Source organism: Mesorhizobium sp. B2-4-15 (assembly GCF_006658505.1).
Lineage (GTDB): Bacteria > Pseudomonadota > Alphaproteobacteria > Rhizobiales > Rhizobiaceae > Mesorhizobium.
This window is the reverse complement of sequence record NZ_VFUZ01000031.1, coordinates 1-57,050: the sequence shown is the minus strand read 5'-3', so window position 1 is coordinate 57,050 and position 57,050 is coordinate 1. Positions and strand designations below refer to the sequence as shown.

Here is a 57,050-nt window from a genome sequence, read left to right as displayed (position 1 = left end):
TCATCTGACCGGCATCAATGGGCACGATACGATCCTATCCGGAGGACAGGGTAACGATACACTGACGGGCCTCGATGGAAAGGATACCCTAATCGGCGGAGCGGGTGCGGACACGATGACAGGAGGAGCCGGCAACGACACCTTCGTGATCGGCGCTGGGGAGTCGACGCCCGTCATCGGCGGATCGGGCAACGCCGGCACGATCTCCGGATATGACATCATCACCGATTTCGTCGCCGGCACCGACAAGTTGACCCTGCCCGGCAGTCTGGTGGCCGCCACCTCCGGCAACGTCAATGGCGGAGACTCCACGTTGACGATCGGTGGTGACACGGTTCAGTCCCATTCGGTCACGAACGGCATCGCCAGCTTCTTTGGCACCGACAGCTTTACCGCGCCATTGGCGGTCACGTCCGCCGCAAGTCTAGCGGCGGTTGTCCAGTATCTTAATGCTACAGACATCGGCAACGCCGGGGCGACGCTCGCATTCACGGCAACGATCTCAGGGGTAAACCATACCTACGTCTATACTCAGGCAACCACGAATGCCGGCGTGGGAGCACTGGTCGATCTCCAGGGCGTCACCATATCTAACCTGAACACCCTCATCGGAGGCTCCGTCGACCCCATCATTCTCGACCTGAACCACAATGGCTTTGCCTTCTCCGATGTCAGCCACGGTGTTCAGTTCGACATGAACGGCGATGGCACCAAGGAACAGCTCGCCTGGAACACATCCCATGACGGCATGCTGGCTGTCGACCTCAACCATGACGGCAAGATCAACGATGGCACCGAACTGTTCACGCCGAATTTCGGCGGTGGCAACTTCGCCAGCGGCGTGGCCGCTTTAGCATCGCTCGACAGCAACCACGATGGCGTGATCGACCACAACGACGCGGCGTTCAGCAGCCTGCTGATCTGGAAGGATGCCAATGCCAACGGCATCAGCGACGCCGGGGAATTGTCGCACCTCGCCGACAACGGTGTTGTCTCCATCAGCACAGCAGCGCACCCGGCTGTCGGCGAAATCGACGGGCAGACCGTGACCGGCAACGGCACTTTCCAGATGGCCGATGGCACGAGCGGCAACTATGTCGAGGTGGAACTCGATACTTCGCTGGTTGCCCCGACGCAGCCGTCGGTGGCTATCGACGGCACCTCGGGCGCAGACACGTTCAAGATCGACAATCTGAACATCAAGGATCTGATCTCGGACTATCATGGCGCCGAGGGGGACAAGATCGACTTGAGCGCGCTGTTCGATAGGGCACCGGCTGGCAACATCGCCGACTATGTGCATTACAACAGCGCGACCAGCACGGTAAGCGTCGACACCAGCGGCTCGGGCAGTCCGGCCAACTTCGTGGATGTTGCCGTTCTGCAGAACGCGCCGCCCGTCGGCACGATCAATATCCTCTACGACGATACGAACCACGCACAGCATACGGCCACGATTTAGTGCTTATGAGCGGCCGGACTCCCTGCTATACATTGGCTAAAGCATGAATTGGTTGGAGAGGGGACTTACATGAAGACTGTTGCAAAGCTGCTGGTTTCGGCCGCGGCCCTGTTGTTGACGGCTGGATCGGCGGGCTACGCCGCCGATATCATCGGCGGCTCGACGGCCGACTATTGCCGTGTCGCCGGCAACTCGGACCTGGTGCGGACCGACAACATCGTCGATCTGAAGAACCAGGTGGTGAAGCTGATGGACGAGTCGGTCGCCGTCGCCAACAGCCCGGAATGGATCAACTCGTCCAGGCCGGTTTTCGTCTGGGCGTCGGAAGCCAAGGTCGCCTGCGGCATGGCTTACGGCTACCTGAAGACGAATTATCGCGACGAGGATACACTCGACAAATGCGAGTGTTTTCACGAGCGCATGGTCGAGTACATGAACTGACCAGGCAGGCGGGAACGTCGGGCCGATGATTGACGGTCCCATGTCACTGCGATCACGGGAACGATCGCATTGGTCGGTCCCTTGCCGTGTGTCACGCCGGCCGGTTCGAGAGAGCGGGCCCGCGAACAAGCCTCCACTTTCATTCGCCATTGCCAGCGTGCGCCAGGACGAGGGCTGGAAGCAGAAGAACGCGACCCTTCGCCAGCCGAGAACGGCGCAAATCCGCCGTAACATATTTTGAAGATGAGACCGGGAAGGGCAAGGTCGCACAATCTGGCGGCATGTTGGGTGGGAGCAAGCATGGGATTTGGCCGACAGGTACACCGTCTTCGGACGTTGGCGGCGGCCTCGATGCTGGCGGGATCCTTGCTGGGTTGTCAGTCGAAAGGCAGCGTATCCGACGCGCTCGATCCGGCCGCCATCCAGGCTGGCAATCAACCGGCCGTTGTCGCTGTCGCCAACGCAAGCCAGGCGACGCAGTCTCTCGGCACGGGCCCCACGAAGGTTGCCATGCTACTGCCCCTCTCCGCGCCGGGAACGGCGGGGGAAAGTGGCAGGAAGATGCTCGATGCAGCAAAACTCGCGATGACCGATCTTGGCAATCCGCTGCTTACGCTGACCGTCGAGGACACGCGAGGCGACGTGAGTTATTCCCAGCAATTGGCGATCAAGGCCATAACGTCGGGGGCGAAAGTTGTCATCGGTCCGGCCGAACTGCCCGCGGCACAACATGTCGCTCAACTGTCGGGGTCGAACCGGCCGCCGGTTCTGGCTCTTGCCGACAATTTCGCCGGCGGCCCGGGCGTCTACGCCGTGTGCCTCACTGAAGCAGACAGCGCCGCGGCGGGTGCCGGCGCCATCGCGGCCAAGGGCGGCAAGAAATTCGTCCTGCTTGTCCCGGCAGGGTCGAATGCCGGCATAGTCGAGAAGCGGGTTGCCAACAGTCTCAGCATATACGGAGCCACACTTGCGGTCACCATACCCTATTCGGCCGCCGACAACGGCACCAAGGCGGTCGCCGATATGGGTTCGCTTGTGGAGATGCCCGATGCCGTCATCGTTGCCAGCGGTGACGGCAGCCCGTCGCCGATCCTCATCGCCCTGAAAGCAAAAGGCGTTCCGGGAAAGACGACCTCCGTGGTCGGGACAAATCGCTGGCTGGATCGCCCCATCGATCCGCTTTTCGAAGGCGCCTATATCGCAACGCTCGATCCACGCGAGACGGGTCCCATTGCGGATCGTTTCAAGACGACCTTCAAATACGAGCCTGATGTCAATGTCGCTTATGCTTATGATACGGTCGCCCTGACAGCCGGGATCGCAAGCGCACTTGGACCTGCCAGTTTCAGCAGAAAAGCCTTCGAGAATCCGAGCGGGTTTCGCGGGTCGACCGGTTTGTTCCGGTTTCGCGCCGACGGATCCAGCGAACGGTCGATGCCTTTCTACCGAATTGAAAAAGGCGCGCTCAAACTGGTTGCCAAATCGACGTCGGGTTTCTGACTGGACGTAGACTCGATGGGGAAAGCACAACGCGTCCGCATCATGATCGCGATCGGAAGCCTTGAGCTCTTGATCGGAATTTTGTTGATTGTCCGGGCAGCGCACATGTTCCGGGTCGATCCGCCAATTGTCGCCTCCGCCCGCGACATCGGGCACAAGAACCTTCGGGGCCCGGTTCGCTTCCTTTCCGGTTCGGCACGCAAGATCGCTCAGGACCTCATCGCGCCGCCGCAGATCGACCCGACGGACATCGAGCGAGCGGAGCCACGTTCGCCGCTCGGCGAACTCGGCCTTGCGTCCCCCCCGAAAACGCCGATGCCACAGGATTGGCGGGAGATGCTGCTGTACGGCCCACAGGCCACATCGTCGGCCGGCTTCGAATCCATGGGCCGAAAAGTGACGATCAGCGGCGTGCAGGGCGTCGAGATCGACAGAACGTGCCTGTTTGGCGACATCTCCTGGCCTTGCGGGCAAAGGGCACGCGCTGCTTTCAACAGCTGGCTCCGCGGACGGGCGTTGAAATGTTTCGTGCCACCGGAAATTGACCGTTTCCCGATCGCCGCGCCATGCCGGCTGGGAAAGCAGGATGTCGGCGCCTGGCTCGTATCCAATGGCTGGGCCCTGGCTTTGCCGAATGGCATCTATGCCAAGGCCGAGGCGACAGCCAGGGCCGCGGCAATGGGAATCTTCGGCCCGCCTGCGTAAGCGCGTCAGGCATTCGTCAGCTCCGGGATTGACCTCCCAGCGCCGATCCCTGGCGAGACGATCCCTCCCGATCCATCAAATTGTATTGTTCCTTGAGACCGAAATCGTAACTTGCCGGCTGTATGGTGCCGATCAAACAGGAGATTGGCCGTGACAAGAACATCGACCGAGGCCCCGGCCAAAGCATGGAAGGACATTGTGTACTTGGCCATCCTGGGAACTACCGGCAGCTTACTCGTTTCCCTCGCCTTGAACTACCTGCTTTTGTTCAGCGATGCCTTGACCCCGTTCGGTCGTGGCGTGATCACCGCAACGGTCCTGCCTCTGGTGATTTGCCTGCCGCTGTTTGTGTTCATAGGTCTGAAGTTGGCCGATATCCGCCATTATCGACGGGAACTCAACAAGGCGGCGAGCTATGACGGGTTGACCGGCTGCCTGAACGGGACCGTTTTCGCGTCACTCATCGAACGCAGAGCGGTCAAGCCCTCGGCGCCGGGCTCGCGATCGGGCGCCTTCCTAGTGATTCACCCCGAGCATCTGCGCGCCATCAACCTACGCTTCGGCCTTGGTTGGGGCGATGAAGCCCTGCGCCTCATAGCCTCGGCCATCCGATCCTCCGTTCGCTCGGAGGATGTGATTGGCCGCATCGGCGCTTCGATGTTCGGGGTGTTTCTGCCCGGAGCAAGCGAAGCCGACGCCAGAAAGATTGGCGAGCGTATTCGTGCCGGCGTCTCGCAAGTCTATTTCGCACCGCAAGGAGGCGAAGAAGTCCTGGCCGTGAAACTCGGAGGTGTGGTGTTCGAGCAGGAACTGGAGTTCGAGGACATGTTCCGGTCCGCGGCAGAGCGCTTGTCGGGGCCTCGATCGGACGGCGGTTTTGACTTGTCGCATCGTCACGCATAGCCGCGGCTGGCCAACCGCGAAGCCGGCCAGTCTCTTCACCCGGTACTTGCGTAATTGCTAAAATAATGAAAAACCTTCAAACCGGGATGTGGCGTTCCAGTTAGGGAGACGTTCGAGACTGGTGACAGTCAGGAACGTTCTGGCAAAAATGTATTTTCCGCAGTTTCTGGTGGGTATGTTCGGCACGCTGGGCTTCGTGGCTGTCTGGATCTTTGCGGCAACGGGTTCCTTATGGCATGCGCTTGGCTGGACCGCGGTCGCCGCGATAGTTTTGCAGATTGGGTATTTCGTCGCCGTGCTGATGCTGGTCGTTGGGCGCGCACCCCAGAAAATGGACTCCAAGGATTTCGCCGACAGTGATGCCGACTTGCCTGCGCCCTTTGAACATGACGGCGTCGCGTAAAAAGCAAAGAGATAGGGCGGTTCTGCATTTCCGCGAAATGATGGAACGCTCTAACAGGCAGGGCAAAAGCCGGCCAAACCTATCGGTCCCCTCTCCTTGTCGAAGACAGGATGACGGTCGGCTTGATCGCGTGCAGCGCGACGCCGCCGGCAAGCGCCAGCGAACGCACGCCATTGGCGCGGTGAGGCAGATCGCCCCAACCGGCACCTGGCCGTTGGACATCCACGGATAGCGCCGGATCGCCTCAGGCCGATCCGCCCGCCTGGTGCGCGGCGATCGCGGCGAGAAAAAGCTGGCCGAACTCCTTGAGCTTCGCCCCGCCCACGCCATTCACCTCGGCGAAGGCGTCGAGATCGCGCGGGCGGCGTTCGGCCATGTCGATCAGCGTGCGATCGGAGAACACGACATAGGCCGGCACCTGACGCTCCTTGGCGAGACGCAGCCGCAGCGATTTGAGCGTGGCGAGCAGCGATGCATCCACGCCTTCGGTGTTCGCGGCGCCCTCGGCCGCTCGCATCTTGCGCAGGGCGCGGCCGCGCATCTCGACGCGGTAGTGGAACGGCACCTCGCCCCGGCCGAGCGCGTGGCCTTTGTCGGCAATGGCAAGGCCGCCATGGCCGCTCGGGTCCGGCTCCAGGAAGCCTCCGGCGACAAGCTGCCGGATCAACGATATCAAGAAATCCTTCTTGTGCGCCACGCCGCTGCCGAAGCTCGCCAGCCGCTCATGGCCCCTGGCCAGGACCTTCTCGGTCTCGTGGCCGAGCAGGATGTCGATGACATGGGTGGCGCCGAAGCGCTCGCCACTCTGCGCCACCGCCGCCAGGATGATACGTGCCTCGGCGGCGCCGTCCGCGCGCGGCACCTGGTCGAGGCAGTTGTCGCAATTGCCGCAAGGCTGCGCCTCCTCGCCGAAATAGCCGAGCAACACCTGGCGGCGGCACTGCGCCGTCTCGCAATAGCCGATCAGCGTATCGAGCCGGCGATGAGCCCGCCGCTTGTGCTCGGTGGACGCGTCCTCGTCGTCGATGAACAGCCGGCGCATGCGGATGTCGCCAAGGCCGTAAAGCATATGCGCCTCGGCCTTGCGCCCATCACGGCCGGCGCGCCCGATCTCCTGGTAATAAGCCTCCAGGCTGCCTGGCATATCGGTATGGAAGACATAGGCGACGTCGGGCTTGTCGATGCCCATGCCGAAGGCGATGGTCGCCACCATGACGACGCCGGAGAGCGTCATGAAGGCGTTTTGATTGGCCTCACGCGCCTCCTTGCTCATCCCGGCATGGTAGGCGAGCGCGGTGACGCCGTTCTTCTCGAGGAAGGCCGCCATCTCCTCGGTCTTCTTGCGCGACAGGCAGTAGACGATGCCGCTCTTGCCGGCGTGGCGCTCGATGAAACGCAGCAATTGCCGCTTGCTGTCCTGCTTGGATTCGATCGCCAGCTTGATGTTTGGCCGGTCGAAACCCAGCACCAGGGTTTCGACCCGCTCGGCGAACAGCCGTGCTTCGATGTCGGTGCGCGTGCTCTCGTCCGCCGTTGCCGTCACCGCGATGATAGGCACGTTGGGGAAGATGCCGCGCAGCCGCGACAAATCCTCATATTCGGGCCGGAACGCCGGCCCCCATTGCGAGATGCAATGCGCCTCGTCGATGGCGATCAGGCTGACGTCGAGCCGCGAAAGCGCCTCGAGCATGCGCTCGGTCATCAGCCGTTCCGGCGCCAGATAAAGCAGCCGCGTCTGGCCCGACGCGACACGGCGCCACGCCGCGACATTGGCCTCGCGGTCGAGCGAGGAATTGATCGTGTCGGCGCCGACGCCGGCAAGGCGTAAGGCGGCGACCTGATCCTGCATCAGCGCCACCAGCGGCGAGACGACGATGCTGAGCCCGCCCAGGACCAGCGCCGGAACCTGGTAGCAGAGCGACTTGCCGGCGCCTGTCGGCATCACGGCCAGCACATGGCGCCCGCTAAGCAGCGCCTCCATGACGTCGGCCTGGCCGGGGCGAAAATCGTCGAAGCCGAACACGTCCTTGAGGACGCGCCGCTTGGCATCCGGCCTGTCCGCCGTCGATCCGTGCATGGAGAGATGGTTCCTCGTTGGCCGAACCATGGTCCTAAAGCGAAGCGCGCGGGAATGCCACCGCGAACTCGTCCGTAAAGTCCGAGCTAGCAACTCATCCGTAGGGCCCGTGTCAGACTGCAGATTCCCGCATAGGATGTATAGGTTGGGGCCCACGCTTTAGAGAATCGGAGGCCGTTTCGGTGGACAGATCGGTTCTGGCTGGCAGCCACACCGCCCAACTTCGAAAAGCATGCGGACCCGGCACGGGCTGGCCGAAGCCCTGGTGCCTTCCCTTGCGGGAGCCGCGGGCCGGCTGGATTCCTGCAGGGACCGGGATGTAAGCTCAGCCCTACGACAGGAGGACGCGATGCTGCAGGTCAGACAGGACACGCTCCGCGACCGGTTCGAACGGCAGCGTGCGGCCTTCCAGGCACAACCCTTTCCGGATCTTGGCGTACGAAGGGACCGGCTGCAACGCCTGCTGGCGCTCACCGAAAAGCACGAGGCGGACATCTGTGCGGCCATCGATGCCGACTTCGGCGGCCGCTCGGCGCATGAGACCCGCCTCGCGGAACTGTTTGTCGTGCGCGCCGGCATCCGCCACACGCTTTCCCATCTGAGAGGCTGGATGCGAGAGCGCCGTATCGCCACCACCTTGCCGTTCCTGCCCGGCCGAAATCGCCTGCTGCCGCAGCCGCTCGGCGTCGTCGGCGTCGTCTCGCCCTGGAACTACCCCTTTCAGCTCGCCGCCGCGCCGGTGATCGCAGCCCTGGCCGCCGGCAACCGTGTGCTGGTCAAGCCATCAGAACTGACACCTGCATTCTCCGCGCTGCTGGAAAAACTGGCCGGCGAGCACTTTGCCCCCGACGAGTTGAGCGTCATCACCGGCGACGCCGAAATGGGCAAGGCCTTCGTATCGATGCCCTTCGATCATCTCCTGTTCACCGGCTCGACCGCCGTCGGCCGCCAGGTCGCGATCGCCGCTGCCGCCAACCTGACCCCGGTCACGCTCGAACTCGGCGGCAAGTCGCCGGCGATCTTCGATGCCTCATGCGATCTCGATGCGGCTACATCCAGCGTCGCTTATGGCAAGCTGCTCAATGCCGGGCAGACCTGCATCGCGCCGGATTATCTGCTGGTGCCCAGGGGACAGTCGGCCACGGTCGCCGTGAAGCTCGCCACGGCGGTGGCGCGGCTCTACCCCACCTTGCGCGACAACCCCGACTACACCGCCATCATCAGCGACCGGCATTACCAGCGCCTGCGCGCCATGATCACGGAAGCCCGCGACGCCGGCGCCGATGTCGTCGAAATCAATCCGGCCGGCGAAGAGCTCGGTACTGCCGACCGGAAGCTGCCGCCGACCTTGGTCAGGAATGCCGGTCCGGACCTGCGGCTGATGCGCGAAGAGATTTTCGGCCCGGTGCTGCCGATCGTCGAGTATGCCGCGGTCGACGATGCGATCGATCATGTGAACCGGGCCGACCGGCCGCTGGCGCTCTACTGGTTCGGCCACGACAGCCGCAACCGCCAACGCATCCTGCATGAGACCCTCGCCGGCGGCGTCACGATCAACGACTGCATGCTGCATCTGGTGCAGGAGAACCAGCCTTTCGGCGGTGTCGGCGCCAGCGGCATGGGCGCCTATCACGGCGAATGGGGGTTTCGCACCTTCAGCAAGGAAAAGCCGGTCTTCCTGCAGTCCAGACTGAGTGCGGGAGGACTTCTACGCCCGCCCTACGGCAAGACGTTCGAGCGGCTTTTCAGTCTGCTCACGCATATCACCTGAACAACGTCGGCGTTTTGGTGCCGCAATGACCAGCGCATCGGCGACGATATCGGTTGATACCGCTCCCTATTGTTGCGTTTGAAGCATTATTCCCGACCTCATAGCTAACGGATCCGCCTGGCCATGGATTTGCCCGCGCCGCTGCTTATCTTCTACGGCCGCAACGATGCCCTCGACGACGGGTTGCTGAGGATACCGGCCTTGCGGGCGGCAAGAACGGCCTTCCCACGAAGCCATATCGTCTATGGCAGCCGGGGCAAGTCCTCGCTTACGGGCATGTTGCACAAGCACGCGGCTCCCCTCGTCGATGACTTCAGGACGATTGTGCCGCTTTCCGCCATTCTGGCTGAGTTCGCCCGGCCCGGCGGACGAACGACGGTCGTCGACTTCCGGGCGGGCGTGCCCGGGCTGATAGTGACCGGATTGCAGCTTCTCAGCCGCGGCGTCCGCTACGAGCCCAATTTTGCCGGCCATCTCCTGTCGCTGCGGTGGGGCACAAGATGGACCTTGCGACCCGAACACAATGCCTGGCGCTACCACCGGCTGATCGAGCGCCTCGCCGGCCGGCACTTGCCATTCGACCATCGGCTTGATGCCCCGCAGGCCGCCGGACCCAGGCGCGCCGGCTTCGCGGAACCGGCGACCGGCCGCTGATCCTGCTTGGCGGCAATGCCAGGGGCAACAAGTTCATGAGCGAGGCCCAGGTCGCTGCCATAGCCGGCAATCTCATCGATGCCGGCTATCAGGTCCTGTATCTGGTAACCCCGGGCGACGGACCGACGCCGCAGGCCCTTCTCGCCAGGGAGAGCCGTCTTTCGGTGATCGGTCCGGAACTCGGGCTCGGAGTCGAGGCGTTCGGCGACCTCCTGTTGGCGCTTGGCGAGATGGCTGCCGCCTATGTCGGTATGGAAGGCGGGCTGGGGCACCTGTTCGCCACGGTCATGACGCCGACGGTGATCGTCAACAACGGAGCCAATCTCGAGCGGTGGCGGCCGCTGTCGAACCGGGTCGAGGTGGTGACGGCGCCGAGGCGCGGCAGAACAGCCAAAGTCGCCGACACGCCGGTCGAGGCCATTCTCGAGGCCACGCACCGCTTGCTCGCCGCCGGTCGCCGTGACCACGCGGATTTAGTCTATTAAGTTAAGCTTATATTCACCATGATCCGGCAGGTTTCCAATCCTGCGGTGATGTTTTGAGTACCGCGGCGCCACAAGCGCCCAGGCAACGCCCGCGCCTCTTCGGAGGCGCGGGTTTTGATTTGCGCGAGGGATCAACGCAAGCGTGCATCCTCCACCCGGCTCACGGCAAACTGGCGGCGTCCATCAGGTCAGAAAATCAGCCCGGCGCGGCGTGAAACTGTCGACCAGCCGCCCCGCTTCCAGCGCCTTGACGCCATGCACCAGACCGGACGGCACGATGAAGCTTCCGCCGGCCCCAAGGATCTCGGTCCGGCCATCGATGGTCACCTCGAAACGGCCCTCGGCAACGTAGCTTGCCTGGACATGCGGATGCGAGTGCAATGCGCCGATACCGCCCCTGTCGAAGCCGAACTCGACCATCATCAATTCGTCCGTATGCAGCAAAACGCGCCGCCTGTTGCCGTCAGGCGTCGGCGTCCAGGCACCCTCGCCGGCCTGCGCGAACATCTTCGGTTTCGCCATCGTCACCTCCTCACCGCGCCAGCCAGCCGCCATCCACCGGCACCACCGCGCCATGCATGTAATTGGATGCCGACGCCAGCAGGAACACCGCTGCATCGCCGATGTCTCCCGGTTCGCCCCATCGGCCCGCCGGAATGCGCGCCAGGATGGCAGCGCTTCTGTCGGGGTCGGCACGCAGCGCCTCGGTATTATTGGTTTCGATATAACCCGGCGCGATGCCGTTGACGTTGATGCCTTTCGCCGCCCATTCGCAGGCGAGCAGCCGGGTGATGCCAAGCACGCCATGCTTGGAGGCGGTGTAGGACGCGACGCGGATGCCGCCCTGAAAGCTCAATACCGAGGCGATGTTGACGATCTTGCCCTTGCGCCCATCGGCCAGGACGCGCCTGGCGAAGGCTTGGCAGAGCAGGAAGACCGTCTTCAGGTTGACGTCGAGCACCTCGTCCCAATCGGCCTCGCTCAGATCGACGGCATCGGCGCGCCGGATGATCCCGGCATTGTTGACCAGCCCGTCGAGTGGTCCGCTTTTTTCCCAGACCCGGTCCAGCATCGGTCCGGCCGCTGCCGTGTCGGCAAGGTCGGCGGTTACAGCTTCGAACTGCCCGCCCTTCTGGGCGGCGATCCTTGCCGCCGTCTCGTCCATCGATGAGCGGCCGACGCCGACGACCGCGCCGCCGGCGCGCGCGATCGACACCGCTATGCCCTGGCCGATGCCGGTGTTGGCGCCGGTAACGAGGATGCGTTTGCCGGCCAGGCTGAAAGCGGGGAGGTCGATCACCGCAGTTCTTCCATCGCTACCGGATCGACATCGGTGTAATCGACATTGTCTCCGGCCATTGCCCAGATGAAGGCGTAGTTCGACGTACCGGCGCCCGAATGGATCGACCAGCCGGGGGATAGCACAGCCTCCTCGTTGCGCATCACGATATGGCGCGTCTCATCCGGTTCGCCCAGGAAATGGAAGACCCGCGTCGTGTCCGCGAGATCGAAATAGAGATAGGCCTCCATGCGCCGGTCATGCACATGACACGGCATGGTGTTCCAGACAGAGCCGGGCGCGAGCTGCGTCATGCCGACGACGAGCTGGCAGGTTTTCGCGCCATCGGCGTGGATGAACTGGAAGATCGAGCGCTCGTTGCAGCCATCCTTGCTGCCGAGATCGACGCGCCTGGCGTCGCCGATGCGGATCAGCCGATTGGGATGAGCCTGATGCGCCGGCGCGCTCAACAGGTAGAACTTAGCCGGCTCATTGTCGCTCGTGGACGCGAACGATACGTCGCTGGTCCCCATGCCGAGATAGAGCATGTCGCGCGCCTGGAGCGTGAAGGACTGGCCACCGGCTTCGATCGTGCCGGACCCGCCGATGTTGACGGCGATCATCTCGCGCCGATCGAGAAAACCCTTCGTCCCCGTCGGCTTGATCGCTTCCAGCCGAAGCGGCTTGCTGGCCGGCACGGCGCCGCCGACGATCATCCGGTCGTAGTGGGTATAGGTCAGGCTGATCCGGCCGGGCTGGAACAAGTCCTCGATGTGGAAATTGTGGCGCAGTTCGTCGGTGCCCATGGCCGCCGCGGCGACCGGGTCGATGGCGAAGCGCGATGTGTAGTCGGTATGGTTCTGGCTCATCTCTGTCCTGACTTCCGATGGATCACTCGCCGGCGGCCGCCTTGACCGAATTGGCATAGAAGACCTGCCTTGCGTGCAGGCGTTCGCGGTAGCGCTGTTGGCTGGCCGTGAGGTGCGCGCGCATCGCCTCGCGCGCGGCTTCTGCATCGCCGGACGTGATGGCGTCGAGGATCACCAGATGCTCCCCCTGCAGCCCGCGCTGGTAGCTGTCGGATTGCACCAGTTCCGTCGACCAGGGCGAGGTCACGTCGCACGGTATGGCGCGCCGGCCGAGCACGTCGAGCATTTCGACATAGAACGGATTGTTGGTGGCGCTGGCGATGGCGCGGTGGAAGGCGAGATCGGCCGGCCCGGTCGGTTCGCTGTTGAGCAGCAGCCGTTCGAACTCGAAGAAGGCTTCCTGGATCGCCGCTTCCTGCGCGGCATTGCGGCGGATGGCGGCGAGCCCGGCCGATTCGATCTCGATCGCCAGGCGTACCTCCAGCACGTTGAGCGCGATGGAGTCCTTGGTGCCCATGTCGGCGGCCAGTGCGCCGAACATCGTCGAAATGTGCTCGGTGACGAAGACGCCCGCGCCTTGGCGAGGCTCGACCAGGCCGTCGGCGGCAAGCTTGGCCAAGGCCTCACGGATGACGGTGCGGCTGACGCCGAAGGTTTCGGTCAACTGGCCTTCGGTCGGCAGTTTGTGGCCGGGCAGGATCTCGCCCGCCTGCAACTGCTTGCGGATCGCCGCGACGACGGTCTCCGAGAGTTTGGGTTTTCTCTCGACCCGGAGGTCGGCAATTGTTTCGGACACGTGGTGAACCTCCTAAAGCAATTCCAGGAAAAGTGCGTAGCCGTCATCCGTCCGGAATTGCGTAAAAACAAAGAGTTGAAACTGGCCAGCGATTCTACCGATCGCTGGCCAGCTCTAGTGAAACAGACTCGGCAGCCACAATGAGATTTCCGGTATGTAGGTGACAAGCATCAGCACGGCGAAGGCCGCGCCATAGAATGGCCAGATCGAGCGCATCGCCGTCCAGATCGGGATGCGGCCGATGGCGCAGCTGACGAAGAGCACGGCGCCCACCGGCGGCGTGCACAGGCCGATGCCGAGATTGAGGATCAGGATGACCCCGAAATGCACGGGATCGACGCCATAGGCCATGACCACGGGCAGGAAGATCGGCGTGGTGATGATGATCAGCGGCGACATGTCCATGAATGTGCCGAGGATGAGCAGAACGATGTTGATCAACAGCAGGATGACCAGCTTGTTGTCGGATACCGACTGCAAGAAGGCGACAAGCGCGGCGGGAACCCTGAGATAGGCGAGCAGCCAGCCAAAGGCGGCGGCGCAGCCGATGATCATCAGCACCATCGCCGTCGTGCGCACCGCCGCCGTGGTCGCGGCGACGAAGTCGCCCCAGCTCATCGAACGGTAGATGACAAGCGTCACCAGGAAGGCGTAGACGATGGCGATGCACGAGCTTTCCGTCGCCGTGAACATGCCCGACCTGACGCCGCCGAAAATGATGCCGATCAGCACGAGGCCGGGAATGGCGGCGACAAGCAGTTGCATCGCGCGACCGAAGCCGGCGAAGGGCTCGGTGGGATAGCCGCGCCGGCTGGCGACCCAATAGGCCGTGATCATCAGCGAAAGCGCCAGGAGCAGGCCCGGTATGACGCCCGCCGTGAACAGGTCGGCGATCGAGATGCGGCCGCCGGCCGAGATCGAATAGATGATCATGTTGTGCGACGGCGGGATCAGCAAGGCGATGATGGCGCCGACCGAGGTGATGTTGACGGCATAGTCGACGCCGTAGCCGCGCGCCTTCATCTGCGGGATCATCAGCCCGCCGACCGCCGAGGCGTCCGCCACCGCCGAACCGGAAATGCCGCCGAACATGGTCGACGCGGCGATGTTGACCTGGCCCAGGCCGCCGCGCAGATGGCCGACCAGCGATCCGGCCAGCGCCACCAGGCGCGCCGCGATGCCGCCGCGCACCATCAGATCGCCGGCGAAGATGAAGAAGGGAATGGCCATCAGCGAGAACACGCTGACCCCGGAATTGAGCCGCTGGAACACCACCACCGGCGGCAGGCCCAGCGTCAGGATCGTCGCGAAGCTGGCAACGCCGAGGCAGAAAGCGATCGGCGTGCCGATGACGAGCAGAAACACGAAGGTTCCGAACAGGACGATCAGCGCCATGGTTCAGGGCTCCTCGCCGGTCGCATAAATATCGGCATCGACTGGCAGTCCGGCAAAACGCCCGGCCAGGCGCTCCAGCGAGAACAGGCAGACCAGCGCACCGCCCAGAATGACCGGCAGGAAGCTGACCCCGCCCGGCAGGGCGAGCGAGGGCATCACGGTGTTCCAGGTCAGCTTTGCCAGTTGTATGCCGTAGATGATCATCCCGCCGCCGAAGGCCAGCACGACAAGGTCGGAAATACTGCGCAGCACCGCCTTCGCCGAGGCGGGCAGGACATAGAGCAGCACATCGAAACCAAGATGCGTGCGTTCGCGCACACCGACGGCGGCACCAAGGAAGATGAACCATCCCATCAAAAGCACCGAGAAGGATTCGGTCCAGCTTGGCGACCGGTTGAGCACGTAGCGCGAGAACACCTGCCAGAAGATGACAATCGTCATCAGCGTCAATCCCGCTCCGCTGACCCATAGGGCCAGCCGGGCAAGCCCGGAAAGAAAGCGCTCCGCCCGCAGCCAGAACCCTGTCAGACCCGACCGGCCGGAGGGCAGCGCGGGGGTCTCCGCGCTGCCTGGCGTGCTGCCCGTCATCGTCATTTCTCGGCCTGTATCCGCGCGGCCAGGTCTTTCAGCTCGGGCGTCGACAAATACTTGTCGTAGACGGGCTTCATGGCATCGATCAGCGGCTGCTTGTCGATGTCGCTAACCTTCACGCCGGCGGCCTCGACGATGCCGCGCGACTTCTTCTCCTGCGCGTCCCAGAGTTCGCGCATCTTGACGACACTGTCCTTGGCTGCTTGTCGCACGATCGCCTGGTCCTCCGGCGAAAGCTTGCCCCAGCTTGCCTTGGACATCACCAGCACCTCCGGAACGATCTGGTGTTCATCCATCGTATAGTGCTTGGCGACTTCATAATGCTTGGCGGATTCGAAGCTCGGCCAATTGTTCTCGGCACCGTCGATAACGCCTGTCTGCAGCGCCGAATACACCTCGCCATAGGCCATTGGCGTGGCATTGGCGCCGAGCGCATTGACCATGTCGACGAACACGTCCGACTGGATGACGCGGAACTTCATGCCTTTCATGTCGGCCATCGAGGTGATGTCCTTCTTGGTGTTGTAGAAGGAACGCGCGCCCGAATCGTAGAAGGCCAGGCCGATGAGGTCATGCGCCTCGAAGGCCTTCAGGATCTGATCGCCGATTGGCCCGTCCATGACATGGCGCATATGCTCGACCGAGCGGAACATGTAGGGCAGCGACGGAACCGCGGTTTCCGGGACGATGCCGTTGAATGGACCCATCGAAACGCGGTCGAGGTCGATGACGCCGGCCTGGGTCTGTTCGATCGTGTCCTTTTCCTCGCCGAGCTGCGCGGAATGATAGACCTCGATCGAATAGCGGCCGTTGCTGCGCTGCTTGATCAGGTCACCCATGTATTTCACCGCCTCGACCGTCGGATAGCCGTCCGGATGGGTATCCGACGATCGCAGTACGGTTTCAGCGTTGGCAATGCCGATCAACAGCGAGCCGAAGGCGAATGTGGCCGCCGTCACTTTCGATAAAAACAACATGACTTCCTCCCTTTGAAATCAAAACCCCCGGCTCACAGCCGGTACGCCTTCTTGGCAAGCGTGTAGGCAAGCTCCCTGGCCAGTTCATGCGCCTCGTCCTCGCGCAGCCGGTGCTCGGCGACGAGGCGCGCGAGGAACGCACAGTCGACCCGCCGGGCCACGTCATGACGGGCCGGGATCGACGGAAAGGCACGGGTGTCGTCGTTGAAACCGACTGTGTTGTAGAAGCCCGCTGTTTCCGTCGTCATCTCGCGGAAGCGGCGCATGCCTTCCGGACTGTCATGGAACCACCAGGCCGGCCCGAGCTTCAGCGCCGGATAGACGCCGGCAAGCGGCGCCAGTTCGCGCGCGTAGCTGCTTTCGTCCAGCGTGAAGACGATGACGGTCAGGTCGCGCTCCAGCCCGACGCAATCGAGCAGCGGCTTCAGCGCCGTCACATAGTCGGTGCGCGTCGGGATATCGAAGCCCTTGTCGCGGCCGAACTTCTGGAAGATGCCGGGCGAATGGTTGCGCCAGGAGCCGGGGTGGATCTGCAGCACCAGCCCGTCGTCCCGGCTCATCTTGGCCATCTCGGTCAGCATCTGGGCGCGGAACAGTTTTCGCTCGCGTTCGTCCTCCGAGCCGCCGCGGATGCGGTTGAACAGCTCTTGCGCCGCCGCATCGGAAAGATTGGCGGTCTCCGCGGTCGGATGGCCGTGATCGGACGAGGTTGCGCCAAACTCCTTGAAGAAGGCGCGGCGCTGGCGATGCGCGTCGAGATAGCCGGCCCAGGTGCCGGTGTCGCGGCCGGTGATTTCGCCGAGCCGGTCGAGATTGGCCGAGAACCCCTCGAAATCGGGATCGACAACCGCGTCCGGCCGATAGGCGGTGACGACGCGGCCCTCCCAGCCGCTGTCGCGGATCATCTGGTGCCATTTGAGATCGTCGAGCGCGCCTTCTGTCGTCGCGATGACCTCGATGTTGAAGCGCTCGAACAGGGCGCGAGGACGGTAGTTCTCCCACTGCAGCACCGTCGCGATCGTGTCGTAATGGCGATCGGCGGTTGCCGCGCTCAGTGGCTCTTCGATGCCGAACAGATCCGCAAGCACATGGTCGAACCAAAGCCGGGTCGGCGTGCCACGGAAGAGATAATAATGTTCGGCGAACAGCCGCCAGATCGCCCTGCCGTCGGTCTCGACGGGCGCCCCATCGAGGGTCGGCACGCCGAGAGCCTCCAGCCGTACGCCCTGGCTGAACAGCATGCGGAAGATGTAATGGTCGGGCACGATGAGCAATTGCGCCGGATCCGGGAATGGCTCGTTGAGCGCATACCACCGCGGATCGGTGTGCCCGTGCGGGCTGACGATCGGCAGGTCCTTGATCCCGGCATAAAGCCCCCGGGCGATCGAACGCGGATGGGCCTCGGCGGGAAACAGCAAATCCGCATTGGTCAGTGCCACGGTCATCCTCCCGAAGCCGCTATCGGTAGGATTGGAAGGAAATAATGTCAACGTACAAAAAATTAGATTGTTGTATGATGACTTGTCCCATTGTGTGGCAGGAGATCGGATGTTACGCCTTTTTTTGCCGATGATCCCGAGGCGATTTCATGCCGTCCGACCAGACCAGCCGCGCCACGACGAACAACCGTCTCTCGGGCAAAACCGTTCAGGCGTTACCGACAGCGGTCGCTACACCCTCCTACGACCGCGCACGTGTCGTCACGGGCATCGTGCATCTCGGCGTCGGCGCTTTCCATCGCGCCCACCAGGCCGCCTATGTCGACGACTGCCTGGCGGCGGGCGAGACGGACTGGGGCATAACAGGCGTTTCCTTGCGCAGTTCGGACACGCGCGACGCGCTGGGACCGCAGGACGGGCTCTATACGCTGGCGATCCGCGGCAGCGGCGAGGAGCAGCTTCGCGTCATCGGTTCCATCGGTTCGATACTGGTCGCGCCGGAATATCCGGACGCTGTGCTGGCGGCGCTGGCCGATCCACACACTCGCATCGTCACCCTGACCATCACCGAGAAGGCCTATCTCAGGGCGGCGGGCGGCGGACTGGACACCACGCATCCCGACATCGTCCACGATCTCGCAAATCCCCGGGAGCCCAGGACGGCGCATGGCTTCCTCAGCGAAGCGCTTGCTTGCAGGCTAGCTGCCGGCATACCGCCTTTCACGGTGCTCTGTTGCGACAACCTGCCGGCCAACGGCGCCACCTTGCACCGGCTGCTGACCGAATTCGCAACGCTGCGCGATGCCGCGCTCGGCTCAACGGGCGATGCCGGCCTCTTCAGCCATATCGCCGACGAGGTCGCGTTTCCGTCGAGCATGGTCGACCGCATCGTGCCGGCGACCACCGATGCCGACCGGGCGAGGATATCAGGCGAACTCGGTGTCGAGGATGCCTGGCCGGTGATGACCGAGCCCTTCCGCCAATGGGTGGTCGAAGACAGGTTTCCGGCGGGCCGCCCTGCCTGGGAAAAATTCGGCGTCACCATGGTCGATGATGTCAGGCCCTTCGAGGACATGAAGCTGAGGCTGCTCAATGGCGCGCATTCGGCCATCGCCTATCTCGGTCTGCTCAGTGGTCACGCCACCGTCGACCGCGCCTTTGCCGATCCGGCGATAAGAAGCTTTGTCGATGCGCTGTGGGCCGAGGCCATCCCGACATTGCCGACGGATGCCGGGCTCGACACATCCGCCTATACGGCGGAACTTGCCGAGCGCTTCTCCAACACCGCGCTCGCTCACCGCACGGCGCAGATCGCCAATGACGGCACCCAGAAGCTGCCGCAGCGTATCGTCGCCTCCGCGATCGAGCGCCTTCAGGCCGGCGCCGCGCCAGACCATCTCGCACTGGTGATCGCCGCCTGGATCGCGGCTTGCGAGGCGCGCGGCAAGACCTTACCGGACAATCACTTCACCGATCCGCTTGACGCGGCACTAGCCGCGCTCGGCGAGCGGCGGACGCTTGAAAGAGTGGCGGCGGTATTCGATTTGGCAGGCTTCGCCAAGGGCAGTCCCGAGCGCCACACGCTCATCGAATTGGTCGCCGCCCATCGCGTCCATATCCGCCAAGGCGGAGTAACTCTCGCTCTTTCGGCGCTTGGCATACCTCCAGCAATTCCGGGAAAAGTGTGAACCGGTTTTCGGTTGGGAATTGCGTTGGAATGGAGAATTGGAGCGGGTCGCCGTTTTGACGAACGGATACCCCCTCCAAAACAAAAAAGCGAGGCAAGGCCCCGCTTTTCAGCCAATCATTTGGTGCCGGTCTCACGCCGGAAGAATGGCGCCTTCCAGCGTGGTGAGCTGGCCGAGGAACTGTTCCGCCTTGCTGCGCGCCTGGTCGTCCTTGGCGTCGGCGGCGTCTTCCTTGGCCTCCTGGATGCGGCGTGCGAGATCGGCCCGGTCGACATCCTTCACCGCGACAGCCGATTCCGCCAGCAGCGTGCAGCCGGCCGGGACGATGTCGGCGAAGCCGCCGAACACGACATAGCGCTCTTCGCCGCCGGACGCGGCCTTCACCGTGACGACACCCGGCTGGATCGTGGTCATGACCGGCGCGTGATGCGCCATGACGGTCATCTCGCCCTCGGCACCTGGGATGACGACGGATTCGACCTCGGCGGAAACCAGCAGGCGCTCCGGTGAGACCAGTTCGAACTTGAAAGCTTCAGCCATGTCAATTTAGTGAGTAGGGAATAGTGAGTAGGAAGTAGGGAGAGAGGCCAACTGCCCCCGACAACCCAGCTGCTATTCACTACCGACTACTGACTACTCCCTATTGCCTTGATTACGCCGCTTCAGCCGCGAGGCGCTGTGCCTTCTCGACCGCTTCCTCGATGCCACCGACCATGTAGAAGGCGGCTTCCGGCAGATGGTCGTAGTCGCCGTTGCAGAGGCCCTTGAAGCCCTTGATGGTGTCGGCGAGGTCGACCAGCTTGCCCGGCGCGCCGGTGAACACTTCGGCGACGAAGAAGGGCTGCGACAGGAAGCGCTCGATCTTGCGGGCGCGCGCCACCGTCTGCTTGTCCTCTTCGGAAAGCTCGTCCATGCCCAGGATGGCGATGATGTCCTGCAGCGACTTGTAGCGCTGGAGGATCGACTGCACCTGGCGGGCAACGCCATAATGCTCGTCGCCGACGACCAGCGGGTCGAGCATGCGCGAGGTCGAGTCGAGCGGATCGACCGCCGGGTAGATGCCTTTTTCGGCGATGGCGCGGTTGAGCGTCGTCGTCGCGTCAAGGTGGGCGAACGAGGTCGCCGGCGCGGGGTCGGTCAAGTCGTCGGCCGGCACGTAGATTGCCTGCACTGATGTGATCGAGCCCTTGGTGGTGGTGGTGATGCGTTCCTGCAGCGCGCCCATGTCGGTGGCGAGCGTCGGCTGATAGCCCACGGCCGACGGAATACGGCCGAGCAGAGCCGAGACTTCCGAACCCGCCTGCGTGAAGCGGAAGATGTTGTCGACGAAGAACAGCACGTCCTGGCCCTGGTCGCGGAAATATTCGGCAACCGTCAGGCCGGTCAGGCCGACGCGGGCGCGCGCGCCCGGCGGCTCGTTCATCTGCCCATAGACGAGGGCCGCCTTGGAGCCTTCGCCGCCGCCCTTCTTGTTGACGCCGGATTCGATGAACTCATGATAGAGGTCGTTGCCTTCGCGGGTGCGCTCGCCGACGCCGGCGAACACCGAATAGCCGCCATGGGCCTTGGCGATGTTGTTGATCAGTTCCTGGATCAGCACGGTCTTGCCGACGCCGGCGCCGCCGAACAGGCCGATCTTGCCGCCCTTGGCGTAGGGAGCCAGGAGGTCGAGCACCTTGATGCCGGTGATCAGGATCTGCGCTTCCGTCGACTGGTCGATATAGGCCGGGGCCGGCTGATGGATCGAACGCAGTTCGACCGCGTCGACCGGGCCGGCTTCGTCGACCGGCTCGCCGATGACGTTGATGATGCGGCCGAGCATGCCCGGGCCGACCGGCACCGCGATCGGGCCGCCGGTGTCGCGCACTTCCTGGCCGCGCACCAGGCCTTCGGTGGAGTCCATGGCGATGCAGCGCACGGTGTTCTCGCCCAGATGCTGGGCAACTTCGAGCACGAGCCGGTTGCCGACATTGGTCGTCTCCAGCGCGTTCAGGATCGGCGGCAGATGCTCGCCAAACTGCACGTCGACGACGGCGCCGATGACCTGGCGGACCTTGCCGACAACACCGGTTGCCTTGGTCGCCACTGCCGACGTCCTGGCCGCGGCTGCCTTGGCCGGCGCTGCCGGGGATGCCTTGGCCGGAGCCGCCTTTGCGGCTGCTGCCGGAGCCTTTGCCGCCTTCGCGGGAGCCGCCATCTTGGGGGTCGCTGCTTTCGCCATCGTCTTTACCCTTTTTTGTCCTTTGTTTTTCACGCGGTCCAGTCGCGGGCCGATGACCCGCGAACCGCGCCTAGAGCGCCTCGGCGCCCGAAATGATTTCGATCAGTTCCTTGGTGATCTGCGCCTGCCGCTGACGGTTGTAGGTGATCGACAACTTGTTGATCATCTCGCCGGCGTTGCGCGTCGCATTGTCCATGGCGCTCATCTTGGCGCCCATTTCGCCGGCCGCGTTTTCGAGCAACGCGCGGAAGATCTGCACCGCGATGTTGCGCGGGATGAGGTCGGACAGGATTTCACCCGGCTCCGGCTCATATTCATAGACGGCGCTGGCGCCATCCGCCGATTCGGCCTGGGCCGAAGAAGCGGTGGCGGCCGGAATGATCTGCTGCGCCGTCGGAACCTGGCTGATCACCGACTTGAACTGCGAATAGAACAGGGTGCAGACGTCGAAGCTGCCCTCGTTGAAGAGGTGGATGACCTTGCGGGCGATCGCGTCGGCATTGACGAAGCCGAGCGTCTTGACCTCGCGCAGATCGATACGTTCGAGGATCATCGACGCATAGTCGCGGCGCAGTATGTCGAAACCCTTCTTGCCGACGCAGATGATCTTGACCTGCTTGCCGTCGGCCAGCAGCCGGCGGATGTGATCGCGGGCATGACGGGCGATCTGCGAATTGAAGCCGCCGCAAAGGCCGCGCTCGGCCGTGCAGACGATGAGCAGATGCACGTCATCCTTGCCGGTGCCGGTCATCAGCGCCGGGGCATCGCCACCGCCGCCGACCGCCTGGGTGATGTTGGCCAGCACGGAACCCATGCGCTCCGAATAGGGGCGCGCCGCTTCCGCGGCCTCTTGCGCACGGCGCAGCTTCGCCGCGGCGACCATCTGCATCGCCTTGGTGATCTTCTGCGTCGCCTTGACCGAGGCGATACGGTTACGAAGGTCTTTTAATGAAGGCATGCTTCAAACCTGATCCCGTCTTGTCTCATCCGGACTGGCGCTTCGCTCAGGCGAAGGTCTTGGCGAAAGCGTCGATTTCGGCCTTCAGCTTCGCGCGCAGATCGTCCGACAGCGCCTTCTCGTTGCGGATGGCGTCGAGAACGTCCTTGCCGGCCGAGCGCATGTGGCTGAGCAGGCCATGCTCGAACTTGCCGACCTGGTTGACCGGAAGCTTGTCGAGATAGCCGTTGACGCCGGCGAAGATCACCGCGACCTGCTCTTCCGTCTTCAGCGGCGAGAACTGCGGCTGCTTCAGGAGTTCGGTCAGGCGCGATCCGCGGTTGAGCAGGCGCTGCGTGGCGGCGTCGAGATCCGAGCCGAACTGCGCGAAGGCCGCCATTTCACGGTACTGCGCGAGCTCACCCTTGATCGAGCCGGCAACCTGCTTCATCGCCTTGATCTGCGCCGAGGAGCCGACGCGCGACACCGACAGGCCGACATTGACGGCCGGACGGATGCCCTGGAAGAACAGGTTGGTTTCGAGGAAGATCTGGCCGTCGGTGATCGAGATCACGTTGGTCGGGATGTAGGCCGACACGTCGTTGGCCTGCGTTTCGATGACCGGCAGGGCGGTCAGCGAGCCGCCGCCGAGATCGTCATTGAGCTTGGCGGCACGCTCGAGCAGGCGCGAGTGCAGGTAGAAGACGTCTCCCGGATAGGCTTCGCGGCCCGGCGGACGGCGCAGCAACAGCGACATCTGGCGATAGGCCACGGCCTGCTTCGACAGATCGTCATAGCTGATCAGCGCATGCATGCCGTTGTCGCGGAAATATTCGCCCATGGTGCAGGCCGTGAACGGCGCCAGGAACTGCATCGGCGCCGGATCGGAAGCGGTGGCGGCGACGATGATCGAATATTCGAGCGCGCCGCGCTCTTCCAGCACCTTGACGAACTGCGCGACGGTCGAGCGCTTCTGGCCGACGGCGACGTACACGCAGTAGAGCTTTTCCTTCTCGGGACCGTTGTCGTGCACCGACTTCTGGTTGAGCATCGTGTCGAGGATGATCGCGGTCTTGCCGGTCTGGCGGTCGCCGATGACCAGCTCGCGCTGGCCGCGGCCGACCGGGATCAGCGCGTCGATGGCCTTGAGGCCGGTCGACATCGGCTCGTTCACCGACTTTCGCGGAATGATGCCGGGCGCCTTGACGTCGACGCGCTTGCGCTCGGTCGCCTTGATCGGGCCCTTGCCGTCGATCGGGTTGCCAAGCGCGTCAACGACGCGGCCGAGCAGGCCGGGGCCGACGGGCGCGTCGACGATGGCGCCGGTCCGCTTGACGGTGTCGCCTTCCTTGATGTCGCGGTCTGCGCCGAAGATGACGACGCCGACATTGTCGGCTTCGAGGTTGAGCGCCATGCCGCGGATGCCGCCGGGGAATTCGACCATCTCGCCGGCCTGGACATTGTCGAGGCCGTAGACGCGGGCGATACCGTCACCGACGGACAGCACCTGTCCAACTTCGGAGACCTCGGCCTCCTTGCCGAAATTCTTGATCTGGTCTTTCAGAATTGCGGAAATTTCCGCGGCGCGGATGTCCATCAGCCGACCTCTTTCAGTGCAAGCTTGAGCGAATTGAGTTTGGTTTTGAGCGACGTGTCTATCTGGCGCGAGCCCATCTTGACCACCAGCCCGCCGAGCAGCGACGGATCGACGGTGACGGAGATGGCGACGTCCTTGCCGGCAACGCTCTTCAGCGTCGCCTTGAGTTCGGCTTCCTGGTCAGCGGTCAACGCGTGTGCCGACGTCACTTCGGCGGCGGTTTCGCCGCGATGTTCGGCGGCGATCTGGCGGAACGCCTTGATCATGCCGGGCATCGCGAACAGGCGGCGGTTCTTGGCCACGACGCGCAGGAAATTACCGGTGAGGCCGGTGATGCCAGCCGTGTCGGCGATCGCCGCGATGGCCTTGGCCTGATCCTCGCTGGAAAACACCGGGCTGTTGATCAGCCGGGTGAGGTCGGCGCTGCCGGCGAGCATCGCCTCGAAACTGTTGAGGTCGGCTTCGACCTTGGCGACGGAATTTGCCTGCGATGCGAGTTCGAATAGCGAACCGGCATAGCGCTCTGCGACACCTGAGATTGGCGATGACGATTGGGCCACGGACCGTCTTTTCTCTTGTCTGACAGGCCGCAGATTGTTGGCGCGAGCAAAAACTCTGGCTAAATCTTTGACCTTACTGCATTTTTTCAAGCACGGAGGCGCGGCTTCCGCTATCCCCGGCCGAAAGTCGATTGCCGTCTAGCACAGGCATTTTAAGACCGCAATGCGTCGTTCCGCATGGTTTTCAGGCACTATTGTCGCATCCGGCGAAAGATCGGCGCCTTCGACGCCGCCTTCCCCCTGGATTCAGGGCACAAAGCCGAAGGCAAAGGCGAGCGGCAATACCGCCAAGGCCAATTCCACCACAATGGAGGCCCAATTGAAAGGTGTGTTGGCGCCATCCGACATCATCGACAGCAGACGGCCGAAGGCGGTGAACAGCCAGGAGAAGCCGAGCGCCATGTAGACCAACGGCTGAGCCAGGAGGATGCAGCACAGGCCGACGCCGAGATAGAAGCCCGACATCCTGCCCCGCCCTTCGGCGATCGCCGCCGCCTTCTCCGGCCTGGCCTGCAGGCGCAGGATGCGGAAGGCAACGCCGGGCGCCAGGAAAAACAGCAGGCCGAGCAGCACGGTGACGACGGCGCTCGACCAGGCCAGCCACTCGCCCTGGCTCGCCGGCCATGGAAACGCATAATCCATAATCGTCCCCTCGAAATGCCTGTTTTGAAATTTCCGGGCATTCTAGCGGAGGAAAAGTGCCGCGCCAGATGACTCCAGGCATTTTAAGCCAAGCGCATCAACCGAGCGCGAATTGCACTGCCGCCTCGGCATGGATACGCGTCGTGTCGAAGACCGGAATGTCGAAATCGCGCTGGCCAATCAGCATGGTGATCTCGGTGCAGCCCATGATAAGGCTGTCGGCGGCCTTTTCCCGGCGCAGACGCTCGACCTCGGCGATATAGGCCGCCTTCGAAACGTCGGTGACGATGCCCTGGCAGAGCTCGTCATAGATGACGCGGTGGACCATGTCGCGACCGGCCACGTCCGGCACCACCGGCTGCAATCCATATTCGTCGGTGAGCCGGCGCTTGTAGAAATCCTGCTCCATGGTGAACCGTGTTGCCAATAATGCTGGCCGCTGCATGCCGGCGCGCTTGATCGCAACCGCGGTGGCATCGGCGATGTGGATCAGCGGGATGGATATGGAGGCCTGCACCTGGCCGGCGAGCTTGTGCATGGTGTTGGTGCACAAAAGCAGCCCTTCGGCGCCGCCCGCCTCCAGCTTGCGCGCCGCTTCGACGAGAAGCACGCCGGCGCCTTCCCAGTCGCCGTGATGCTGCCGCTCGGCGATCTCGGCAAAGTCGAACGACCAGAGCAGCAGTTTCGCCGAATGCAGCCCGCCAAGGCGCTCGCGCACAATCTCGTTGAGCAGGCGGTAGTAGATGGCGGTTGATTCCCAACTCATGCCGCCGAGCAGGCCAAGGGTTTTCAAAACAGTTTCCTTCCCTTGCAGCGACTTATGATACATTCCAAAGAGATATTGAGGGACACTCAATGAAAACAAAATCCAGCAGCAGGGCACGCAGTGAACTGTGCGCCGTGGTCGCTGAGGCCAGCAGAGGCAGTCCGACGACGATCACCGAGCGGGGGCGACCAGTGGCCATGGTGATTTCGATTGATGATGCTTATCGACTTTGTCCTGAAGAGTTTCGGCAACGCCTCGAACTGAAGGACACGACCAGCAATCCACGCGAAGGCTGAACGTCCTTACAAAAAGCTCTGCGGATCGATGTCGACCTGCACGCGCACTGAACCGCGCTGTTTCGGCCCGTTGGCGAGCATGGTTCGGATGAAGCCCTGCATGTCGGCGCGGCGTTCGCCCTGGATCAGCAGGCGGAAGCGATGGCGGCCACCGAGCAGGGACAGCGGCGCCTCGGCTGGGCCGAGCACGAACAAGTCCGATGCCTCGGGCGCCGCCCGGCGCAGACCGCGTGCATGGCCTTCGGCCTCCGCCCGCGTCACCGCGCTGACGATGACGCCGGCGAGCCGTCCGAAGGGCGGCAAGGCCGCGCGCTCGCGCTCGGCGATCTCGCGCTCGTAAAAGGCTTCCGAATCGCCGGAGACGATCGCCCGCATCACCGGATGGTCAGGCTGGAAGGTCTGCAGCAGACCGAGGCTCTTCTTGCCAGTGCGGCCGGCACGGCCGGTCACCTGGCTGAGCAGCTGGAAGGTGCGCTCGGCGGCACGCGGATCGCCATTGGCCAGACCGAGATCGGCATCGACGACGCCGACCAGCGTCATGTTGGGGAAGTTGTGGCCCTTGGCGACCAGCTGCGTGCCGATGACGATATCGGCCTCGCCGTCGGCGATCGCCTCCAGTTCCAGCCGCAGCCGCCGCACGCCGCCCATCAGGTCCGACGACAGGACGATGGTGCGCGCGTCGGGGAAATGCGTGACGACCTCCTCGGCGATGCGCTCGACGCCCGGCCCGCAGGCGACGAGATGGTCGAGCGTGCCGCATTCGGGACAAGCCTCGGGGCGGCGCTCATTGTGCCCGCAATGGTGGCAGACCAGCTGGCCGCGAAAGCGATGCTCGACCAGCCAGGCCGAGCAGACCGGGCAGCCGAAGCGGTGGCCGCAGACGCGGCACAGCGTCAGCGGCGCATAGCCGCGCCGGTTGAGGAACAGCAGAGACTGCTCCTCCTTTTCCAGCGTCCGGCGCATATGCTCGATCAGCACCGGCGACAGGAATCCGCCACGCGCCGGCGGCGCGCGGCGCATGTCGATCGATTTGAGATCGGGCAATGCCGCCTCGGCGAAGCGAGCGGAGAGCACCGCCCTGTTGTATTTGCCCTGGCTGGCGTTGACCCGGCTTTCGACCGATGGCGTCGCCGACGCCAGCACCACGGGAAAGCCGCCAATATGACCGCGCACCACCGCCATGTCGCGCGCATTGTAGAAGACGCGGTCTTCCTGCTTGTAGGCGGGGTCGTGCTCCTCGTCGACGACGATCAGGCCAAGCTCCTTGAACGGCAGGAACAGCGCCGAGCGGGCGCCGGCAACGACGCGCACGCTGCCTTCCGCCACCTGCCGCCAGACTTTTTCGCGCATCCTGGGCGGCAGGTCCGAATGCCATTCGGCCGGCTTGGCGCCGAAGCGGCGCTGGAAGCGCTCCAGAAACGCATGGGTCAGCGCGATTTCCGGCAGCAGGATCAGCACCTGCTTGCCCTGGTCGAGGGCCGCCGCCACCGCCTCGAAATAAACCTCCGTCTTGCCCGAACCGGTGACGCCGTCGAGCAGCGCGACATTGAAGATGCCGGCCGCGACATTGGCGCGCAGCATCGACGCGGCATCATTCTGGTCCGGCATCAATTCCGGCGCGGTATAGTTCGGATCAGGCGCGGCCACGACCGGGCGCGGCGGGATCATCACCGTCTCGAACACGCCTTGCGCCTTGAGCCCCTCGATAACCGTCGACGACACGCCGGCGGCATGGGCGAGGCCGGAACGCGTCCAGGCAAGGCCGCCTTCCGCCGTCTCCAGCACACGCGCCCGCGCATCCGTCATCCGGTCGGGAACGGCCGTGGTTCGCTGCAGCCCCTCGATCCAGGGTTCGGGATCGAAAGCCTCCGGCGCCCTGAGCAGCATGCGCGCCACCATGCCCGGCGCCGACAGCGTGTATTGCGCCACCCAGTCGACGAAGCGGCGCATGGCACGGTCGATCGGCGGGCAGTCGAAGACCTGTTCGATCGGACGCAGCTTTTTCGCATCGACCTTCTCGACCGCGCCATCCCAGACGATGCCGGCGACCTGACGGGGTCCAAGCGGCACGCGCACGATCGAACCCGGCACCACACGCATGCCGGCCGGCACGGCATAGGTGTAGGGGCGTTCGGCCGGCATCGGCACCAGCACCGGTGCGGCCGCGACAAAGGGCGAATCTTCACTCATGAGGCGTGACCTTGCCCCGACTTTGGTCTAGATCAAAGAGCAACGCTGAACGTGCCTTCCCAAGCACGACGAAATCTTCAGGAGACCCGCCATGAAATTTTTTGCCGACACAGCCGACATCAAGGAAATCCGTGAGCTGAACGATCTGGGGCTGCTTGATGGCGTCACCACCAACCCATCGCTGATCCTGAAATCGGGTGGCAAGATCGTCGAAGTCACCAAGCAGATCTGCGACATCGTCGAAGGCCCGGTTTCGGCCGAAGTCGTGGCGACCGTGTACAAGGACATGATGGCCGAGGCCGAGGTCCTGGCCAAGATCGCACCCAATATCGCCATCAAGGTGCCGTTGACGCTCGACGGCCTTAAGGCCTGCAAGACGATCCGCACCGAGATGAACCGCATGGTCAACGTCACGCTGTGCTTCTCGGCCAATCAGGCACTGCTCGCCGCCAAGGCCGGCGCGTCCTTCATCTCGCCGTTCGTCGGCCGCATCGATGACACCGGCTCGGATGGCATGGAGCTGATCCAGGAGATCCGGCAGATCTACGACAATTACGATTTCCAGACCGAGATCCTGACCGCATCGGTGCGCACGGTGAACCACGTCAAACAGGCCGCGCTCATCGGCGCCGATGTCATCACCGCCCCGCCGGCGACGCTGAAGGCGCTGGTCAATCATCCGCTGACCGACAAGGGCCTTGCCGCCTTCCTCGCCGACTGGGCCAAGACCGGTCAGAAGATCGGCTGAGCAATTCCAGGAAAGTGTGAAACGGTTTTCCCGGGAAAAGCGCATAGCGCTTTCCCTTGGGAATTGAGAGCGGTTGGCCGTTTCCGGGAAACGGTGAACTGCTCTAAAACCATCGCTTTCAAGAAAAAGCCGGGCAACCGGCCTTTTTTATGCGCTGCGGATCAGGAGGAGCCTCCCGATCACTCCGCGCCGTCATCGTCAGGCGCGGCCACCGGCGGGCGCCGCCCCATGATGATCTCGCGCTTGCCGACATGGTTGGGCGCGCCGACCAATCCTTCCTTCTCCATGCGCTCGACCAAGGAAGCGGCGCGGTTGTAACCGATGCCAAGCCGACGCTGGATGTAGGACGTCGAGCACTTCTTGTCGCGCAACACCACCTTGACCGCCTCGTCATAGCTGGAATCGCCGTCCTCGGCGGCAACGGATCCCTTGTCGAAGACCGCGCCCTGGTCGCCTTCGTCTTCCTCTTCATCCTCGTCGGCTGTCACGGTTTCCAGATATTCGGGGCGGCCCTGCGCCTTCAGGTGCGCCACGACATGTTCGACCTCCGCGTCGGAAACAAACGGGCCATGCACGCGGGAAATACGCCCGCCGCCCATCATGTGCAGCATGTCGCCCTGGCCGAGCAGCTGCTCGGCGCCCTGCTCGCCCAAGATGGTGCGGCTGTCGATCTTGGAGGTGACCTGGAAGGAGATGCGGGTCGGGAAGTTGGCCTTGATGGTGCCGGTGATGACATCGACCGACGGGCGCTGCGTTGCCATGATCAGGTGGATGCCGGCTGCGCGCGCCATCTGCGCCAGGCGCTGGATGGCGCCTTCGATCTCCTTGCCGGCGACCATCATCAGGTCGGCCATCTCGTCGACGATGACGACGATGTACGGCATCGGCGCCAGGTCGATTTCCTGCTGCTCGAAAAGCGGCTCTCCGGTGCCCTTCTCGAAACCCGTCTGGATCGTCATGACGACGGTCTCGCCCTTGTCGCGGGCAGCCGCGGCGCGCTCGTTGTAGCCGTCGATGTTGCGTACGCCCAGCCGCGCCATCTTGCGATAGCGGTCCTCCATCTCGCGCACCGCCCATTTGAGCGCGGTGACGGCCTTTTTGGAATCGGTGACGACGGGGGTCAGAAGGTGCGGGATGCCGTCATAGACGGAAAGCTCCAGCATCTTGGGATCGACCATGATCAACCGGCATTCTTCCGGCTTCAGCCGGTAGAGCAGCGACAGGATCATGGTGTTGATGGCGACCGACTTGCCCGAGCCGGTGGTGCCGGCGACCAGCAAATGCGGCATCTTTGCCAGCTCGGCGATGACAGGCTCGCCGCCGATGGTCTTGCCCAGGCAAAGCGCCAGCTTGCAGCTGGTCTTTCGGAAACCCTGGGATTCGATCAGTTCGCGGAAATAGACCGTCTCGCGCGTCTCGTTCGGAAGCTCGATGCCGATGACGTTGCGGCCGGGCACGACGGCGACGCGTGCCGAAACAGCCGACATGGAACGGGCGATATCATCGGCGAGACCGATGACGCGGGAGGATTTGACGCCCGGGGCCGGCTCGAACTCGTAGAGGGTGACGACCGGACCGGGACGGACGTGGATAATCTCGCCGCGCACGCCGAAATCCTCGAGCACGCTTTCCAGAAGATCGGCGTTCTGCTCGAGCCGCTCCTGCGACATGTAGAAGCCCTGCCCTTCCGGCGGCTGCTGCAGCAGCTCTTCCGAGGGAAGTTCATAACCTTCGCCGGTCATGGCCGGCACAATCTTGCCGACCATGGGCAGCGGCGAAGAGACGCGCATGGCTGGAGCCGAAACGGCCTCCTCCGCCCCTTGTCCGACCGGCGCCGGAACGGCGTTGCTCGCGGCGGCCGGAATTGCATCCGCCGCCTGGGCCTGTCGCGGCGCGTTGCTCGCTGCCGGCTGAGTCGCGGCTTCGTTCGAATTGGCCGGACGGACATCCGGCAAGGCGGGTGGAGCTTGCAGGCCTGGAAGGCATTCGATGACACGGAACAACGCGGTGGGATCGGCCGCCGGCGCGCGGCGAATGTCGACCCGGCCGGCGATAGCCGGCGCTACCGGGCGCGAAGCCGGGACGGCCTGCGGCGCCGGTACCGGGCCTTCGATCATATAGGGCGCCATGAGTTCGAAGAAGACGTGATCCGACAGATAGGGCCAGCGGACAGTCTCGCGCCCTGTTGTCTTGACCGGCGCCGTTCCAGGGGCGGAAGCCGCTGGTACGGATGCACGTGCCATTGCGGCCGGCCGCGGCCCTGGCGGTGCGACAACCCGCGCCTTATCGCCGGCACGCCCTGGTGAAACGGATGCCACGGGCGGGGCAGGCTGCCTTTCATGCGGCACAGCTCTGTTGCCGGCGGGCGCCCGGGCAGCGTCCGAAGCGGGGCTCCGGTTTTTCATCGGCGATGACAAGGACGAGGCTGCCTGGGGCGCCGAGGCGGATCGCGCCATTGTTTGCGGCGCCGGTTGCCCCAGAGGTTCGTTTTGCGCGGCGGCAGCCTCTTCGGGCTGCGGACGGCGTGTGTTGGCCTCGTAGTCCGGCGTGCGTGTAAAGCGCACATTCGGCGCCAGGAAGAAATACTCCTGCCATGCCGGACTTTCGTTGCCGCCGAGATCAATAGGCGGCGGCGGAGAACCGGCCCTGGCCGCGCCGGAACGCTGGCCATTCCCCTTGTCGCTCATGCCGTTGAAACGCTCACCCTCGGGATCATCGGGCGAAGCTGACTTCGATAAATTGACCCGAGGAAAACGCTTGGATTCCATTCTCAAGACTCACTCTGAAACGTCTGCTGAGCAATAGGGAGCGAGTGGTTAACAGTTGCTTCCCGTCAGCGCCGTTGGAGCGTCCGAAACGTATCTTTCGCGACGATGTCGAACGATCCGGATTCGCGCGGATGATCGCCATCCACGATCACCCACTCACCCATACGCGCCGGCAAAAAAGGTGAACGGAAGGGTTCGGCTCTTGGCCGTCGCGAGCGGTCCGAGCACCAGGATGGAGACGGTATTTTCCGAAAACGAAGGCTGGCGCCAGAGCAATTCCAGGAAAAGTGCGTAGCGGTTTTCCGTCCGGAATTGCGTAAAAACACAGAGCTCTAGCCAGCTGCCTTGCCGTGCCGGGCTAGATCCTGGGCGATCGACAATTGCAGGGCTTCGGCCAGTTCGCGCGCGGCACGATTCTCGGCATCGATCTGCGCCCGGTAGGAGGCAAATTCCTGGCGCGGCTTGTCGAAGGACGAGGTGATCGCCCGCTTGCCGACAGCGATCACCGCACCGGTATTCGCATCGGTCAGCCTGTAGCCGGCGGTGAGCGTCACCGAACCGGCGGTCGGCTCGTCCTGATCGGTTCCGACCTGCACGAGGGCCGAGGATTCGACGGCTTCGGTCACGCCGAGATCGAGCGAATAAAGCGGCGAGGCCGGTTCGCCGGCGCCGCGCCCGAATCCGAAGATCAGATTGTTGCGCACCTGCTGGGCATAACGCGTCCTGACCGGCTTGATGGCGATCGACGCCATTTCAGCATTGGCGGTCGAGCCAGTCGACAGCGGCGCGCTGGAATAGAGCGGCCGCACCGTGCAGGCCGAAACCAGTGCGAGCGAGCCGACAAGACCGGCCAGCGCGATGCGGCGCAGCAAACGGCTCAGCTCTGTCTTTTCCCGATCAGGCAACGACATTGACGATCCTCTGCGGCACGATGATCACCTTGCGCGGAGCCTTACCTTCAAGTGCTTTCTGCACGAAGTCGAGAGCCAATACCGCTTTTTCGACCGCACCTTGGTCCGCGTCGCGGGCAATTGTCAAATCCCCCCGCTTCTTGCCGTTGACCTGGACCGGATAGGTGACTTCGTTGTCGACGACCAGCGCCGGATCGAAGACCGGCCACGGCCGTTCGGCTACCAGTTCGGTGCCGCCGAGCGTCTCCCAGCACTCCTCGGCCAGATGCGGCATGACGGGCGCGATCAGATGCACCAGGATCTCGACCGCCTGTCGGCAGGCGCCTTGCAGTGCCTGATCGGCTTTGCCGTCCGCCACTTCGTTGAGCGGCGTGGTCAGCGCGTTGGCCAGCTCATAGATGCGGGCGATGGCGCGGTTAAAGGCGAGCTTCTCGATGTCCTCGCCGACTGCCTTCAGGATCTTGTGCGTGGCCTTCGAGACCACTCCCGCCTCACCGGCGTCAGCCGAGGCGGGTTTCACTCCAGCCAGCGTCTCGGCCGCGGTCGACACCAGCCGCCATATGCGCTGCATGAAGCGATGCGCGCCGGCGGCGCCGTCGTCGGTCCACTCGACATCGCGCTCGGGCGGCGAATCCGACAGCATGAACCAGCGCGCCGTGTCGGCGCCGTAGCCGTCGGTGATGTCTTCCGGGCTCACCGTGTTCTTCTTCGACTTCGACATTTTTTCGAGCGGGCCAATGGTCACGGCTTCGCCGGTGGCGATGTCGATGGCGCGGCGCTTACCGTCGATATCTTCCAGCCGCACTTCGGTCGGCGCCAGCCAGCGGCCATTGGATGCCGAGCCGACGCGGTAGGTTTCATGCACCACCATGCCTTGCGTGAACAGGCCCTTGAACGGCTCGGCCAGATCGACATGGCCGGTCTCGCGCATGGCGCGGGTGAAGAAACGCGAATAGAGCAGATGCAGGATCGCGTGCTCTATGCCGCCAATATACTGATCGACCGGCAGCCATTCGTTGGCCGCCCTGGGGTCGGTCGGCTCATGCGCCCAGGGCGCGGTGAAACGGGCGAAATACCAGGACGAATCGACGAACGTGTCCATCGTGTCAGTTTCGCGGCGCGCGTCCTTGCCGCATTGCGGGCACTTCACATGCCGCCATGTCGGATGCCGGTCGAGCGGATTGCCCGGCCGGTCGAAATCGACGTCGTCCGGCAGCTTGACCGGCAGGTCGGCTTTCGGCACCGGCACCACTCCGCAATGCTCGCAATGGATCATCGGGATCGGGCAGCCCCAGTAGCGCTGGCGCGAAATGCCCCAGTCCCGCAGGCGGAAATTCACCTTGCGCTCGGCCATCGGCCGGTTGCCGATCGTCTTCTGCTCCAAGAGCTTCGCCACCTCGTCAAAGGCCTGGCTCGGCTTCATCCCGTCGAGGAAGCGTGAATTGATCATCGCGCCATCATCTACATAGGCAACGTCGATAATCTGGAACGCGGACGGGTTCTCGCCGTCAGGCATCACCACCGGCACCACCGGCAGCCCGTATTTGTTGGCGAAGTCGAGATCGCGCTGATCATGCGCAGGGCAGCCGAAAATGGCGCCGGTGCCATATTCCATCAGCACGAAATTGGCGACATAGACGGGCAGCGTCCAGCTGTCGTCGAACGGATGGACGACGCGAATGCCGGTGTCGAAGCCCTTCTTCTCGGCTGTCTCCAGCGCCGCCACCGAAGTGCCCATATGGCGGACTTCCTCGATGAACTTCGCCAGCGCCGGATTGGTCTCGGCGGCCTTCCTGGCCAGCGGATGATCGGCGGCGATCGCCATGAAGGAGGCGCCGAAGATGGTGTCGGGCCGCGTCGTATAGACCTCCAGCTCATGCTCGCCGGCAACGTCCGAGGCCAGCGGCCAGCGGATCAGCAGACCTTCCGAACGGCCGATCCAGTTTTGCTGCATCAGCTTCACTTTTTCGGGCCATTCGTCGAGGCCGTCGAGCGAATCCAGCAGATCCTGCGCAAAGTCGGTGATCTTGAAGAACCACTGCGTCAGCTCGCGTTGCTCGACCAGCGCGCCCGAGCGCCAGCCGCGCCCGTCGATGACCTGCTCATTGGCGAGCACGGTCATGTCCTCCGGGTCCCAGTTGACCTTGGAGGATTTGCGCGTCACCAGCCCCTTCTCGACGAAGTCGAGGAACAGCATCTGCTGGCGGTGGTAATAGTCGACATCGCAGGTGGCGAATTCGCGCGCCCAGTCCAGCGACAGGCCCATGACCTTGAGCTGCTCGCGCATGGTGGCGATGTTCTGGTAGGTCCATTCCTTGGGATGGACCTTGTTCTGCATCGCCGCGTTTTCGGCCGGCATGCCGAAAGCGTCCCAGCCCATCGGATGCAGCACGTTGAAACCCTTGGCCCGCTTGTAGCGCGCCACCACGTCGCCCATCGTATAATTGCGGGTATGGCCGATATGGATGCGCCCGGACGGATAGGGGAACATCTCCAGCACGTAGTATTTCGGACGCGGATCGTCATTGTGCGCTTCGAAAAGCTTCTTTTCGGCCCAGGCCTTCTGCCATTTGGGCTCTGACGCGCGCGGATTGTATCGTTCGGTTGCCATGGGACGTTTTTCACTTAAAAGCATGCGGACCGCCGAAGCCCGGCGGTTCATGGAATGTGGTCCGGGTGTTCACCATGGTTTGGCAAACCCGTCAACCATATGGGCATCGCGGCTGACAAAAACGCGGGTCAAAACAGCGGGATTTGCATATGGGCGACACCGTTCAGCAGTTTTTCGCGGTCAAGGCGAAGATCGCCGCCGCCGAGCAGGAAGCCGGCCGCGAAGCCGGCGCGGTGACGCTTGTGGCTGTTTCCAAGACCTTCGACGCCGCCGATATAAGCCCCGTTATCGAGGCCGGCCAGCGCGTCTTCGGTGAGAACCGCGTGCAGGAGGCGCAAGGCAAATGGCCTGATCTGAAGCAGGCTTTCCCGGATATCGAGCTGCACCTGATCGGCCCGCTGCAGTCGAATAAGGCCAAGGAAGCCGTGGCCCTGTTCGACGTCATCGAGACGGTCGACCGCGAAAAGATCGCCGCCGAACTCGCCAAGGAGATCGCCAGGCAAGGCCGCGCGCCAAGGCTCTACGTCCAGGTCAACACCGGCTCCGAACCGCAGAAGGCCGGCATCGAACCGCGCGAGGCGGTGGCCTTTGTCGCCCGCTGCCGCGATGTGCACGGCCTTGCCATCGAAGGCCTGATGTGCATCCCGCCGGCCGACGAGAACCCGGGCCCGCATTTTGCCTTGCTGGAAAAGCTGGCACGGGAGGCAGGCGTTGCCAAACTGTCGATGGGCATGTCTGGCGACTACGAGACGGCAATCGCCTTCGGTGCGACCAGCGTTCGTGTGGGTTCGGCGATTTTCGGCAGTAGATAGCGTTAGACCAGACCAGCAGGTCCGTTGCACCAGCGCTGGAAACGACACGTACCGTTCCTATTTGAGCCGTGTCACCGCACTTCCTCTGGAGCCTTCACCATGCGTTACAATCAGCTTGGAAATACCGGGCTATTCGTCTCCGAACTGTGCCTCGGCACCATGACCTTCGGCGCCGCCGGCCAGAACGCCCAATGGGGCCTGATCGCCAGTCTCGACCAGAAGGGCGTTAACGAGATCGTCGGCCGCTCGCTTGCCGCCGGCGTCAACTTCTTCGACACGGCCGACGTCTATTCCTTCGGCGAGTCCGAAAAATTGCTCGGCCAGTCCCTCCGCGATCTCGGCGTTGCCAGGCAGAACGTGGTCATCGCCACCAAGGTGCATGGCGCCATGGGCGACGGCCCGAACCAGCGCGGCTCCTCGCGCGGCCACATCATGGACTCGGTCGATGCCAGTCTCGAACGGCTGCAGCTCGACCATATCGATCTCTACCAGCTACACGGCACCGACGCCGTGACGCCGATCGACGAAACGCTGCGGGCGCTTGACGATCTCGTCTCCAGCGGCAAGGTCCGTTATGTCGGCGTCTCCAACTGGGCGGCGTGGCGCATCGCCAAGGCGCTGGGCATCGCCGACCGCAAGGGCTTTGCGCGCTTCGAGACCATCCAGTCCTACTACTCGATCGCCGGCCGCGATCTCGAGCGCGAGATCGTGCCGCTCATCAATGAGGAGAAGCTCGGTCTGATGGTATGGTCGCCGTTGGCCGGTGGCCTGCTCTCCGGCAAATACGGTCCCGGTGCGCCCGGCAATGGCGAGGGCCGCCGCGCCTCGTTCAATTTCCCGCCGGTCAACGAGGACCGCGCCTGGGCGGCGGTCGCCGTCATGCGCGAGATCGCCAAAAAGCATGATGTGAGCGTTGCCACGGTGGCGCTCGGTTATGTCCTGGCCAAGCCCTTCGTGATGAGCGTCATCATCGGCGCCAGTCGCATGGACCAGCTCGAACAGAACCTTGCCGCGACCGAGGTGAAGCTTGACGCCGATGATGTCGCCCGTCTCGACGAAGTCAGCGCGCTGCCCGCCGAATATCCCGGCTGGATGCTCGAGCGCCAGGGTGTCGGCCGACGTCCGGCGCCCTTTGCGCCGAAAGCATGAAGCAGTTGGGGCAGACGTCTCGGGAGCCGATCGGCTCCCGAGACCCATTCAGGCCAGCCTGACGCTCTCCGCGAGAAAATCGAGAAAGGCCCGCACCCGCGCCGGCAGGTGCCGGCCCTGGCCGACATAGACGGCGTGGGTGGCCTCCTGGTCTCCGGGATTGAAATCCTCCAGCAGCGGCACCAGCCGCCCGGCGGCGATATCGGCCGCGACATGCCAGCGAGCCAGCCTGGAGATGCCCGCCCCGGCCAGCGTCATCAGCCGCATCGCCTCGCCGTCGCTGACCAGCGTGTTGCCGGTGATCGGGATCATGACCGCGTCGCCGGCCGCGTCGAAGAATGGCCAGCCATCGATATGCCTGACGAAGCCGAAGCCCATGCGGTTGTGGCTGTCGAGATCGACCGGCGTCAGCGGCGTGCCGTGCGCATCGAGATAGGATGGAGCCGCAACGACGACCCCCGGGCTCTGCCCGAGCTTGCGCGCCACCAGCCGTGATTCGCCGAGCGGACCGGCCCGGATGGCGACATCGGCGCGCTCCGCCATCAGATCGATGACGCTGTCGGTCAGTACCAGATCGACTGAGATTTCCGGGTAGCGTTCGAGGAAGCGCGGCAGCAGCGGGATGAGCCGGTGCACCCCGAAGGGCACGTAGGTGTTGACGCGCAGCCGCCCGCGCGGCGCGGCACCCGCCGCCGCCTCGCGCTCGGCCGCCGCCATGTCGGCCAGGATGCGCTGCCCGCTCTCGTAGAATGCCGCTCCTTCCGGCGTCAGCAGCAGCTTGCGCGTCGAGCGACTGACCAGCCTGGCCCCTAGCCGGGCCTCCAGCCGCGCGATCAGCTTGCTGACCGCCGATGGCGTCATGCGCAATGCGCGCGCGGCCGCCGAGAAGCTGCCCGCCTCGACGACGCGCACAAACACTTCGATCTCGCCGGAGCGGTTGATGTCGGGTCTCGCCATCTGTGAATCTATTTCACAGAAAATATGCCTTGGGCAAGTCTGGTTCACAGGGCAGGGCGACACGATCTTCCCGGTCGGGGCGCGGATTGGACAGGGCGCTCGTCGTCTTGGAAGTGGAAACCACCATGCCTCTTGCTCTTTACGCCCTCGCCGCCGGCGCCTTCGGCATCGGCGTCACGGAATTCGTCATCATGGGCCTGCTTATCGACGTCAGCAAAGACCTTGGCGTCTCGATCTCGGCCGCCGGCCAGCTCATTTCGGGCTACGCGCTGGGCGTCGTCATCGGCGCCCCCTTGCTTACCATCGCCACCGGCAACTGGCCGCGCAAGACGGTGCTGCTGGCGCTGATGGCGATCTTCACCCTTGGTAACCTCGCCTGTGCGCTGGCGCCCGACTATTGGACACTGATGGGCGCCCGCATCATCACCGCCTTCGCCCACGGCACTTTCTTCGGCGTCGGCTCGGTGGTCGCCACCGGCCTGGTCGCGTCCAACAAGAAGGCCTCGGCGATCGCGCTGATGTTCACCGGCCTGACCATCGCCAACATTCTCGGCGTGCCTTTTGGCACCTGGCTCGGCCAGGCCTTTGGCTGGCGTGCAACCTTCTGGGCGGTGACCGCGGTCGGCCTCGCCGCCTTTGCCGTCATCCTGCTTCTGGTGCCGCGCAGCCAGGCGGCACCTGAAAAGAGCGAGCTTCGTGCCGACCTCGCGGTGCTGCGCCGCACGCCCGTGCTGCTCGGCCTCGCCACCACGGTGCTCGGCTATGCCGGTGTCTTCGCCGTCTTCACCTACATCGCACCGCTGTTGACCGAGATCAGCGGCTTCAAGGAGGCGGCCGTGTCGCCGATCCTGCTCGTCTTCGGCGGCGGCCTCATCGCCGGAAATCTCGTCGGCGGCAAAGCCGCCGACCGTTGGCTGGTGCCGGCCGTGCTGGGCAGCCTCGTGGTGCTGGCGCTGGTGCTGGCGACAATGAGCTTCGCCATTCACAGCCAGGTCATGGCCGTCATCTATGTCGGCCTGCTGGGTGCCGCTGCCTTCGCCACCGTGGCGCCGCTGCAAATGTGGGTGCTGGAGAAGGCGCAAGGCGCCGGCCAGAGCCTCGCCTCCTCCTTCAACATCGCCGCCTTCAACCTCGGCAACGCCGCCGGCGCCTGGCTGGGCGGCGCGGTCATCGCCCACGGCCTTGGCCTCGGTGCCCTCACCTGGGTGGCCGCGCTGCTGCCGCTTGGCGCCCTCGCCGTGGCCGCACTGGCGTTGCGCCTCGATCGCACGCCAGCGCTCGGCGCACCGGCCACAGTCCGGTCGTGACGCTCGCCGACACCCGAATCGCTTTCGAACCTTTCACAAAACCACCAGGAGCAGGAAAATGGACTATCGACGTCTTGGCGCATCGGGCCTGAAGGTCCCCGCACTTTCATTCGGCGCGGGAACCTTTGGAGGCTCCGGGCCACTGTTCGGCGCCTGGGGCAATAGCGATGCCGGGGAAGCGCGGCGGCTTATCGACATCTGCTTGGACGCCGGCGTCAACCTGTTCGACACCGCCGACGTCTATTCGAACGGCGCGTCGGAGCAAGTGCTCGGCGAAGCCATCAAGGGCCGCCGCGATGCGGTGCTGATCTCGACCAAGACCTCGTTGCCGACGGGCGACGGCCCGGCCGATTATGGCTCCTCGCGCTCGCGGCTGATCAAGTCGGTCGACGTGGCGCTGAGGCGTCTCGGCACCGACTATATCGACCTGTTGCAGCTGCACGCCTTCGATGCCGGTACGCCGATCGAGGAGGTGCTGTCGACATTGGACGAGCTCGTGCGCGCCGGCAAACTGCGCTATGTCGGCGTCTCCAATTTTTCCGGCTGGCAAGTGATGAAGTCGCTTGGGCTCGCCGACAGGCATGGCTACCCGCGTTACGTCGCGCATCAGGTCTATTATTCACTGGTCGGCCGCGACTATGAGTGGGAGCTGATGCCGCTCGGCCTCGACCAGGGCGTCGGCGCTCTGGTGTGGAGCCCGCTCGGCTGGGGCCGCCTGACCGGCAAGATCCGCCGTGGTCAGCCCCTGCCGGAAAAGAGCCGGCTGCATGATACGGCGAGCTTCGGTCCGCCGGTGGAGGACGAGCACCTCTACCGGGTCATGGACGCGCTTGACGTGGTGGCCGGGGAAACCGGCAAGACCGTGCCGCAGATCGCCATCAACTGGCTCTTGCAGCGTCCGACCGTGTCATCGGTCATCATCGGCGCCCGCAACGAGGAGCAGCTGCGCCAGAACCTCGGCGCTGTCGGCTGGTCGCTGACCCCCGAACAGGTGAAGAAACTCGACGCGGCAAGCGAAGTTACCGCGCCTTACCCGTATTTCCCCTATCGCCGCCAGGAAGCCTTTGCCCGGCTCAACCCGCCGGCGGTGTGACGATGTCAGCGCTGAAGCCGCTAATCTCCACCCTCAAGGGGGGAGATGTCCGGCAGGACAGAAGGGGGTCGTCTCACGTAGATCTCCGGCGCCATCTGGCGTCGCGGACGACGTTGGCACTCCACGCGCGGCGACCCCCTCTGTCGCCTTCGGCGACATCTCCCCCTCAAGGGGGGAGATTACTCCGCTCAGTGCAGCACGAACTCGCCATCCACCTTGCGCCATTCATTCGGCGCGATCAGCTTCTGGTGCGTGTAGACCACCGAATGCAGCGGCCCGTCGAGCCTCGCCTTCCAGAACTCGATGAACTTGATCAGTACCGGAAATTGCGGCGCGATATCGTAATCCTGCCAGATGAAGCTCTGCAGCAGATGCGGATGGTCGGGGAAGTGATAGAGAATCTTGGCCGTGGTCAGGCCGTAGCCCTTGAGCATCAGGTCCATTTCGCCATGGTCGCGCATTGCGGTCCTCAGGTTGATTCTCCTTCCTCCCAACGCTGGATTGTGCGCGTGGTTGCTTAACTGTCTATTGATTTTCGCAGACCATGACGGCCTTTTCCTCCACCAAAACATGTGCTTAGCAGCGATGCCCCGGGAGTGCTGACAACGTTTGTGCAGCCGCTGCGGCATCGCGCCACGCGAATCCAACGTCTAATGTTGCCGTCTTCGCGGAACTGTTAATAATGCGCGCGAATTCGCGGCCGCTTCGCCGCGATCCCGCTGGCCGCCAAGCCAGCGGTTTGGTTTCGGGAGGAAAGCGAACACATGTCCGAGGCAAAGATCCATCGCGTCCAGCCGGCGTGGAAGAAGAACGCGCTGATCGACAACGACACCTATCTCAAATGGTACGCCGACAGCGTCAAGAACCCGGACAAGTTCTGGGGCAAGCACGGCAAGCGCATCGACTGGTTCAAGCCCTTCACCAAGGTCAAGAACACGTCCTTCGATGGCAAGGTCTCGATCAAGTGGTTCGAGGACGGGCTGACCAACGTCTCCTACAATTGCATCGACCGCCACCTGAAGAAGCGTGGCAACCAGACCGCCATCATCTGGGAAGGCGACAATCCCTACGACGACAAGAAGATCACCTACAACGAACTTTACGAGCATGTCTGCCGGCTTGCCAACGTCATGAAGAAGCACGGCGTCAAGAAGGGCGACCGCGTCACCATCTACATGCCGATGATCCCGGAAGCCGCCTATGCGATGCTGGCCTGCACCCGGCTAGGCGCCATCCATTCGATCGTCTTCGGCGGCTTTTCGCCGGACGCGCTGGCCGGCCGCATCGTCGATTGCGAATCGACCTTCGTCATCACCGCCGACGAAGGCTTGCGTGGCGGCAAGCCGATCCCGCTGAAGGAGAACACCGACAAGGCGATCGACATCGCTGCCAAGCACGATGTGACGGTGAAAAACGTGATTGTCGTGCGCCGCACCGGCGGCAAGATCGGCTGGGCGCCGGGCCGCGACCGCTGGTACCACGACGAGATCGCGACGGTCAGGCCCGACTGCAAGCCGGAGAAGATGAAGGCGGAGGACCCGCTGTTCATCCTCTACACCTCCGGCTCGACCGGCAAGCCGAAGGGCGTGCTGCACACCACCGCCGGCTACCTCGTCTATGCCTCGATGACGCACCAATATGTCTTCGACTACCATGACGGCGATGTCTACTGGTGCACCGCCGATGTCGGCTGGGTCACCGGCCACAGCTACATCGTCTATGGCCCGCTCGCCAATGGCGCCACCACGCTGATGTTCGAGGGCGTGCCGAACTACCCCTCGCAGTCGCGCTTCTGGGAGGTCATCGACAAGCATCAGGTCAACATCTTCTACACCGCGCCGACGGCGCTGCGTGCGCTTATGGGCGCCGGTGACGATCCGGTGAAGAAGACCTCGCGCAAGTCGCTGCGCGTGCTGGGCTCGGTCGGCGAGCCGATCAATCCGGAAGCCTGGGAGTGGTATTTCAACGTCGTCGGCAACGGCAAGGTGCCGATCGTCGATACATGGTGGCAGACCGAGACCGGCGGCATCCTGATCACGCCGCTGCCCGGCGCCACCGATCTCAAGGCAGGCTCGGCGACCCGGCCCTTCTTCGGCGTCAAGCCGCAGCTGGTCGACGGCGACGGCAAGGTGCTGGAAGGAGCCGCCGACGGCAACCTTTGCATCACCGATTCCTGGCCCGGCCAGATGCGCACCGTCTATGGCGACCACGACCGCTTCGTGCAGACCTATTTTTCCACCTACAAGGGAAAATACTTCACCGGTGACGGTTGTCGCCGCGACGCCGATGGCTATTACTGGATCACCGGCCGCGTCGACGACGTCATCAACGTCTCCGGTCACCGCATGGGCACGGCCGAGGTTGAATCGGCGCTGGTCAGCCATGAGAAGGTCTCGGAGGCCGCCGTCGTCGGCTACCCGCACGACATCAAGGGCCAGGGCATCTACAGCTACGTCACCTTGATGAAGGGCATTGAGCCTACCGAAGAGTTGCGCAAGGACCTTATCGCCCACGTCCGCAAGGAGATCGGCGCCATCGCCTCGCCCGACAAGATCCAGTTCGCGCCGGGCTTGCCCAAGACACGCTCGGGCAAGATCATGCGCCGCATCCTGCGCAAGATCGCCGAGGACGATTTCGCCGCCCTCGGCGACACCTCGACGCTCGCCGATCCGGCGGTCGTCGACGATCTCGTCGCCAACCGGCAGAACAGGAAGGGCTGAGACGAGCCATGGCCGCGATCGGCAGGGTTGCCGAACTCTGGCGCTATCCGGCGAGCTCGCTCGCCGGCGAACGCCTGCAAGCGATCGCGGTCGGCGCCGACAGCATCGACGGCGACCGCATGTTCGGTCTGGTCGACGCCGCCGACAACCAGATCGCCCGGCCCGATCGCGAGGCGAAATGGCACAAGGTGCCGCGCATCCGCACCCGGCTGACCGGTGACCGCAAGGTCGAGATCGCCGTTCCCGGCGGTGACTGGCTGGCGGCGCCGGGCGCTGAAAGCGATGATGCTGTTTCGGCCTATCTCGGCTTCGCGGCCTCGATCCGGCCGTTCGGCCCGCAGAACGCGCCGCCCGCCTACGCCGGTCCGCTCACGCAAGCGCGCTACAACAAGGCGCCCATCCATCTTTTAACCACGGCTTCGCTGGCGCGCCTGAAGGCGCTGCATCCGGAGGGAACGCCCGATGCGCGCCGCTTCCGTCCCAACATCGTCGTCGATATGGCGGCGGTCGAAGGCTCATTTCCGGAGACGGAGTGGATCGGCCGCAAGCTTGCGATCGGCGATCTGCTCTTGACCATCTCCGAGCCCTGCCGCCGTTGCGGCTTCACCATCATCGCCCAGGATGGCTTCGACAACGATCCCGGCATCCTGCGCAACCTGGTCCGACACAACGCCCACAATTTCGGCGTCTATTGCACGGTCGATCGGCCGGCCAGCATCGAGGTCGGCGCGACGATGCGGTTCGTCTAGCTGGCGGCATAGCCGCCGCGCCAAGTGCGGGCTCTTGCGCATAAAGGCACGACGCCTTCGAAAATCCTTTCGCGCAGCCTGTAATACGCGTGACAGAAAACGGCGCCATACAGGGCCCGGCGCGACCCCACCTTGTCGCTTTCGCCAATTTCAAATCCCACCGATCGGAGTACCGATGACTTCCCTACCCATCCTTGGCGCCGCCATGACCCTGGACGACGTCGAAATCCATCGCGGCTGGCTACTCGAAAGGCAGCGTGACCTGGAATTGCAGAGCTTCACCAACGCCGATGTTCTCGACGGCGACTGGACACCGCTCGCCGCCCGCGCCAAAAAGCTCCTCGACGGTCACCGGGGACGGCTCGGGATCCACGGGCCGTTCTGGGGCTTCGTCATCGCCTCGCAGGATCCCGACATTCGTACCGTTGTCAGCAAACGTCTGGTGCAAGGCATCGAGGTCTGCGCTGCCATCGGCGCGACGCAGATGGTCGTCCACAGCCCCTACACGACCTGGTCCTACAACAATCTCGACAACAATCCCGGCGAGCGCGAAAAGATCGTCGAATATTGCCACCTGACGCTGAGCGAAGTCGTCAGGCGGGCCGAAGACATCGGCTGCACCATGGTTCTCGAAAACATCGAGGACAGGGATCCGCATATCCGCGTGGCGTTGGCCGACAGCTTCAAGTCCCCTGCCGTCGCCGTGTCGATCGACACCGGCCACGCCTATTATGCCCATGGTTCGACCGGCGCGCCGCCGGTCGACTACTACGTGCACGCCGCCGGCAACCGCCTGCAGCATGTCCATCTGCAGGACGCCGACGGCTACGCCGATCGCCACTGGAGCCTCGGTGAAGGCACAATCCAGTGGCGTTCGGTCTTCGCCGCGCTCGCCAAACTCGAAAGCAATCCGCGTCTCATCATCGAGATCAAGGACAAGTCCAAGATCCCGGCGTCGGCGGCCTATCTCGGCTCGCTCGGCATCGCCGAGTGAGACGGCGGCGGGCGCCCAGGGGCCGTTACCTGTAAAGGTCGGCCCGCGTCGGCGGCAGGCCGCTCGGCCCACGCGCGCGTTTGGTGGCGACGGTCTGGAAAATCTGCGCCGAGGCGCGTTCGAAGGTGATGGAGCATCCCGTGAGATAGAGCAGCCAGAGGCGCGCCCTAGCCTCCCCCACCTCGGCAATGGCCTCGTCGAACCGCGCATGCAAGCGCTCGGCCCACAGCCTGCAGGTGCGGGCGTAGTGCTCACGCAGATTTTCGACGTCGTAGACGAGGAAGCTATGCGCTTCGAGATTGCCGAGCGTCATGCCGATCGTGTCGAGCTCGCCGCCCGGAAAGATGTACTTGATCAGCGCCTTGTATTCCGGCCCTTTGCGCAGAGTCTTCTTCGGGTCGCCCTTGCTGCGCCGCGTGATGGCGTGGTGCAGGTAGACGCCGCCCGGCTTCAACAAGCGGTGGACGGTCGAGAAATAGGCGGCATGATTGGCGAGGCCCAGATGCTCGAACATGCCGATCGACGATATCTTGTCGAACGTGCCGGAGAGCTCGGCATAGGATTTGATCTCGATGGTGATGCGGTCCTCAAGCCCCTCGGCGCGGATGCGCTCGCGCGCCAGCTTCGTCTGCTCTTCGGACAGCGACACGCCATGGCCGACGACGCCGTAATGCTTCGCCGCGTGGATCAGCATCGCCCCCCAGCCGCAGCCGATGTCGAGCAGGCTTTCGCCCGGCTTCAGCCGGAGCTTGCGGCAGATATGATCGAGCTTGTCGATCTGCGCCTGGTCTATGCTGTTGGCAAAATCCGTGAAGTAGCCGCAGCTGTAGACCATGCGCTCGTCGAGGAAGAGCCGGTAGAAAGCATTCGATATATCGTAATGATGCTGTATCGCCTCCTTGTTCGACCCGCTGACATAAGGGTTGCGGCCGGACAAATCGGTCCGCGCCGTCATCTGCTTTCGCGAAAACAGCACGGCCGGCAGGTCCCGCAGAATCGCCAGCTTCGGCAGTGATCTGAGCTTTGTCTTCAACTTGCCTTGCGAAGGCAGGGCGTAGAAGTCGAACAGCGACCCATCCTCGACGTCGACCGCCTTGGATATCCACATCTCCACCAGCGTCGAAAAGCTGGGGCGCCGGACCATCTGCCAGACAATATCCTGGTCGTTGATGGCAAGCACGGGTCCCGTCGCCGGGCCGATCCGCTCACCGGTCCACAGCCTCACCGCGAAACCAGGCTTCAGCGTCTCGACGACGCTTCGCACGATCCGTGCGGCTTTGCCGGCAGCGTCCATCTCCACCTCCCATGCGTCGAATATCGCCCTGCTCCCGAATTGCACTGTCGTCCAATCGGTCCGCGGACCGCAATCCCTATCTGTTGCGCAAAAACATCGCGCCGGACGATTTTCCGGGCGGGGCTCGGCCATTCCGTTGCGGCACCTTGCCATTTGCTGCGACGCACCCCATCATTAGGGCGTGTTCAACAAATCGAAAGGAGGTGATCCGATGTCGAGTGATTTCGTTTTCCAGAACGTGGCCTCAGCGGATTGCACTTTCGGGAAGCAGTCTTCCCGTTAAGGCGTGAGATGCGCGGTCGGTGACGTGAGCGTCGCCGCCATTGAGCCGCGCCATGGACGGAAACACGGAAGGCCGCCGGCTTCGAAAGAAGCGGCGGCCTTTTCCTTTTCATGGGGCCGCGACGCGGCTGAGGCCTATTTGGTCAGCGCCAGGCGCTCGATGTTCTGCACGATGGCGCTGAAGGCGTCGTCCAGTTCGGGACCGGTCGCGGCCTCGTAATAGTGCTTCAGCGTGGATGTGTCCGCGGTGGAGCAATCCTGGAGCACACTCTTTGCCTGATCCCTCTCGGTCGCGGTCATCGACGGGTCGTCGAGGTCGAAGCCGATCGTGAATATCTCGATGCCGTCCCGCTTCATGTTGTCGCAAATGTTCTCGGCATTGCTCCGCGACATCTGACCTGCGTTCTGTGACCTGGGCGCGCTGCGGCCGCCGGCGAATGCCGTGTTGAACTGGCCGTCCGTCATCAGGATGGCGACCTTGGCCACCTTCCTGCTGTCGAAATCGGCGGGACCTGTGCCCAGTCTGGCGGCGGCGATGGTCGAGCGCCAGTCGGGTGAGAGCATGTAGTAGCCCCATTGCACGGCGATGCCGCCGGCGGTCACGCCGTCCGCCTTGAAGCTCGCAATCGTGCTCAGCAATGTCTGCTTGTCAGCCGTCAGCGGAATGAGCTCCGGTTTCGGGCAGGTTTTCATGCGATCGTCGCGGTTGACCTTGGCGGGATAGTACTGCCCCTGGTTGTTCTTGCGCGGCTCCGATGGGCCGTCGGACGAATAGTCGGCATAGCCGTCCTTGTCCTTGCGCTCGGTGGCGCATTTGTCTGGCCTTCGAGGCGCGGATGAGTTCACGTTGATCGGTGCGTCCAATGCTGCCGGCAAATTCGGGCCGCCCGCCTGTTCGACGAAAACGCTCTCCGCGAGACCGCCGGTGTTGACCGCTTCGGCATAGGGAACGACCGCCACACGCACGCGCGGATTTTGCGGATCGATATTGTTGTTCAGCAGATCCTCGACGGCCCCGGAAGCGGCAGCCTGCAGGTCGCCGATCTTGTCGGTCTTGGCCCACCAGTTGGCGGCCATCGAACCGGTCACATCGAGCATCATCGCCACTTCGACGCGCTTGTCCGAATAGAGCGCCGTCGTTGACGCGGTGACCCGTTTGGTGTCGCCCATGCCGAAGATCGGGAAAAACAGGGCGAGATCCGCGTGGACGTCCGCCTGGACCGTGCTGGCGGTCCTGTTGACCGTCAGCCTGTCCAGCACGACCTGGTCGGCCTGGAGGATGCCGGCCATGCTGTTGGCGTCGAGAAAGGCCTGCACCGACTTGTTGGCATCGGCCTCCTTGATGGCGCCGGTCGTCAGGTCACGCGCCGTCGATGTCACCGCGGCGTCGACCACGCCCTGCAGGCTCGATCTGGCGTTGTACAACTGCGAGATGTTGACCGAAAAGCCGGCGGCTAGCGCCAAGACCGAGGCAGCAAAGCCGAACAGGATTGCGAAATTTCCACCGCGATCCCTGGCAAACCCGCCGACCGCGTGGACAAGACCCCCGTAATTTCGCATCCAACAGCCTCCGCATGCCTCGGCCTCGTCGCCGCGGACAGGGCAATGCAGGATTCCAGCCGGACGGCGCCAACCGTGGGCCGAAACGGAACCATCAACGTCAACCCATTGTTTTTATTTGATTACGGCCTTTGCAAAGGTGAACGACCGGTAAACGCGAGAACCAGGCTGCCCGCAGCGTTTACGGACCGCTTACCATGCTCGAACTGGAGCAATCACGGAATGCTTCGAGCCGTCCTGTCGCGGCACAGGCCTCTTGTGCCGAAGCGGATCACCTGTCCCGAAATTGCCAGGTAAGTTGAGGCACGAACACACCTGAATATCGACGCACCTTAGCCCAACATTTGCGCGCTGGCCGTCCTGTCGACGCGATGATTGGGAGGATTGAACAGCCTGCCTTCCTGTTCATAGGTCCAGACTTTGAACAGGGTCAGCCGGTGCGGGCCGAAGCTGTGCAGCAGGGGCACGTCCGTGGCGTCGCGCCCGCGCGCAATGACGACGCGGCCGATCCTGGGCTGATTGTGGCGCGGATCGAACGTGTACCACTTGCCGTCGAGGAACACCTCCATCCAGGCCGAGAAATCCATCGGCGCCGGATCGGCTGGCACGCCGATGTCGCCGAGATAGCCGTTCACATAGCGCGCCGGAATGTTCATGCACCGGCAGAGCGTGATCGCCAGATGGGCGAAGTCGCGGCACACCCCGACCCGTTCCTCATGCGCCTGCGCCGCCGTGCGGGTCGACCGCGCGTAGCCATAGCCGAAGGACAGGCGGTTGTGGACATAGTCGACGATCGCCTGCACCCGCGCCCAGCCGGGTGGAAGATGGCCGAACAGTTGCCAGGCGAGATTGCTCAAATGATCGGTCTCGCAGTAGCGGCTGCCGAGGAGATGGCCGAGCACCTCGTCGGGCAATTCGGCAACCGGCATTTCCCTGGCCAGCGTGTTGACCTCGTCCGTCTCGCCGCTGTCCTCGACCACCGCGTCGTAGAGGATGCGAAAGGTGCCGGCAGGCGCGGTGAAGCGGCGGCAGCCATTGCCGTGCAGATCCTCGTGGAGCCTGGTCGGCACCGAGGGCGAGTTCAGCACACGCGTTTGCCGCTTGATGTCGGCCTGCCTGTCCTTGTGGATCTCGAGCAATGAAATCACGGGAGTGGCCTCGGCGCATTCAATGGCGATCTCGTAGCCGAGGCGGATCAGCATGGGCGTCGTCCCTTGGGTCGCATGTTGGGGATGTGCGATTGCAACGTCGCAAGGTAGCGGTGGTTCCCGGGCCGCCGCAAAATAGGCCGGCGCGCCTTTCCATGTCCGCGGCTGGACGTTACGTTGCGCCCTCCCTCGACGCACCCCCGGATTTCAAGGAAAATCATGTTTGCTGGCAGAAAATTCGCCGCCTTCCTCTTCGACATGGACGGCACACTCATCAATTCCATTGCGTCGGCGGAGCGGGTGTGGAGCGATTGGGCGCGCCGACAGGGCCTCGACGTCGCCGCCTTCCTGCCGACGATCCACGGCGTGCGGGCGATCGAGACCATCACCGGCCTTGCCCTCCCAGGCATTGATCCGGCGCATGAGGCGGACCTGCTGCTGAAGGCCGAGGCCGCCGATCTGGACGGCATTGTCCCGATCGCCGGCGCCGTGGTGTTCCTCAATTCGCTGCCGCGCGAAAGCTGGGCGATCGTGACCTCCGCGCCGCGCGAACTGGCGCTGCTGCGCCTGAAGGCCGCCGGCATTCCGGTTCCCGCCATCCTCGTCGCCGCGGAAGATGTTTCGCGTGGCAAGCCGGCGCCGGACTGCTTCCTGCTGGGTGCCGAACGGCTCGGCGTCGATGCGCGCGACTGCCTTGTGTTCGAGGATGCTCCGGCCGGCATCACGGCGGCCGAGGCGGCGGATGCCGCGGTCATGGTGATCAACGCCACCCACCGGCATCCCATGGCGACGCAGCACGCGTCGATCACAGGCTACGACGCGATCGGCATCACCATCGACGAACGCGGCTGGATCGCGCTCGAACCGCAGCGCAGTGCAGCCTAGATCGATCTCTAAAAGTCGCTGGTCAGACCTTTGACTTCCCAGTCGCCATAGCGACCGGGTTCCTTGCCACCACGGCCGCCGATTTCCCGGGGCAGCGCGGCTTCCTTGCGGCGGTAGTCCTGCCGCCGTGCTTCGGCCTCGGCCAGCGCACGGCGGGCGGCGGGAGTGAGTGCCTTCGGCGACGCTCCGTCATTCGGACCGGCGGCTGGCGTTTTACTGGTTTCCTCGTTCATGCGACATCTCGGGCGGATTGAAACAGGGGCAGGCGTTTCCCATCATATAGCGATGAGCCTAGGACTATCGACCCCCTTTCATCACCAGCGTGACAGGAGCAGACGATGAACACTTTGCGCACCGCGATGCTTCTGGCCGCCATGACGGCCCTGTTCATGGGCGTCGGCTTCCTGATCGGCGGTTCGGGCGGCATGATTATCGCCTTGCTGATCGCCGCCGGCACCAATCTGTTCAGCTATTGGAATGCCGACAAGATGGTGCTGTCGATGAACCATGCCGTCGAGGTCGACGAGAAGAACGCGCCGGAATATTACGCCATTGTCCAGGCCCTGGCCAAGCAGGCCGGCCTGCCGATGCCCAGGACCTATCTGATCGACAGCCCGCAGCCGAATGCGTTTGCCACCGGCCGCAACCCGCAGAACGCGGCGGTCGCCGCCTCCACCGGCCTGCTGGAGCGGCTGACCCACGAAGAGGTCGCCGCCGTGATGGCGCACGAGCTCGCCCATGTGCAGCATCGTGACACGCTGACCATGACCATCGTGGCGACGTTTGCAGGCGCCATCTCGATGCTCGGCAATTTCGCCTTTTTCCTTGGCGGCAATCGCGACAACAACAACCCGTTCGGCTTTGTCGGCGTACTGGCGGCGATGATCGTGGCGCCCTTCGCCGCCATGATCGTGCAGATGGCGGTCAGCCGCACCCGCGAATACGAAGCCGACCGGCGCGGCGCCGAAATCTGTGGACACCCGCTGTGGCTGGCCTCCGCGCTTGACAAGATTGCCCGCGGGGCCGAACGCATTCCCAACGCCGATGCCGAACGCAACCCGGCGATGGCGCATCTCTTCATCATCAACCCCCTGCATGGCGAGCGCATGGACAATCTGTTCTCCACCCATCCGAGCACCGAGAACCGCATCGCCGCCTTGCAGGCGATGGCGCAACAGATGGGAGGCAGCGACGCGAAGGCCGCGCCGCGCCAGGCCCCGACGGCTCGGCGGGCGGATGAACAGCAGCCGACAGGCCCATGGGGCCAGGCCGCGCAGCCCGAACAGCCGGAGGAACCCGCCAGGCCGAGGCCCAATCCATGGGGTCGCAATCCGACCGGGCCCAAGGGCCGGTGGTCGTGAGCGTGGCCGGCCGACCTCGACGCACCGTTTCAGGCGATCAGGAACACAATGCCGGCGGCGAATTCGTTGCCGGCCTCGCCGCGCGCAAGGCGGCGGCGCGGCTGCTTGCCGCCGTCATCGACGCCAAGACGCCGCTAGACGGGCTGACCGATCACGAGAACGGCCATCCGCAATACAAGGCGCTCGATTTGCGTGACCGCGGCCTGGTTCGCGCTATCCTTGTCACGGCGCTACGTTATCGCATGACCATATCAGGACTGCTGGCGCGCCGGCTGGAAAAGCCGCTGCCGCCAAACGCCACAGCGCTGTCGCACGTCCTGCATGTGGCGGCGGCGCAGATCCTGTTCCTCGACATTCCAGACAGCGCCGCCGTCGACCTCGCGGTGACGCACGCCAAATCCGATCCGCGCACACAGCGCTTTTCCGGTCTGGTGAATGGCGTTCTGCGCACGCTGGCGCGTGCCAAGGAAACCGAATTGCCCGCCGCTCTCGCCGCCACCGACGAAGCGCCGAAATGGTTTTCCGACCGTCTGAAGGCCGCCTATGGCGTGGACAAGGCCGGGCAGATCCTCGCGGCCCATCGCCACGAGGCGCCCGTCGATTTCACGGTCAAGGCCGATCCCGAACTCTGGGCCGAAAAGCTCGGCGGCATCGTCCTGCCGACCGGCACGGTGCGGGTGGAAAAACTCAGCGCATCCGTCCCCGAACTGCCCGGCTTCGAAGCAGGTGCATGGTGGGTTCAGGATGCGGCCGCCAGCCTTCCCGCCCGGCTGTTCGGTGATGTCACCGGCCTGAGCGTCGCCGACCTCTGCGCCGCGCCCGGCGGCAAGACCGCGCAGTTGATCCTGGCCGGGGCCAGGGTCACCGGGGTCGACACCTCGAAGAACCGGCTGGCGCGGCTGGCGCAGAATCTCGACCGTCTCGGGCTCGCCGCCGACGTCGTCCAGGCGGACCTCCTGAACTACCAGCCCGAGGAGTTGTTCGACGCCGTGCTGCTCGACGCGCCATGCTCATCGACCGGCACGGTACGCCGGCATCCCGACGTGCCTTGGACCAAGACCACGGCCGATGTCGAGAAGCTCGCCGACCTGCAGCGCCGACTGCTCGCCCGCGCCGTCACCTTGGTGAAACCGGGCGGCAGGATCGTCTTTTCCAACTGTTCGCTCGACCCGCTCGAAGGCGAAGAGCTCTATCGCGCTTTCCTCAAAGAGACGCCGACGGTCGTCGACGATCCGCTGCGGCAGGGCGAGATCGCCGGCATCGATTCGTTCCTGACGGCGCAAGGCACGCTGCGCACAACGCCCGCCGATCTCGACCTCGGCGCGCCGGAGCGCTCGGGCCTGGATGGTTTTTTCGCCGCTCGCATGCGCAGAGCCGGCTAATGCATTTTGCTGACTTTTTTAGGGAGAGCCTGGGTAAACCGGGTGAACCGCAGCCGTTCCCGGGAATTCGCCTTCGCACGTCTCGTTCAATCATGTAAACTCGTGCTTGGGGGTTGAGGACGACCAGGAGGGCTTTTGGCACTTGCTGCCGGCAACACGACGCGTCTGTGGACGCTGGTCGCGAAGGAGTTCTGGCGCAAGACGCGTCGACGCCTGCGCGCCGGGCCGGTCTATCGCTGGCGCTATTCCGGCCGCACGCCTGAACGTGTTCTGATCGCGCCACCGGACCTGCGCCTCGCCGACCCGCAGATCGCGCTCGAGATCTATTACGGCCGCTATCCTTTGTCCGGGCATCTGGTCGAGACCGGCGGCAAGTCGCCGTTCCAGATCAATGTGCCCAATCACGGCTGGCAGAAGACTTTGCATGGCTTTCGCTGGCTGCGCCACATGCGGGCCGCCGGCACCGAGCTTGCCGCCGCCAACGCCCGCGCCCTGGTTTCCGACTGGATCGCCATGCATGGCAGCCATATTGCTGGCGTTGCCTGGGAGCCCGGGACGGCGGCCAAGCGCATCATCGCCTGGCTGCAACATTCTTCCGTCGTGCTGCAGGGTGCCGAGTTTCCCTTCTATCGCGCCTTCCTGAAATCGCTGGCCATGCAGATCCGCTATCTCAGGTCGATGGCGCGTGAAATGCCCGACGGCAAGGATCGGCTGCGTGCCCGCATCGCATTGGCCTTCGCGGCACTCTCGCTGCCGGCGCCGGCCTCGGCGCTGCGCGGCGCCACCCGCAAGCTCGCCGAGGAACTCAACCGCCAGATTCTCGCCGATGGCGGCCATATCTCACGCAACCCGATGACGGTGCTGGAAATCCTCGCGGATCTCTTGCCGCTGCGCCAGACCTACGCCAACCAGGCGGAAGCCCCGCCCCAGGCGCTGATCGGCGCCATCGACCGCATGCTGCCGGCGCTGCGCTTCTTCCGCCATCAGGATGGCAGCCTCGCCCGCTTCAACGGCATGGGCGCCACCATCCACGACCGCATCGCCACCATCCTTCGTCACGACGACACCGCAGGCGCGCCGCTGCTGCATGCACCGCATTCGGGCTATGAGCGCCTGTCCATGGGCGGCACCACCGTCATTGCCGACACTGGCCTGCCGCCGCCGGTCGACGTGTCCAATGCGGCACACGCCGGCTGTCTTGCCTTCGAATTGTCCTCCGGCCGCCAGCACTACATCGTCAATGCCGGCATCGACACCTATGGCGCCCCCGAGTTCCGGCCTTTGGCGCGCGCCACCGCCGCGCACTCCACCGCCACCATCAACGACACCTCGTCGGCTCGCTTCAGCCATTCGCTGCGGGTCAACGACCTGCTCGGTTCGCCGCTGATAGGCGGCCCGCAGCTTGTGCAATGCAAGCGCACCGACCAGAAGGGCGTTCATGGCTTCGTCGCCCGCCATGACGGCTATGTCCAGCGTTTCGGCTTCCTGCATGAGCGCGAACTGAAGCTGTCGTCGAACGGCAATGTGCTGTCCGGCAGGGACCGGTTCCAGCGGCCCGGCAATGCCGCGATCCGCAACAATGGCCGTGACTTCATCACCGTGCGCTTCCATGTCCATCCCGACATCAACCTGCTGCAGGACGAGCACGACCGCCTGGTGCTGGCCGCCGACCAGGCCGATACCTGGGTGTTCACGTCAAGCGAAGTGGCGCCCGAAGTCGAGGAATCGATCTATTTCGCCGGCCTTGGCGGGCCGCGCCGCAGCCGGCAGATCGTGCTCGCCTTCAAGGCCTCGGATGTGTCCGAGATCCACTGGCAGCTGACGCGCACCCGCATCGCCGGCTACGCCGAAAACAACTGACCGTGCTGGCCGCCACTGAGCTTGGCGCTTGATTTCCTGATGTCATATGCTACGGCGCGGGCTTGCCCCTCCAGCCGTGAAAGGCCGCGCCCATGGCCATCGCCGCCAAGAACATCCCCGCGCCGGACCTCGTACCCGTCCGGCGCGCTTTGCTCTCCGTTTTCGACAAGACCGGCCTGATCGACTTCGCCAGGGCATTGGCGGCGGCCGGTATCGAGCTGGTCTCGACCGGCGGAACCGCCAAGGCGATCACCGAGGCCGGCATGACGGTGCGCGACGTCTCCGAACTCACCGGCTTCCCCGAGATCATGGACGGCCGCGTCAAGACGCTCCACCCTTCCGTGCACGGCGCGCTGCTCGGCGTGCGCGACGATCCCGAACATGCCGCGGCGATGCGCAAATACGGCATCGAGCCGATCGACCTCGTCGTCTCCAATCTCTATCCGTTCGAGGAAGTCCGCCGCTCCGGCGCCGACTATGCGGCGATCGTCGAGAACATCGACATTGGCGGCCCGGCGATGATCCGCGCCTCGGCCAAGAACCACGCCTATGTCGCCATCGTCACCGATCCCAGCGATTACGCCTCGGTGCTGAACGCGCTGGAAATGAACATCGGCTCGCTGTCGCTGGATTTCCGCAAGAAGCTGGCGGCCAAGGCCTTTGCCCGCACCGCCACCTATGACGCGGCGATCTCCGGCTGGTTCGCCGAGGCGCTGGAGATCGAGCATCCGACATGGCGCGCCTTCAGCGGCAGGCTGGCCGAGGTGATGCGCTACGGCGAGAACCCGCACCAGGTCGCCGGCTTCTATGTCAATGGCGATAAGCGGCCGGGCGTCGCGACGGCGCGCCAGCTGCAGGGCAAGCAGCTCTCCTACAACAACATCAACGACACCGACGCGGCCTTCGAACTGGCGGGCGAATTCGACCCGGCACGGTCCGCCGCGGTCGCCATCATCAAGCATGCCAACCCTTGCGGTGTCGCCGAGAGCGCGTCGCTGAGGGCAGCCTACGCCAAGGCGCTGGCCTGCGATCCGGTCTCCGCCTTTGGCGGCATCGTCGCCATGAATCGCACCCTCGATGCCGAAGCCGCCGAGGAGATCGTGAAAACCTTCACCGAGGTGATCATAGCGCCCGATGCGACCGACGAGGCGGCGGCGATCGTCGCGGCGAAGAAGAACCTGCGCCTGCTGGTCACCGGCGGCCTGCCGGATCCGCGCGCGGCGGGCACGATGGTCAAGTCCGTAGCCGGCGGCCTGCTCGTCCAGGGCCGCGACAATGCCGTCGTCGACGATCTCGAGCTGAAGGTGGTGACCAAGCGCGCGCCGACCCCGGCCGAAATGGCCGACCTCAAATTCGCCTTCCGAGTCGCCAAGCACGTCAAGTCGAACGCCATCGTCTATGCCAGGGACGGCGCCACGGTCGGCATCGGCGCCGGCCAGATGAGCCGGGTCGATTCTTCACGCATCGCCGCCCGCAAAGCGCTCGATGCGGCGGAGACCGCTGGTCTTTCGGAGCCGCTGACCAAGGGCTCGGTCGTCGCTTCGGACGCGTTCTTCCCCTTCGCCGATGGCTTGCTGTCGGCCATCGAAGCCGGCGCCACCGCCGTCATCCAGCCCGGCGGCTCGATGCGCGATGATGACGTCATCGCCGCCGCCGACGAACACGGCATCGCCATGGTGTTTACCGGCGTGCGGCATTTCAGGCATTGAGAGCCTTACCCTCCCCCTTGTGGGGAGGGTCGGCGAACGATTTTGCGAAGCAAAACTCGTGAGACGGGGTGGGGCAGCGCCGCCCCCACCCCGCTCCGCTTCGCGG

Annotated in this window: 51 protein-coding genes (1 of these 51 running past the window's edge); 24 read left to right on the top strand and 27 right to left on the bottom strand. The window is 64.0% G+C overall.

The features are described from left to right. The 6 genes from FJ930_RS26450 to FJ930_RS26425 all read left to right on the top strand — a co-directional run. On the top strand, positions 1–1,462 hold the 3' portion of the coding sequence (locus FJ930_RS26450; protein WP_210245381.1) for an Ig-like domain-containing protein. The gene continues 1,973 nt to the left of window position 1, outside the view; 1,462 of the gene's 3,435 nt are visible here — the last part of the coding sequence; the start codon falls outside the window, past its left edge; its stop codon occupies positions 1,460–1,462. A 69-nt stretch (positions 1,463–1,531) separates the two neighbouring features. Next, on the top strand, positions 1,532–1,903 hold the full coding sequence (locus FJ930_RS26445) for a hypothetical protein (RefSeq protein WP_141840733.1): 372 nt from the start codon (positions 1,532–1,534) through the stop codon (positions 1,901–1,903). A gap of 300 nt (positions 1,904–2,203) precedes the next feature. Then, entirely contained in the window at positions 2,204–3,403 is a 1,200-nt protein-coding gene (locus FJ930_RS26440; RefSeq protein WP_141840732.1) for an ABC transporter substrate-binding protein, read from the top strand. A gap of 105 nt (positions 3,404–3,508) precedes the next feature. Continuing rightward, positions 3,509–4,108, top strand: a complete 600-nt coding sequence (locus tag FJ930_RS26435) for a thermonuclease family protein (RefSeq protein ID WP_246677033.1) — start codon at positions 3,509–3,511, stop codon at positions 4,106–4,108. Positions 4,109–4,258: 150 nt separating this feature from the next. Further along, positions 4,259–5,011 carry a GGDEF domain-containing protein gene (locus tag FJ930_RS26430; RefSeq protein WP_140745080.1) on the top strand — a complete coding sequence of 251 codons (753 nt, stop codon included), beginning with the start codon at positions 4,259–4,261 and terminating at the stop codon, positions 5,009–5,011. Between the two features lie 148 nt (positions 5,012–5,159). After that, on the top strand, positions 5,160–5,414 hold the full coding sequence (locus FJ930_RS26425) for an exopolysaccharide production repressor protein (RefSeq protein WP_141840730.1): 255 nt from the start codon (positions 5,160–5,162) through the stop codon (positions 5,412–5,414). A 79-nt stretch (positions 5,415–5,493) separates the two neighbouring features. Here FJ930_RS26425 and FJ930_RS30165 read toward each other — a convergent pair whose 3' ends face one another. Together FJ930_RS30165 and recQ are read right to left on the bottom strand one after the other, a co-directional pair. Next, a complete protein-coding gene (locus tag FJ930_RS30165) occupies positions 5,494–5,640 on the bottom strand; it encodes a hypothetical protein (RefSeq protein WP_181763472.1) in 147 nt (48 codons plus the stop codon). A gap of 18 nt (positions 5,641–5,658) precedes the next feature. Next, complete coding sequence (gene recQ / locus FJ930_RS26420) at positions 5,659–7,491, bottom strand: DNA helicase RecQ (RefSeq protein WP_141840729.1); 1,833 nt, start codon at positions 7,489–7,491, stop codon at positions 5,659–5,661. A 349-nt stretch (positions 7,492–7,840) separates the two neighbouring features. Between recQ and FJ930_RS26415 the strand changes: the two genes are divergently transcribed. The 3 genes from FJ930_RS26415 (at position 7,841) to FJ930_RS26405 (ending at position 10,401) form a co-directional block, all read left to right on the top strand. Next, positions 7,841–9,262: a coniferyl aldehyde dehydrogenase gene (locus tag FJ930_RS26415; RefSeq protein WP_141840728.1), complete on the top strand. Its 1,422-nt coding sequence runs from the start codon at positions 7,841–7,843 to the stop codon at positions 9,260–9,262. A gap of 123 nt (positions 9,263–9,385) precedes the next feature. Then, the gene (locus FJ930_RS26410; RefSeq protein ID WP_141840727.1) at positions 9,386–9,916 is read left to right on the top strand and encodes a hypothetical protein; all 531 of its coding nucleotides are present in this window, start codon (positions 9,386–9,388) and stop codon (positions 9,914–9,916) included. 35 nt (positions 9,917–9,951) lie between these two features. Next, a complete protein-coding gene (locus FJ930_RS26405; RefSeq protein ID WP_246677032.1) occupies positions 9,952–10,401 on the top strand; it encodes a glycosyltransferase family 9 protein in 450 nt (149 codons plus the stop codon). Between the two features lie 183 nt (positions 10,402–10,584). On the opposite strand, the gene FJ930_RS26400 is transcribed toward FJ930_RS26405, so the two are convergent. The 8 genes from FJ930_RS26400 to uxaC form a co-directional block, all read right to left on the bottom strand. Continuing rightward, on the bottom strand, positions 10,585–10,923 hold the full coding sequence (locus FJ930_RS26400) for a cupin domain-containing protein (protein ID WP_141840725.1): 339 nt from the start codon (positions 10,921–10,923) through the stop codon (positions 10,585–10,587). A gap of 10 nt (positions 10,924–10,933) precedes the next feature. Then, positions 10,934–11,698 (bottom strand): 2-dehydro-3-deoxy-D-gluconate 5-dehydrogenase KduD, encoded by a 765-nt coding sequence (gene kduD / locus FJ930_RS26395; RefSeq protein WP_181763471.1) that lies wholly within the window; start codon positions 11,696–11,698, stop codon positions 10,934–10,936. Next, a complete protein-coding gene (gene kduI, locus FJ930_RS26390) occupies positions 11,698–12,549 on the bottom strand; it encodes a 5-dehydro-4-deoxy-D-glucuronate isomerase (RefSeq protein ID WP_141840723.1) in 852 nt (283 codons plus the stop codon). The genes kduD and kduI overlap by 1 nt, the downstream gene beginning before the upstream one ends. A 22-nt stretch (positions 12,550–12,571) precedes the next feature. Then, entirely contained in the window at positions 12,572–13,345 is a 774-nt protein-coding gene (locus FJ930_RS26385) for a FadR/GntR family transcriptional regulator (RefSeq protein WP_141840722.1), read from the bottom strand. A 114-nt stretch (positions 13,346–13,459) separates the two neighbouring features. Beyond that, entirely contained in the window at positions 13,460–14,740 is a 1,281-nt protein-coding gene (locus FJ930_RS26380; protein ID WP_141840721.1) for a TRAP transporter large permease, read from the bottom strand. A 3-nt stretch (positions 14,741–14,743) separates the two neighbouring features. Then, complete coding sequence (locus tag FJ930_RS26375) at positions 14,744–15,328, bottom strand: TRAP transporter small permease (protein WP_181763470.1); 585 nt, start codon at positions 15,326–15,328, stop codon at positions 14,744–14,746. 2 nt (positions 15,329–15,330) lie between these two features. Beyond that, a complete protein-coding gene (locus FJ930_RS26370; RefSeq protein WP_141840720.1) occupies positions 15,331–16,308 on the bottom strand; it encodes a TRAP transporter substrate-binding protein in 978 nt (325 codons plus the stop codon). Between the two features lie 32 nt (positions 16,309–16,340). Next, the gene (uxaC, locus tag FJ930_RS26365; RefSeq protein WP_181763469.1) at positions 16,341–17,753 is read right to left on the bottom strand and encodes a glucuronate isomerase; all 1,413 of its coding nucleotides are present in this window, start codon (positions 17,751–17,753) and stop codon (positions 16,341–16,343) included. Between the two features lie 143 nt (positions 17,754–17,896). Between uxaC and FJ930_RS26360 the strand changes: the two genes are divergently transcribed. Next, positions 17,897–19,435 (top strand): mannitol dehydrogenase family protein, encoded by a 1,539-nt coding sequence (locus FJ930_RS26360; protein ID WP_141840718.1) that lies wholly within the window; start codon positions 17,897–17,899, stop codon positions 19,433–19,435. Positions 19,436–19,567: 132 nt separating this feature from the next. On the opposite strand, the gene FJ930_RS26355 is transcribed toward FJ930_RS26360, so the two are convergent. From FJ930_RS26355 to FJ930_RS26325, 7 genes are all read right to left on the bottom strand, one after another. Further along, entirely contained in the window at positions 19,568–19,975 is a 408-nt protein-coding gene (locus FJ930_RS26355) for a F0F1 ATP synthase subunit epsilon (RefSeq protein ID WP_140697926.1), read from the bottom strand. Between the two features lie 112 nt (positions 19,976–20,087). Continuing rightward, positions 20,088–21,656, bottom strand: coding sequence for a F0F1 ATP synthase subunit beta (gene atpD, locus FJ930_RS26350; RefSeq protein ID WP_181176454.1), 1,569 nt, complete (start codon positions 21,654–21,656; stop codon positions 20,088–20,090). A 70-nt stretch (positions 21,657–21,726) separates the two neighbouring features. After that, positions 21,727–22,614 (bottom strand): F0F1 ATP synthase subunit gamma, encoded by an 888-nt coding sequence (locus tag FJ930_RS26345; RefSeq protein WP_140745062.1) that lies wholly within the window; start codon positions 22,612–22,614, stop codon positions 21,727–21,729. Between the two features lie 46 nt (positions 22,615–22,660). Beyond that, positions 22,661–24,190, bottom strand: coding sequence for a F0F1 ATP synthase subunit alpha (gene atpA / locus FJ930_RS26340; protein ID WP_141840717.1), 1,530 nt, complete (start codon positions 24,188–24,190; stop codon positions 22,661–22,663). Then, on the bottom strand, positions 24,190–24,750 hold the full coding sequence (locus tag FJ930_RS26335; RefSeq protein ID WP_141840716.1) for a F0F1 ATP synthase subunit delta: 561 nt from the start codon (positions 24,748–24,750) through the stop codon (positions 24,190–24,192). Before FJ930_RS26335 ends, atpA begins: the two co-directional genes overlap by 1 nt. A gap of 246 nt (positions 24,751–24,996) precedes the next feature. Beyond that, positions 24,997–25,392 (bottom strand): DUF4345 family protein, encoded by a 396-nt coding sequence (locus tag FJ930_RS26330; protein WP_141840715.1) that lies wholly within the window; start codon positions 25,390–25,392, stop codon positions 24,997–24,999. Between the two features lie 97 nt (positions 25,393–25,489). After that, positions 25,490–26,185: an aspartate/glutamate racemase family protein gene (locus tag FJ930_RS26325; protein WP_141840714.1), complete on the bottom strand. Its 696-nt coding sequence runs from the start codon at positions 26,183–26,185 to the stop codon at positions 25,490–25,492. 62 nt (positions 26,186–26,247) lie between these two features. On the opposite strand from FJ930_RS26325, the gene FJ930_RS26320 reads away from it, so the two are divergent. Next, the gene (locus FJ930_RS26320) at positions 26,248–26,454 is read left to right on the top strand and encodes a type II toxin-antitoxin system prevent-host-death family antitoxin (RefSeq protein WP_141840713.1); all 207 of its coding nucleotides are present in this window, start codon (positions 26,248–26,250) and stop codon (positions 26,452–26,454) included. A gap of 6 nt (positions 26,455–26,460) precedes the next feature. Here the strand turns inward: FJ930_RS26320 and FJ930_RS26315 are convergent, their stop codons facing one another. Continuing rightward, the gene (locus FJ930_RS26315) at positions 26,461–28,644 is read right to left on the bottom strand and encodes a primosomal protein N' (protein ID WP_141840712.1); all 2,184 of its coding nucleotides are present in this window, start codon (positions 28,642–28,644) and stop codon (positions 26,461–26,463) included. A 91-nt stretch (positions 28,645–28,735) separates the two neighbouring features. Between FJ930_RS26315 and fsa the strand changes: the two genes are divergently transcribed. After that, positions 28,736–29,392 (top strand): fructose-6-phosphate aldolase, encoded by a 657-nt coding sequence (fsa, locus tag FJ930_RS26310; protein WP_140612222.1) that lies wholly within the window; start codon positions 28,736–28,738, stop codon positions 29,390–29,392. Positions 29,393–29,571: 179 nt separating this feature from the next. Here fsa and FJ930_RS26305 read toward each other — a convergent pair whose 3' ends face one another. From FJ930_RS26305 to leuS, 3 genes are all read right to left on the bottom strand, one after another. Next, a complete protein-coding gene (locus FJ930_RS26305) occupies positions 29,572–32,160 on the bottom strand; it encodes a DNA translocase FtsK (protein WP_141840711.1) in 2,589 nt (862 codons plus the stop codon). Between the two features lie 332 nt (positions 32,161–32,492). After that, the gene (lptE, locus tag FJ930_RS26300; protein WP_141840710.1) at positions 32,493–33,071 is read right to left on the bottom strand and encodes an LPS assembly lipoprotein LptE; all 579 of its coding nucleotides are present in this window, start codon (positions 33,069–33,071) and stop codon (positions 32,493–32,495) included. After that, the gene (gene leuS / locus FJ930_RS26295; RefSeq protein ID WP_141840709.1) at positions 33,058–35,682 is read right to left on the bottom strand and encodes a leucine--tRNA ligase; all 2,625 of its coding nucleotides are present in this window, start codon (positions 35,680–35,682) and stop codon (positions 33,058–33,060) included. The genes lptE and leuS overlap by 14 nt, the downstream gene beginning before the upstream one ends. A gap of 149 nt (positions 35,683–35,831) precedes the next feature. Between leuS and FJ930_RS26290 the strand changes: the two genes are divergently transcribed. Beyond that, positions 35,832–36,494, top strand: a complete 663-nt coding sequence (locus FJ930_RS26290; RefSeq protein WP_141840708.1) for a YggS family pyridoxal phosphate-dependent enzyme — start codon at positions 35,832–35,834, stop codon at positions 36,492–36,494. 99 nt (positions 36,495–36,593) lie between these two features. Further along, complete coding sequence (locus FJ930_RS26285) at positions 36,594–37,643, top strand: aldo/keto reductase (RefSeq protein WP_141840707.1); 1,050 nt, start codon at positions 36,594–36,596, stop codon at positions 37,641–37,643. A 48-nt stretch (positions 37,644–37,691) separates the two neighbouring features. Here the strand turns inward: FJ930_RS26285 and FJ930_RS26280 are convergent, their stop codons facing one another. After that, on the bottom strand, positions 37,692–38,600 hold the full coding sequence (locus tag FJ930_RS26280; RefSeq protein WP_140745048.1) for a LysR family transcriptional regulator: 909 nt from the start codon (positions 38,598–38,600) through the stop codon (positions 37,692–37,694). 125 nt (positions 38,601–38,725) lie between these two features. On the opposite strand from FJ930_RS26280, the gene FJ930_RS26275 reads away from it, so the two are divergent. After that, on the top strand, positions 38,726–39,907 hold the full coding sequence (locus FJ930_RS26275) for an MFS transporter (RefSeq protein WP_140745047.1): 1,182 nt from the start codon (positions 38,726–38,728) through the stop codon (positions 39,905–39,907). 58 nt (positions 39,908–39,965) lie between these two features. Then, the gene (locus FJ930_RS26270; RefSeq protein WP_141840706.1) at positions 39,966–41,000 is read left to right on the top strand and encodes an aldo/keto reductase; all 1,035 of its coding nucleotides are present in this window, start codon (positions 39,966–39,968) and stop codon (positions 40,998–41,000) included. Between the two features lie 188 nt (positions 41,001–41,188). On the opposite strand, the gene FJ930_RS26265 is transcribed toward FJ930_RS26270, so the two are convergent. Continuing rightward, on the bottom strand, positions 41,189–41,461 hold the full coding sequence (locus FJ930_RS26265; RefSeq protein ID WP_140612202.1) for an usg protein: 273 nt from the start codon (positions 41,459–41,461) through the stop codon (positions 41,189–41,191). Positions 41,462–41,764: 303 nt separating this feature from the next. On the opposite strand from FJ930_RS26265, the gene acs reads away from it, so the two are divergent. The 3 genes from acs to FJ930_RS26250 all read left to right on the top strand — a co-directional run bounded on the left by acs (position 41,765) and on the right by FJ930_RS26250 (position 45,463). Further along, positions 41,765–43,720, top strand: a complete 1,956-nt coding sequence (gene acs, locus FJ930_RS26260; protein ID WP_141840705.1) for an acetate--CoA ligase — start codon at positions 41,765–41,767, stop codon at positions 43,718–43,720. Between the two features lie 8 nt (positions 43,721–43,728). Next, a complete protein-coding gene (locus tag FJ930_RS26255; protein ID WP_141840704.1) occupies positions 43,729–44,469 on the top strand; it encodes an MOSC domain-containing protein in 741 nt (246 codons plus the stop codon). A gap of 175 nt (positions 44,470–44,644) precedes the next feature. After that, positions 44,645–45,463: a sugar phosphate isomerase/epimerase family protein gene (locus FJ930_RS26250; RefSeq protein WP_141840703.1), complete on the top strand. Its 819-nt coding sequence runs from the start codon at positions 44,645–44,647 to the stop codon at positions 45,461–45,463. Between the two features lie 25 nt (positions 45,464–45,488). Here FJ930_RS26250 and FJ930_RS26245 read toward each other — a convergent pair whose 3' ends face one another. From FJ930_RS26245 to FJ930_RS26235, 3 genes are all read right to left on the bottom strand, one after another. After that, the gene (locus FJ930_RS26245; protein WP_141840702.1) at positions 45,489–46,757 is read right to left on the bottom strand and encodes a cyclopropane-fatty-acyl-phospholipid synthase family protein; all 1,269 of its coding nucleotides are present in this window, start codon (positions 46,755–46,757) and stop codon (positions 45,489–45,491) included. Between the two features lie 417 nt (positions 46,758–47,174). Further along, positions 47,175–48,599, bottom strand: a complete 1,425-nt coding sequence (locus tag FJ930_RS26240) for a TadE/TadG family type IV pilus assembly protein (RefSeq protein WP_141840701.1) — start codon at positions 48,597–48,599, stop codon at positions 47,175–47,177. 332 nt (positions 48,600–48,931) lie between these two features. Continuing rightward, a complete protein-coding gene (locus tag FJ930_RS26235) occupies positions 48,932–49,801 on the bottom strand; it encodes a transglutaminase family protein (RefSeq protein ID WP_141840700.1) in 870 nt (289 codons plus the stop codon). 165 nt (positions 49,802–49,966) lie between these two features. On the opposite strand from FJ930_RS26235, the gene FJ930_RS26230 reads away from it, so the two are divergent. Further along, entirely contained in the window at positions 49,967–50,632 is a 666-nt protein-coding gene (locus tag FJ930_RS26230; protein ID WP_141840699.1) for an HAD-IA family hydrolase, read from the top strand. 8 nt (positions 50,633–50,640) lie between these two features. Here FJ930_RS26230 and FJ930_RS26225 read toward each other — a convergent pair whose 3' ends face one another. Beyond that, positions 50,641–50,865, bottom strand: coding sequence for a DUF1674 domain-containing protein (locus FJ930_RS26225; protein ID WP_140745038.1), 225 nt, complete (start codon positions 50,863–50,865; stop codon positions 50,641–50,643). A gap of 105 nt (positions 50,866–50,970) precedes the next feature. On the opposite strand from FJ930_RS26225, the gene htpX reads away from it, so the two are divergent. From htpX to purH, 4 genes are all read left to right on the top strand, one after another. Continuing rightward, entirely contained in the window at positions 50,971–51,993 is a 1,023-nt protein-coding gene (gene htpX / locus FJ930_RS26220) for a zinc metalloprotease HtpX (RefSeq protein WP_141840698.1), read from the top strand. After that, positions 51,990–53,375, top strand: coding sequence for an RsmB/NOP family class I SAM-dependent RNA methyltransferase (locus FJ930_RS26215; protein WP_246677031.1), 1,386 nt, complete (start codon positions 51,990–51,992; stop codon positions 53,373–53,375). Before htpX ends, FJ930_RS26215 begins: the two co-directional genes overlap by 4 nt. 135 nt (positions 53,376–53,510) lie before the next feature. After that, entirely contained in the window at positions 53,511–55,235 is a 1,725-nt protein-coding gene (locus FJ930_RS26210; RefSeq protein ID WP_141840696.1) for a heparinase II/III family protein, read from the top strand. A gap of 92 nt (positions 55,236–55,327) precedes the next feature. Next, a complete protein-coding gene (gene purH / locus FJ930_RS26205) occupies positions 55,328–56,944 on the top strand; it encodes a bifunctional phosphoribosylaminoimidazolecarboxamide formyltransferase/IMP cyclohydrolase (protein WP_141840695.1) in 1,617 nt (538 codons plus the stop codon). Positions 56,945–57,050: the final 106 nt, after the last annotated feature.

What these genes read in the sequence shown, in the direction of transcription:
- FJ930_RS26445 (WP_141840733.1), top strand. Translation starts at nt 1,532, where the DNA reads ATGAAGACTGTTGCAAAGCTGCTGGTTTCGGCCGCGGCCCTGTTGTTG.
- FJ930_RS26440 (WP_141840732.1), top strand. Translation starts at nt 2,204, where the DNA reads ATGGGATTTGGCCGACAGGTACACCGTCTTCGGACGTTGGCGGCGGCC.
- FJ930_RS26435 (WP_246677033.1), top strand. Translation starts at nt 3,509, where the DNA reads ATGTTCCGGGTCGATCCGCCAATTGTCGCCTCCGCCCGCGACATCGGG.
- FJ930_RS26425 (WP_141840730.1), top strand. Translation starts at nt 5,160, where the DNA reads ATGTATTTTCCGCAGTTTCTGGTGGGTATGTTCGGCACGCTGGGCTTC.
- recQ (WP_141840729.1), bottom strand. Translation starts at nt 7,491, where the DNA reads ATGCACGGATCGACGGCGGACAGGCCGGATGCCAAGCGGCGCGTCCTC.
- FJ930_RS26415 (WP_141840728.1), top strand. Translation starts at nt 7,841, where the DNA reads ATGCTGCAGGTCAGACAGGACACGCTCCGCGACCGGTTCGAACGGCAG.
- FJ930_RS26410 (WP_141840727.1), top strand. Translation starts at nt 9,386, where the DNA reads ATGGATTTGCCCGCGCCGCTGCTTATCTTCTACGGCCGCAACGATGCC.
- FJ930_RS26405 (WP_246677032.1), top strand. Translation starts at nt 9,952, where the DNA reads ATGAGCGAGGCCCAGGTCGCTGCCATAGCCGGCAATCTCATCGATGCC.
- FJ930_RS26400 (WP_141840725.1), bottom strand. Translation starts at nt 10,923, where the DNA reads ATGGCGAAACCGAAGATGTTCGCGCAGGCCGGCGAGGGTGCCTGGACG.
- kduI (WP_141840723.1), bottom strand. Translation starts at nt 12,549, where the DNA reads ATGAGCCAGAACCATACCGACTACACATCGCGCTTCGCCATCGACCCG.
- FJ930_RS26380 (WP_141840721.1), bottom strand. Translation starts at nt 14,740, where the DNA reads ATGGCGCTGATCGTCCTGTTCGGAACCTTCGTGTTTCTGCTCGTCATC.
- FJ930_RS26375 (WP_181763470.1), bottom strand. Translation starts at nt 15,328, where the DNA reads ATGACGGGCAGCACGCCAGGCAGCGCGGAGACCCCCGCGCTGCCCTCC.
- FJ930_RS26370 (WP_141840720.1), bottom strand. Translation starts at nt 16,308, where the DNA reads ATGTTGTTTTTATCGAAAGTGACGGCGGCCACATTCGCCTTCGGCTCG.
- uxaC (WP_181763469.1), bottom strand. Translation starts at nt 17,753, where the DNA reads ATGACCGTGGCACTGACCAATGCGGATTTGCTGTTTCCCGCCGAGGCC.
- FJ930_RS26360 (WP_141840718.1), top strand. Translation starts at nt 17,897, where the DNA reads ATGCCGTCCGACCAGACCAGCCGCGCCACGACGAACAACCGTCTCTCG.
- FJ930_RS26355 (WP_140697926.1), bottom strand. Translation starts at nt 19,975, where the DNA reads ATGGCTGAAGCTTTCAAGTTCGAACTGGTCTCACCGGAGCGCCTGCTG.
- atpD (WP_181176454.1), bottom strand. Translation starts at nt 21,656, where the DNA reads ATGGCGAAAGCAGCGACCCCCAAGATGGCGGCTCCCGCGAAGGCGGCA.
- FJ930_RS26345 (WP_140745062.1), bottom strand. Translation starts at nt 22,614, where the DNA reads ATGCCTTCATTAAAAGACCTTCGTAACCGTATCGCCTCGGTCAAGGCG.
- atpA (WP_141840717.1), bottom strand. Translation starts at nt 24,190, where the DNA reads ATGGACATCCGCGCCGCGGAAATTTCCGCAATTCTGAAAGACCAGATC.
- FJ930_RS26330 (WP_141840715.1), bottom strand. Translation starts at nt 25,392, where the DNA reads ATGGATTATGCGTTTCCATGGCCGGCGAGCCAGGGCGAGTGGCTGGCC.
- FJ930_RS26320 (WP_141840713.1), top strand. Translation starts at nt 26,248, where the DNA reads ATGAAAACAAAATCCAGCAGCAGGGCACGCAGTGAACTGTGCGCCGTG.
- FJ930_RS26315 (WP_141840712.1), bottom strand. Translation starts at nt 28,644, where the DNA reads ATGAGTGAAGATTCGCCCTTTGTCGCGGCCGCACCGGTGCTGGTGCCG.
- fsa (WP_140612222.1), top strand. Translation starts at nt 28,736, where the DNA reads ATGAAATTTTTTGCCGACACAGCCGACATCAAGGAAATCCGTGAGCTG.
- FJ930_RS26305 (WP_141840711.1), bottom strand. Translation starts at nt 32,160, where the DNA reads ATGGAATCCAAGCGTTTTCCTCGGGTCAATTTATCGAAGTCAGCTTCG.
- lptE (WP_141840710.1), bottom strand. Translation starts at nt 33,071, where the DNA reads ATGTCGTTGCCTGATCGGGAAAAGACAGAGCTGAGCCGTTTGCTGCGC.
- leuS (WP_141840709.1), bottom strand. Translation starts at nt 35,682, where the DNA reads ATGGCAACCGAACGATACAATCCGCGCGCGTCAGAGCCCAAATGGCAG.
- FJ930_RS26290 (WP_141840708.1), top strand. Translation starts at nt 35,832, where the DNA reads ATGGGCGACACCGTTCAGCAGTTTTTCGCGGTCAAGGCGAAGATCGCC.
- FJ930_RS26285 (WP_141840707.1), top strand. Translation starts at nt 36,594, where the DNA reads ATGCGTTACAATCAGCTTGGAAATACCGGGCTATTCGTCTCCGAACTG.
- FJ930_RS26280 (WP_140745048.1), bottom strand. Translation starts at nt 38,600, where the DNA reads ATGGCGAGACCCGACATCAACCGCTCCGGCGAGATCGAAGTGTTTGTG.
- FJ930_RS26275 (WP_140745047.1), top strand. Translation starts at nt 38,726, where the DNA reads ATGCCTCTTGCTCTTTACGCCCTCGCCGCCGGCGCCTTCGGCATCGGC.
- FJ930_RS26270 (WP_141840706.1), top strand. Translation starts at nt 39,966, where the DNA reads ATGGACTATCGACGTCTTGGCGCATCGGGCCTGAAGGTCCCCGCACTT.
- FJ930_RS26265 (WP_140612202.1), bottom strand. Translation starts at nt 41,461, where the DNA reads ATGCGCGACCATGGCGAAATGGACCTGATGCTCAAGGGCTACGGCCTG.
- acs (WP_141840705.1), top strand. Translation starts at nt 41,765, where the DNA reads ATGTCCGAGGCAAAGATCCATCGCGTCCAGCCGGCGTGGAAGAAGAAC.
- FJ930_RS26255 (WP_141840704.1), top strand. Translation starts at nt 43,729, where the DNA reads ATGGCCGCGATCGGCAGGGTTGCCGAACTCTGGCGCTATCCGGCGAGC.
- FJ930_RS26250 (WP_141840703.1), top strand. Translation starts at nt 44,645, where the DNA reads ATGACTTCCCTACCCATCCTTGGCGCCGCCATGACCCTGGACGACGTC.
- FJ930_RS26245 (WP_141840702.1), bottom strand. Translation starts at nt 46,757, where the DNA reads ATGGACGCTGCCGGCAAAGCCGCACGGATCGTGCGAAGCGTCGTCGAG.
- FJ930_RS26240 (WP_141840701.1), bottom strand. Translation starts at nt 48,599, where the DNA reads ATGCGAAATTACGGGGGTCTTGTCCACGCGGTCGGCGGGTTTGCCAGG.
- FJ930_RS26235 (WP_141840700.1), bottom strand. Translation starts at nt 49,801, where the DNA reads ATGCTGATCCGCCTCGGCTACGAGATCGCCATTGAATGCGCCGAGGCC.
- FJ930_RS26230 (WP_141840699.1), top strand. Translation starts at nt 49,967, where the DNA reads ATGTTTGCTGGCAGAAAATTCGCCGCCTTCCTCTTCGACATGGACGGC.
- FJ930_RS26225 (WP_140745038.1), bottom strand. Translation starts at nt 50,865, where the DNA reads ATGAACGAGGAAACCAGTAAAACGCCAGCCGCCGGTCCGAATGACGGA.
- htpX (WP_141840698.1), top strand. Translation starts at nt 50,971, where the DNA reads ATGAACACTTTGCGCACCGCGATGCTTCTGGCCGCCATGACGGCCCTG.
- purH (WP_141840695.1), top strand. Translation starts at nt 55,328, where the DNA reads ATGGCCATCGCCGCCAAGAACATCCCCGCGCCGGACCTCGTACCCGTC.